At 60.6% G+C, this 55,779-nt stretch carries 54 protein-coding genes, 1 tRNA gene, 1 rRNA gene and 7 pseudogenes (1 of these 63 only partly in view); 37 read left to right on the top strand and 26 right to left on the bottom strand.

Annotation, left to right across the window (positions count from 1 at the left end):
• Together EV130_RS26240 and EV130_RS26235 are read right to left on the bottom strand one after the other, a co-directional pair.
• A protein-coding gene (locus tag EV130_RS26240) for a putative quinol monooxygenase (protein WP_132662146.1) crosses the window boundary here: on the bottom strand, positions 1 to 74 show its 5' end (the start). Its footprint begins 346 nt before the window's first position; the window shows 74 of its 420 coding nt (coding positions 1-74); it begins with the start codon at positions 72 to 74; the stop codon falls past the left edge of the window.
• Between the two features lie 100 nt (positions 75 to 174).
• Positions 175 to 1,029, bottom strand: coding sequence for a VOC family protein (locus tag EV130_RS26235; protein ID WP_132662144.1), 855 nt, complete (start codon positions 1,027 to 1,029; stop codon positions 175 to 177).
• 185 nt (positions 1,030 to 1,214) lie between these two features.
• On the opposite strand from EV130_RS26235, the gene EV130_RS26230 reads away from it, so the two are divergent.
• Positions 1,215 to 2,423, top strand: coding sequence for an MFS transporter (locus tag EV130_RS26230; protein ID WP_245520118.1), 1,209 nt, complete (start codon positions 1,215 to 1,217; stop codon positions 2,421 to 2,423).
• Here EV130_RS26230 and EV130_RS26225 read toward each other — a convergent pair.
• Complete coding sequence (locus EV130_RS26225; RefSeq protein WP_132662142.1) at positions 2,407 to 5,310, bottom strand: ATP-binding protein; 2,904 nt, start codon at positions 5,308 to 5,310, stop codon at positions 2,407 to 2,409. The two genes, EV130_RS26230 and EV130_RS26225, sit on opposite strands and share 17 nt — an antisense overlap.
• 1,048 nt (positions 5,311 to 6,358) lie before the next feature.
• On the opposite strand from EV130_RS26225, the gene EV130_RS26220 reads away from it, so the two are divergent.
• The 6 genes and pseudogenes from EV130_RS26220 to EV130_RS26195 all read left to right on the top strand — a co-directional run bounded on the left by EV130_RS26220 (position 6,359) and on the right by EV130_RS26195 (position 8,349).
• Positions 6,359 to 6,544 (top strand): transposase, encoded by a 186-nt coding sequence (locus EV130_RS26220; RefSeq protein WP_132662140.1) that lies wholly within the window; start codon positions 6,359 to 6,361, stop codon positions 6,542 to 6,544.
• Positions 6,545 to 6,804: 260 nt separating this feature from the next.
• A pseudogene (gene tnpB / locus EV130_RS26215) lies at positions 6,805 to 7,102 on the top strand (IS66 family insertion sequence element accessory protein TnpB); the annotation flags it as partial.
• A 27-nt stretch (positions 7,103 to 7,129) separates the two neighbouring features.
• A pseudogene (locus EV130_RS26210) lies at positions 7,130 to 7,270 on the top strand (transposase domain-containing protein); the annotation flags it as partial.
• Positions 7,271 to 7,387: 117 nt separating this feature from the next.
• Complete coding sequence (locus tag EV130_RS26205) at positions 7,388 to 7,969, top strand: dienelactone hydrolase family protein (protein ID WP_132662138.1); 582 nt, start codon at positions 7,388 to 7,390, stop codon at positions 7,967 to 7,969.
• A 98-nt stretch (positions 7,970 to 8,067) separates the two neighbouring features.
• A 5S ribosomal RNA gene (gene rrf, locus EV130_RS26200) occupies positions 8,068 to 8,181 on the top strand.
• Positions 8,182 to 8,272: 91 nt separating this feature from the next.
• Positions 8,273 to 8,349 (top strand) — tRNA-Met (locus tag EV130_RS26195).
• A 171-nt stretch (positions 8,350 to 8,520) separates the two neighbouring features.
• On the opposite strand, the gene EV130_RS33535 is transcribed toward EV130_RS26195, so the two are convergent.
• Both EV130_RS33535 and EV130_RS33530 read right to left on the bottom strand, forming a co-directional pair.
• Positions 8,521 to 9,135 carry a prolyl oligopeptidase family serine peptidase gene (locus EV130_RS33535; RefSeq protein WP_245520123.1) on the bottom strand — a complete coding sequence of 205 codons (615 nt, stop codon included), beginning with the start codon at positions 9,133 to 9,135 and terminating at the stop codon, positions 8,521 to 8,523.
• A gap of 276 nt (positions 9,136 to 9,411) precedes the next feature.
• Positions 9,412 to 10,495, bottom strand: a pseudogene (locus tag EV130_RS33530) (prolyl oligopeptidase family protein); the annotation flags it as partial.
• 998 nt (positions 10,496 to 11,493) lie between these two features.
• On the opposite strand from EV130_RS33530, the gene EV130_RS26180 reads away from it, so the two are divergent.
• The 3 genes from EV130_RS26180 (at position 11,494) to EV130_RS26170 (ending at position 14,007) form a co-directional block, all read left to right on the top strand.
• Positions 11,494 to 12,429: a LysR family transcriptional regulator gene (locus tag EV130_RS26180; protein ID WP_100771290.1), complete on the top strand. Its 936-nt coding sequence runs from the start codon at positions 11,494 to 11,496 to the stop codon at positions 12,427 to 12,429.
• A gap of 117 nt (positions 12,430 to 12,546) precedes the next feature.
• Entirely contained in the window at positions 12,547 to 13,269 is a 723-nt protein-coding gene (locus EV130_RS26175; protein ID WP_132662136.1) for a L,D-transpeptidase, read from the top strand.
• Between the two features lie 174 nt (positions 13,270 to 13,443).
• A complete protein-coding gene (locus tag EV130_RS26170; RefSeq protein ID WP_040115088.1) occupies positions 13,444 to 14,007 on the top strand; it encodes a hypothetical protein in 564 nt (187 codons plus the stop codon).
• Between the two features lie 131 nt (positions 14,008 to 14,138).
• Here the strand turns inward: EV130_RS26170 and EV130_RS26165 are convergent, their stop codons facing one another.
• The 10 genes from EV130_RS26165 to EV130_RS26120 form a co-directional block, all read right to left on the bottom strand.
• Positions 14,139 to 15,461: a sensor histidine kinase gene (locus tag EV130_RS26165; protein WP_132662134.1), complete on the bottom strand. Its 1,323-nt coding sequence runs from the start codon at positions 15,459 to 15,461 to the stop codon at positions 14,139 to 14,141.
• Positions 15,458 to 16,132, bottom strand: coding sequence for a response regulator (locus tag EV130_RS26160; protein WP_040115090.1), 675 nt, complete (start codon positions 16,130 to 16,132; stop codon positions 15,458 to 15,460). Before EV130_RS26160 ends, EV130_RS26165 begins: the two co-directional genes overlap by 4 nt.
• A gap of 308 nt (positions 16,133 to 16,440) precedes the next feature.
• Positions 16,441 to 17,565, bottom strand: a complete 1,125-nt coding sequence (locus EV130_RS26155) for a Gfo/Idh/MocA family protein (protein ID WP_100771562.1) — start codon at positions 17,563 to 17,565, stop codon at positions 16,441 to 16,443.
• Positions 17,566 to 17,727: 162 nt separating this feature from the next.
• The gene (locus EV130_RS26150) at positions 17,728 to 18,450 is read right to left on the bottom strand and encodes an alpha/beta fold hydrolase (RefSeq protein WP_132662132.1); all 723 of its coding nucleotides are present in this window, start codon (positions 18,448 to 18,450) and stop codon (positions 17,728 to 17,730) included.
• Positions 18,451 to 18,589: 139 nt separating this feature from the next.
• On the bottom strand, positions 18,590 to 19,606 hold the full coding sequence (locus tag EV130_RS26145) for an aldo/keto reductase (RefSeq protein WP_028055171.1): 1,017 nt from the start codon (positions 19,604 to 19,606) through the stop codon (positions 18,590 to 18,592).
• A gap of 67 nt (positions 19,607 to 19,673) precedes the next feature.
• Positions 19,674 to 20,777 (bottom strand): Gfo/Idh/MocA family protein, encoded by a 1,104-nt coding sequence (locus EV130_RS26140; RefSeq protein WP_132662130.1) that lies wholly within the window; start codon positions 20,775 to 20,777, stop codon positions 19,674 to 19,676.
• Positions 20,778 to 20,915: 138 nt separating this feature from the next.
• A complete protein-coding gene (locus EV130_RS26135) occupies positions 20,916 to 21,875 on the bottom strand; it encodes a LysR family transcriptional regulator (RefSeq protein WP_132662128.1) in 960 nt (319 codons plus the stop codon).
• A gap of 49 nt (positions 21,876 to 21,924) precedes the next feature.
• A complete protein-coding gene (locus EV130_RS26130; protein ID WP_245520117.1) occupies positions 21,925 to 22,881 on the bottom strand; it encodes a zinc-binding dehydrogenase in 957 nt (318 codons plus the stop codon).
• Between the two features lie 35 nt (positions 22,882 to 22,916).
• Complete coding sequence (locus EV130_RS26125; protein WP_132662126.1) at positions 22,917 to 23,777, bottom strand: pirin family protein; 861 nt, start codon at positions 23,775 to 23,777, stop codon at positions 22,917 to 22,919.
• 364 nt (positions 23,778 to 24,141) lie between these two features.
• Positions 24,142 to 25,071, bottom strand: coding sequence for a LysR family transcriptional regulator (locus tag EV130_RS26120; RefSeq protein WP_100771276.1), 930 nt, complete (start codon positions 25,069 to 25,071; stop codon positions 24,142 to 24,144).
• Positions 25,072 to 25,201: 130 nt separating this feature from the next.
• Between EV130_RS26120 and EV130_RS26115 the strand changes: the two genes are divergently transcribed.
• The 8 genes and pseudogenes from EV130_RS26115 (at position 25,202) to EV130_RS26080 (ending at position 30,556) form a co-directional block, all read left to right on the top strand.
• Positions 25,202 to 25,858 (top strand): NADPH-dependent F420 reductase, encoded by a 657-nt coding sequence (locus EV130_RS26115; RefSeq protein ID WP_425375577.1) that lies wholly within the window; start codon positions 25,202 to 25,204, stop codon positions 25,856 to 25,858.
• A 68-nt stretch (positions 25,859 to 25,926) separates the two neighbouring features.
• A complete protein-coding gene (locus tag EV130_RS26110; RefSeq protein WP_245520116.1) occupies positions 25,927 to 26,880 on the top strand; it encodes a zinc-binding dehydrogenase in 954 nt (317 codons plus the stop codon).
• A gap of 93 nt (positions 26,881 to 26,973) precedes the next feature.
• Positions 26,974 to 27,711 (top strand): SDR family NAD(P)-dependent oxidoreductase, encoded by a 738-nt coding sequence (locus tag EV130_RS26105; RefSeq protein ID WP_040115101.1) that lies wholly within the window; start codon positions 26,974 to 26,976, stop codon positions 27,709 to 27,711.
• 225 nt (positions 27,712 to 27,936) lie between these two features.
• Positions 27,937 to 28,041, top strand: a pseudogene (locus EV130_RS26100) (ArsR family transcriptional regulator); the annotation flags it as partial.
• A gap of 37 nt (positions 28,042 to 28,078) precedes the next feature.
• On the top strand, positions 28,079 to 28,285 hold the full coding sequence (locus EV130_RS26095; protein WP_040115103.1) for an SDR family oxidoreductase: 207 nt from the start codon (positions 28,079 to 28,081) through the stop codon (positions 28,283 to 28,285).
• 416 nt (positions 28,286 to 28,701) lie between these two features.
• The gene (locus EV130_RS32720) at positions 28,702 to 29,112 is read left to right on the top strand and encodes a hypothetical protein (protein ID WP_245520115.1); all 411 of its coding nucleotides are present in this window, start codon (positions 28,702 to 28,704) and stop codon (positions 29,110 to 29,112) included.
• Positions 29,113 to 29,254: 142 nt separating this feature from the next.
• On the top strand, positions 29,255 to 29,917 hold the full coding sequence (locus tag EV130_RS26085; RefSeq protein ID WP_207900906.1) for a hypothetical protein: 663 nt from the start codon (positions 29,255 to 29,257) through the stop codon (positions 29,915 to 29,917).
• Positions 29,918 to 30,046: 129 nt separating this feature from the next.
• Positions 30,047 to 30,556: a hypothetical protein gene (locus EV130_RS26080; protein WP_245520114.1), complete on the top strand. Its 510-nt coding sequence runs from the start codon at positions 30,047 to 30,049 to the stop codon at positions 30,554 to 30,556.
• On the opposite strand, the gene EV130_RS26075 is transcribed toward EV130_RS26080, so the two are convergent.
• Entirely contained in the window at positions 30,529 to 31,428 is a 900-nt protein-coding gene (locus tag EV130_RS26075; protein WP_100771268.1) for a LysR family transcriptional regulator, read from the bottom strand. The two genes, EV130_RS26080 and EV130_RS26075, sit on opposite strands and share 28 nt — an antisense overlap.
• A 119-nt stretch (positions 31,429 to 31,547) precedes the next feature.
• Here EV130_RS26075 and EV130_RS26070 point away from each other — a divergent pair, with 119 nt between their 5' ends.
• The 3 genes from EV130_RS26070 (at position 31,548) to EV130_RS26060 (ending at position 35,462) form a co-directional block, all read left to right on the top strand.
• Positions 31,548 to 32,726, top strand: a complete 1,179-nt coding sequence (locus EV130_RS26070; RefSeq protein WP_207900905.1) for an NAD(P)-dependent alcohol dehydrogenase — start codon at positions 31,548 to 31,550, stop codon at positions 32,724 to 32,726.
• 43 nt (positions 32,727 to 32,769) lie between these two features.
• On the top strand, positions 32,770 to 33,849 hold the full coding sequence (locus EV130_RS26065) for an MBL fold metallo-hydrolase (RefSeq protein WP_132662122.1): 1,080 nt from the start codon (positions 32,770 to 32,772) through the stop codon (positions 33,847 to 33,849).
• 134 nt (positions 33,850 to 33,983) lie between these two features.
• A complete protein-coding gene (locus EV130_RS26060) occupies positions 33,984 to 35,462 on the top strand; it encodes an aldehyde dehydrogenase family protein (protein WP_132662120.1) in 1,479 nt (492 codons plus the stop codon).
• Between the two features lie 105 nt (positions 35,463 to 35,567).
• Here the strand turns inward: EV130_RS26060 and EV130_RS26055 are convergent, their stop codons facing one another.
• Positions 35,568 to 35,933, bottom strand: a complete 366-nt coding sequence (locus EV130_RS26055) for a winged helix-turn-helix transcriptional regulator (protein ID WP_040115107.1) — start codon at positions 35,931 to 35,933, stop codon at positions 35,568 to 35,570.
• Positions 35,934 to 36,040: 107 nt separating this feature from the next.
• Here EV130_RS26055 and EV130_RS26050 point away from each other — a divergent pair, with 107 nt between their 5' ends.
• A complete protein-coding gene (locus tag EV130_RS26050; protein ID WP_040115108.1) occupies positions 36,041 to 37,045 on the top strand; it encodes a zinc-dependent alcohol dehydrogenase family protein in 1,005 nt (334 codons plus the stop codon).
• A 129-nt stretch (positions 37,046 to 37,174) separates the two neighbouring features.
• Here the strand turns inward: EV130_RS26050 and EV130_RS34285 are convergent.
• The 5 genes and pseudogenes from EV130_RS34285 to EV130_RS34030 all read right to left on the bottom strand — a co-directional run.
• A pseudogene (locus EV130_RS34285) lies at positions 37,175 to 37,360 on the bottom strand (hypothetical protein); the annotation flags it as partial.
• Between the two features lie 369 nt (positions 37,361 to 37,729).
• On the bottom strand, positions 37,730 to 38,179 hold the full coding sequence (locus EV130_RS26045; RefSeq protein ID WP_132662118.1) for a hypothetical protein: 450 nt from the start codon (positions 38,177 to 38,179) through the stop codon (positions 37,730 to 37,732).
• Between the two features lie 447 nt (positions 38,180 to 38,626).
• Positions 38,627 to 39,238 carry a hypothetical protein gene (locus EV130_RS26040; RefSeq protein WP_132662116.1) on the bottom strand — a complete coding sequence of 204 codons (612 nt, stop codon included), beginning with the start codon at positions 39,236 to 39,238 and terminating at the stop codon, positions 38,627 to 38,629.
• A 189-nt stretch (positions 39,239 to 39,427) separates the two neighbouring features.
• Positions 39,428 to 39,613, bottom strand: a complete 186-nt coding sequence (locus EV130_RS33525; RefSeq protein ID WP_237358503.1) for a HAMP domain-containing protein — start codon at positions 39,611 to 39,613, stop codon at positions 39,428 to 39,430.
• A gap of 458 nt (positions 39,614 to 40,071) precedes the next feature.
• Positions 40,072 to 40,386, bottom strand: a pseudogene (locus tag EV130_RS34030) (helix-turn-helix transcriptional regulator); the annotation flags it as partial.
• Between the two features lie 169 nt (positions 40,387 to 40,555).
• On the opposite strand from EV130_RS34030, the gene EV130_RS26020 reads away from it, so the two are divergent.
• Positions 40,556 to 40,864, top strand: coding sequence for a quinone oxidoreductase family protein (locus tag EV130_RS26020; RefSeq protein WP_335727719.1), 309 nt, complete (start codon positions 40,556 to 40,558; stop codon positions 40,862 to 40,864).
• Positions 40,865 to 41,052: 188 nt separating this feature from the next.
• Here EV130_RS26020 and EV130_RS26015 read toward each other — a convergent pair whose 3' ends face one another.
• Positions 41,053 to 41,943, bottom strand: coding sequence for a LysR family transcriptional regulator (locus tag EV130_RS26015; RefSeq protein WP_132553624.1), 891 nt, complete (start codon positions 41,941 to 41,943; stop codon positions 41,053 to 41,055).
• Between the two features lie 96 nt (positions 41,944 to 42,039).
• On the opposite strand from EV130_RS26015, the gene EV130_RS26010 reads away from it, so the two are divergent.
• The 3 genes from EV130_RS26010 to EV130_RS26000 all read left to right on the top strand — a co-directional run bounded on the left by EV130_RS26010 (position 42,040) and on the right by EV130_RS26000 (position 44,152).
• Positions 42,040 to 43,098: an aldo/keto reductase gene (locus EV130_RS26010; protein ID WP_132662114.1), complete on the top strand. Its 1,059-nt coding sequence runs from the start codon at positions 42,040 to 42,042 to the stop codon at positions 43,096 to 43,098.
• A gap of 63 nt (positions 43,099 to 43,161) precedes the next feature.
• Positions 43,162 to 43,716, top strand: coding sequence for a nuclear transport factor 2 family protein (locus EV130_RS26005; RefSeq protein WP_132662112.1), 555 nt, complete (start codon positions 43,162 to 43,164; stop codon positions 43,714 to 43,716).
• 109 nt (positions 43,717 to 43,825) lie between these two features.
• Positions 43,826 to 44,152: an Atu4866 domain-containing protein gene (locus EV130_RS26000; protein WP_074062270.1), complete on the top strand. Its 327-nt coding sequence runs from the start codon at positions 43,826 to 43,828 to the stop codon at positions 44,150 to 44,152.
• Positions 44,153 to 44,256: 104 nt separating this feature from the next.
• Here the strand turns inward: EV130_RS26000 and EV130_RS25995 are convergent, their stop codons facing one another.
• The gene (locus EV130_RS25995) at positions 44,257 to 45,156 is read right to left on the bottom strand and encodes a LysR family transcriptional regulator (protein WP_132662110.1); all 900 of its coding nucleotides are present in this window, start codon (positions 45,154 to 45,156) and stop codon (positions 44,257 to 44,259) included.
• A gap of 94 nt (positions 45,157 to 45,250) precedes the next feature.
• On the opposite strand from EV130_RS25995, the gene EV130_RS25990 reads away from it, so the two are divergent.
• Together EV130_RS25990 and EV130_RS25985 are read left to right on the top strand one after the other, a co-directional pair.
• A complete protein-coding gene (locus EV130_RS25990) occupies positions 45,251 to 46,084 on the top strand; it encodes an SDR family oxidoreductase (RefSeq protein WP_132662108.1) in 834 nt (277 codons plus the stop codon).
• Between the two features lie 148 nt (positions 46,085 to 46,232).
• On the top strand, positions 46,233 to 46,628 hold the full coding sequence (locus EV130_RS25985) for a lipocalin-like domain-containing protein (RefSeq protein WP_245520113.1): 396 nt from the start codon (positions 46,233 to 46,235) through the stop codon (positions 46,626 to 46,628).
• Between the two features lie 798 nt (positions 46,629 to 47,426).
• On the opposite strand, the gene EV130_RS25980 is transcribed toward EV130_RS25985, so the two are convergent.
• Positions 47,427 to 48,323 (bottom strand): LysR family transcriptional regulator, encoded by an 897-nt coding sequence (locus tag EV130_RS25980; protein ID WP_074062265.1) that lies wholly within the window; start codon positions 48,321 to 48,323, stop codon positions 47,427 to 47,429.
• A 152-nt stretch (positions 48,324 to 48,475) separates the two neighbouring features.
• Here EV130_RS25980 and EV130_RS25975 point away from each other — a divergent pair, with 152 nt between their 5' ends.
• The 6 genes from EV130_RS25975 to EV130_RS25950 all read left to right on the top strand — a co-directional run bounded on the left by EV130_RS25975 (position 48,476) and on the right by EV130_RS25950 (position 53,133).
• Positions 48,476 to 49,129 (top strand): hydrolase, encoded by a 654-nt coding sequence (locus tag EV130_RS25975; RefSeq protein ID WP_132662186.1) that lies wholly within the window; start codon positions 48,476 to 48,478, stop codon positions 49,127 to 49,129.
• Between the two features lie 192 nt (positions 49,130 to 49,321).
• Positions 49,322 to 49,741: a MoaF-related domain-containing protein gene (locus tag EV130_RS25970; protein WP_132662104.1), complete on the top strand. Its 420-nt coding sequence runs from the start codon at positions 49,322 to 49,324 to the stop codon at positions 49,739 to 49,741.
• A 51-nt stretch (positions 49,742 to 49,792) separates the two neighbouring features.
• Positions 49,793 to 50,038, top strand: coding sequence for a hypothetical protein (locus tag EV130_RS25965; protein ID WP_132662102.1), 246 nt, complete (start codon positions 49,793 to 49,795; stop codon positions 50,036 to 50,038).
• A gap of 46 nt (positions 50,039 to 50,084) precedes the next feature.
• On the top strand, positions 50,085 to 51,122 hold the full coding sequence (locus EV130_RS25960) for an LLM class flavin-dependent oxidoreductase (protein WP_074062264.1): 1,038 nt from the start codon (positions 50,085 to 50,087) through the stop codon (positions 51,120 to 51,122).
• A 34-nt stretch (positions 51,123 to 51,156) separates the two neighbouring features.
• Complete coding sequence (locus EV130_RS25955) at positions 51,157 to 52,032, top strand: LysR family transcriptional regulator (protein ID WP_132553612.1); 876 nt, start codon at positions 51,157 to 51,159, stop codon at positions 52,030 to 52,032.
• Positions 52,033 to 52,197: 165 nt separating this feature from the next.
• Entirely contained in the window at positions 52,198 to 53,133 is a 936-nt protein-coding gene (locus EV130_RS25950; protein WP_132662100.1) for a pirin family protein, read from the top strand.
• A gap of 271 nt (positions 53,134 to 53,404) precedes the next feature.
• Here the strand turns inward: EV130_RS25950 and EV130_RS25945 are convergent, their stop codons facing one another.
• Positions 53,405 to 54,079 (bottom strand): protein-L-isoaspartate(D-aspartate) O-methyltransferase, encoded by a 675-nt coding sequence (locus EV130_RS25945; RefSeq protein ID WP_074062262.1) that lies wholly within the window; start codon positions 54,077 to 54,079, stop codon positions 53,405 to 53,407.
• Between the two features lie 352 nt (positions 54,080 to 54,431).
• Between EV130_RS25945 and EV130_RS33520 the strand changes: the two are divergent.
• From EV130_RS33520 to EV130_RS25930, 3 genes and pseudogenes are all read left to right on the top strand, one after another.
• Positions 54,432 to 54,528 (top strand): annotated as a pseudogene (locus EV130_RS33520) (methyl-accepting chemotaxis protein); the annotation flags it as partial.
• Positions 54,529 to 54,920: 392 nt separating this feature from the next.
• Positions 54,921 to 55,163, top strand: coding sequence for a hypothetical protein (locus EV130_RS25935; protein WP_132553608.1), 243 nt, complete (start codon positions 54,921 to 54,923; stop codon positions 55,161 to 55,163).
• A 17-nt stretch (positions 55,164 to 55,180) separates the two neighbouring features.
• Entirely contained in the window at positions 55,181 to 55,534 is a 354-nt protein-coding gene (locus EV130_RS25930; RefSeq protein WP_074062259.1) for an EF-hand domain-containing protein, read from the top strand.
• Positions 55,535 to 55,779: the final 245 nt, after the last annotated feature.

The following is a 55,779-nucleotide window of genomic DNA, read 5'->3' as shown; positions in this document are numbered from 1 at the left end:
ATAGCACCGCCGGCATTGAAAATCGAACCTGCAAGCAGGATGGCTGACGTCTGTAGCCTGAGCGTTGTCATCATGTCGTCTCTCCTTCTCCCGTCGGGCGTGGTGAGATGGCGGGTAGCCGCAGCCGGCTGCCGGCTGCCGGCTGGCAAATCTGGCGGTGCTTGCAGGTTGCCTTCAATTGGCGCTGGCAAGTTGCAAATGCGCAGACAGAGCATCCGCGAACCGCTTTTTCACCGGGCCGAGCGCCTTGACGAATTCGAGCTGTTCGCCCTCCGGGCCCTTGCAGTAGATCAACTCCCAGCCGTCCGAGGGCGCAACCGTAACCTTGTTGGTGTTGGCGCTGAGGGGGGTCGCCTTTCGTTCCTCCTCCGTCGAAACGCGAATGATGCGGTTTGCCCGTACCTGTGTCATGCCACGCTTGGCGGATTCTGCTTCGAGATCGGCGATGAACTGGTTGAAGTCGACATCGTCGCGAACGTAGAAGCAGATGTGCATCATGCGCGGAAAAGCCGGACTCATGTGCTCCAGCGGCTCGGCGAACGCCTTGGGGCCGCCCATCGGCTGGTCGGCATCGCGATACTGAAGCAGTTCGATGACGACGTTATCGAACTGGATGAACCGCACATCGAGACGCTGTGCACCGCCCCTCAGATCCGGAACGCCGATCGTTCGCGGATTGACACCAAGTTCATTGGCAAGGATTTCCTGATCTGCAAGCAGCGTGTTCTGGACGGCGTCGCCTTGGAAGTCGCCGTGTCGGAAGACTTCTGTGCCACCGAGCACTGCAGTGTAGAATTCGTACGCGCGTTCCATGTTCTGCACGGTGAGACCGAAATGCTGAACGCCCTGGAGCCGGGCACCCAGCGAACCCGGATCGCGGGTTGTGACCGGCGTATCCTGGGCGGACGCTGTTCCATGGCCCGCGAGAGCGGCGGCAATTCCACCGAGGGCAATGGTTCCGGCAGCACAGATCACGGCGCGACGATCCGGGTCCTCCGGTTGGATAGAGATCTCTTGCTCGTGCGACATTGTTGCCTCCAGTTGTTCGTGAATAGGCAAATTCTAATGCAGTCGCGCTTGCTAGGCTGGTTAATATCGGGGAAATTTAGTGAATCGAGCAGTGATCCGGTTAACACGATGCCGACGATCCGGTGTCTTGTTGTGAGGGGACTGCGGCCTCCAGGGAACGGCGCCAACAAGGGCTCGCAGAGGATATGGACACGACGGCGGGGCGGACTAGACGGATTGCGATCGTGCTGGGTTCCGGCGCGGGGATGTATCTGAGCATCGGCATCGTGCTGATCTACGGCTTCAGCGTTTTCATTGTGCCAATCACGGAGGACACGCGCTGGGACCGGACCGTTGTGGCTGCGGTCGTCGCACCGATAGCCATCGTAAATGGCCTTATGTCGCCGGTGGTGGGGGCCCTGACGGATCGCTTCGGCCCGCGGCGGGTGCTCACCTTTTCATCCGTGTTGATGGCGCTCGGCCTGATTTGCATCGGGATCGTGTCGCAGAACCTCACCGCCTTTATCGTGGCGGTGGTCGTGGCGAGCCTGATGGGCGCCGCACAGACCGGGGTGCCATATACCTATGTGGTGGTCGGATGGTTCACCGCCCGGCGCGGCCTGGCATTGGGTGTCATGCTTTCCTTCGTCGGGCTTGGAATCGCGACGGTTCCTCCGACCCTTGCGTTTCTGATAAGCGAGTGGGGCTGGCGCGTTGCCTTCATCGCGGCCGGCCTGACAGCGATGGCAATTACGCTTCCGGTCGCACTTTTCGTTATTCGTGATCCACCCGTCGTTCAGAAGGTCGATCGCGCGGAGATCGAGGGCTGCACTGTTCGCCAGGCGGTGGAGACAGCAAGCTTCTGGCTGATGCTGGGCGCATTTTTTCTCAACTACTTCGCTGCTGCGGCCGGGTCGATCTCGCTTCCCGTCGTGCTGGCGGATCGCGGAGCCGATCCGCCAACGGCGGCATTGGTCATGAGCTTTGTGGGTTTGTCCTTCATTGTCATGCGTCTCGGATTCGGGGCCTTGCTTGATCGATTTCCCCCGGTCCCATTGACCAGCCTGGCCTTTCTGTCGCCCGTTGTCGGCCATCTTATTCTGTTGAATTCCGAGGGCCTGATCCCGGTCTATTTCAGTGCCGTCTTTTTCGGCCTCGCCACCGGAGCGGAGGGCGACGCGATCGGCTATCTTCTGGCGAAACGTTTCGGGATGCGAAGCTTCGGCAAGCTCTTCGGCATCAATTACATGGCTTTGACGTTTGGCGCGGGTCTCGGACCGGCCTCGTTACACATCGCGGCCGCCGAAGGCGCCCGCTACCTCGAGGCTTTCACGATCTTTGCCGGCATTGCCCTGATCGCGCCAGTGTTGCTGATCCTGGATCGTCGAACGCGATCGCTTACTGCCCAGGATTAGATACCTTGCCGCTCGTAGCATCGAAGACGGCAACGCGTCTCTTGCCGGCGTCTCCCAAACCATTGAGAAGCGTGCGCGCCTTGAGAAGATCGCAGGTGGCGAACCCGTCTTTGAAACGTCGGTAGACCGGCGCCAGAACTCCGGCAGCCTTTGCGCCTTGATCCGTCCGAAGCCAATGCTCGGCCAGAGCCGTTGCCGCGCGCAGTTCCCATGACAGCGCGCCCTGGCGCCGCGCCAGATCGAGAGCTTGCATATAAAGTGCTTCGGCGGCTTCTGCCGTCCGGTGGGTGCTTTCCGTGCTCAACAAATCCGCCTTTATGCGCAACAGTTCCGGCATGCACCAAGTCTCGCCAGTTGATGCCGAAAGTGCGATTGCCTCATCGATGGCGGTTCTCCCTGCATCAACGTCTCCATGCGTCCCCAGTGCCGCAGCATAGAAACCCATGTAGAATGGGCACCGCATACGGAAATGCACCGCAAGAAGCTCATCGAGCGCGCTTCTCAACATTGGCAGTCCAGATGCATCGTCACCTTGCAGGAGCCACTCCGCGCGTAGGCATCGGCTCATGGCGGCCCAAACTGTCATCGCGTGTTCCGCGACATGAGCTTCGATGCCGACAAGCAGGCGCTCCGCGGCGGCGAGGTCTCCCGTCAGCAGCGCGATGGGGCAGGTCGTGTGGACCACGGCATTGCAGAGCGCGAGGGCGTGCTGCGCCGCCCGCGCCTCTTCCAATTGACGCTGCGCCATGGCAACCGCCCTTTCTGGATGCCCCTGCAGCCAGGTGACGTTCGCAAGAGTTCCACGCGCCGCCGATCGCGGGTCCAACTGAAACCGCGCGATGTCCGAGCGAGCCACAGGCGGAATGTATCGGGCGATCATTCGTTCGAGGTGACGCTGCGCCTCACCAAGCTCGCCCAGGTACCGCAGAGCGGTCCCCGTCTGCCTGTCGACATTATTGCGGGCATTGACGTCGCCACGATCCGTTGCCAGCACTCTGATCTTTTCCGCAATCGCAAGGGCCGAGCGATGGTCGCCCGTCCATGTGAAATAGTCGCACAATCCCCAGAGGCATCTGAGCCGGTAGTCGGTGTCGTGGAGCGACTCTGCGCAGCCGAGCGCTGTGGTCCACGCTGCCTGGACCTCCAGTAGCGGGCCGCGTGTATGAAGCAGCGCCGTGCCATAGGCAAACTGCAGCTTCATGTCGTCGCGAACCCCACGGAAATTGGCAAAGGAACTGCTGAGTGCTCCTTCGACCCTGACGCGGCACTCCTCCACGAGCGATAGATGTTCCCAAAACGGGACTGCAGCCACAGTGAGCGCTACGCCGATGGCAATGCTGCGGTTCCCGGAGAATGCCCAGCCCAGAGCACTGCGGATATCGTCCATCTTGCGCCCGTATTCAGCGAGCCACTGGGCAGTCGGCCGAATTTTCCATTCGGCCTCGGCTCGTTCGGCGAGCTCGAGGAGATGTTCCGCGTGGCGCTGGCGCAGGAGGTCAAGTTCGCCACTTTCTGCGAGTTTCTGCAGTGCGTAACTGCGGGTCGTATCGAGCAATCTGTACAGCGTCCCAAACTCTCCTCTCTCGATCGAGACAAGGGATTTCGCAACGAGGTTGGCGATGGCGTGAATGCATTCGGATCGGGCACGACCCTTGTCGACCGCTACGACGCAAGCGGATTCGACACTGAAGGCGCCGGCAAAAACCGAGAGGCGTCGCAGCAGAACTCGCTCGGGCTCGGCGAGCAGGCCAAAACTCCAGTCTAGTGTCGCAGCCAAGGTGTGATGGCGAGTGTCGCCGCCCCGCCTATCGCTCAACACAGGGGATTGATCGGCAAGAAAGCCCAGGAGTTCGCTTGTGCTGAACGCATCCAGTCGAGGCGCGGCAAGTTCGATCGCTAGGGCCAGTCCGTCGAGCCTGCGGCAGATCTCGGCCACGACCGGCGCATCTCCGTCCTCAAGCACGAAAACGCCGCGGCTTCCGGCTGCGCGCTCGACGAAGAGCTCGACTGCAGGGAACGCCAAAGCCTCGCCCGCGGACAATCTGGACACCTTGGGCGGTGTTTCCAGCGGCGGCAGGCGATAGACCTGTTCTCCGAGAAGCCGTAGCGGTTCGCGGCTTGTGGCGAGGATCCGCACCCTTGCTGCAGCAGCCAGCAACGCTTCCACGCAGGCGGCAACCGCTTCGATAACATGTTCACAATTGTCAAGGACAAGCATGAATTTACGGTCGGCCGCGAAGGCGGCGATCGCCGCCTTGATGTTCGCCGAGTGGACCCTCAATCCCAAGGCCGTTGCGATCGACGTCGGTACGAGCGTCGCATCGTTCACCGTCGCCAGATCAACGAACCATACTCCATGCTCATAGGCTGCGGTCAGTCGACCAGCGATTGCGAGAGCCAGCCTCGTCTTGCCAACGCCACCCGGGCCAACGATCGTCAAGAGGCGCGATGCCTCAAGGGCGGCCCGGATCGCATCAATGGCATGGTCTCTTCCCACCAGACGGGTTGTCGAAACCGGAAGGTTATTCGCGCGGCCACCCTGAAACTTCGCCGCGACGGCGGCGGCACTCTGCCCGGAAACACTTACGGGAAACACGAAACGATAGCCACGGCCGCTCACCGTCGCTATGTACTGCGTGCCGTCCGGAGCGTCGCCCAGCGCCCGACGAAGAGCTGCAACATTCACCTTGAGATTGCTTTGCTCGACAAAGGTATCCGGCCAGGCACGCGAAATAAGCTCAGCCTTGCCAACCACTTCGCCGGGACGCTCTATCAGAGCCGCCAGTATTTCGAGGGCGCGGCTGCCGACACGAACGGCCGTGTGATCCCGCCACAGCGACTGCCGCTCTGGCACAAATACATACGGACCGAAGGAATACGAAAGCACGGCCGAAGCTCCGGATGCAAACACAAAGGTTTTCTGAATACGTGAACGATCGTTTCACGAGAGCTCACACGTCCGGACCATAGCCGCTCTTACATGCGAAATACATCACTGATTGCTCAGCAATGATGGCCGTTCCCCTGCCGATGGATAAGTGCTCGGCGGCCATGACGCCGCGACGGGTCATCAACGCATCTGGCATCGGTTTTCGCAAGGCCGCGGGGCGCAGTGGCCTGCCGCAGGTGGCGTGCCCAGGCTTCGCGCGCTTACTTGGCGTCCTCGAGCCGTGGGATTAGTTGCGGCCAGCGGTACACCTTGGATTGCGCAGTGTGTATTTGGAACCGGTATTCCGTGTTAAGGTAGTGCGTAAGCGTCATCCGAGGAGCCGTCGTTCCAAGCTCGCATCATCGATTTGAAGGCCCGCTTTCTCTGACTGCCTGCAGAAAAGCAGCCATTCTGCTTCCGTGAAGAGTTTCGGGCGCCGGCAGGCGTACGAAAGTGCCCGAGGAAGGAACCCGCGGGCCACGGGCGAAGGCTATGGAGATTTCGATTTGCGGCTGATGTCGGCGATGGGTGGGGCGTCGCCGGGAGGCACTAGGTTGGACGCGGCCAGTCCGCTTCGTTGCACCTCCGCGCTATGTTGCTGGCTTGGCAGGCGGCTGATTATGGCCCTGTCGGCGTCGCTGATCAGCATAGGCACGCGTGGAACAGTTGCCGGAGAGTGAGCGCCTGCGGCTTGGGGCTGAAGCATGTCATGCCGGGTCATGGGGCGCTGTTGGCGGTGCATGCGGGACGTAGGCGTAGAAGGGGAATTTTTTCCGCCAATGCCCTGCTTAACTAGCAGAATTGACAAGTCTCCATCGGCTCAGGCCCCCGCAACCAGATACACAAAAAGCCCGCCACACGGCGGGCTTTGTGCGTTCTGGCGGCCGGAAAACGCGAAGCATAAAGCTCCTGTCCAGTTCGCTCCAAAGTAAGCGGCGTTTTGACCCCACCTTCCGGATCAGCGTGTGATTGACGATGTTAGAGCTCGGAAAGAGGGCTTGGACATATGTCGATTTCAGAGCTTACGCTTAACTCCAAGGAAGATGAGCCTGTACGCCGGTTCGAAGTCTTTACCGGCAGTGGCCGTCGGCGTGAATGGAGCGACGAGCAGAAGGCTCAGATTGTCGCGGAAAGCTATGAGCCAGGAGTGACGGTTTCCGCGGTTGCGCGACTTCATGGTCTGACGTCGTAACAGTTGCTCACTTGGCGTCGACTTGCCCGTAAAACGCTCGATACATTGCCGGAGCTCGACAAATTACCGATGTTCGCGCCTGCAGTTGTCGTGCCGCCCAAGAACGGAGGGGCGAGCAAGATGCAGGGCTCGAGCGCTCCGAGGATGGCCACTGGTGATGCGGCGATTGTGCTGGAGATAGACGGGGCGACGGTGCGGATAGCATCCGGCACTGATGCAGCGACAATTGCCGCCGTCATTCAGGCATTGAGGGCGCAACGGTGATTGGCCCATCCGGCGCAGTAAAGGTCATGATCGCTACCCAGCCTGTTGACTTCCGCAAAGGTGCAGAGTGGCTGACTGCGCTTGTGAAAGCAGAAATGGGAGCCGACCCGTTCTCCGGTACAATCTATGTGTTCCGAGCCAAGCGCACAGACCGCATCAAGCTGATCTTCTGGGATGGCAGCGGCGCGGCTGGAAGATGGCGAGTTCCATTGGCCCCGAATGCAGGACGGCGCAATGCATCTGACATCCGCCCAGTTCTCGGCGTTGTTCGAGGGGCTGGACTGGAAACGCGTGCATGCGCCGAGCGATGACCGTGCACTCGCCTATCTGGCCGACGTCCTCACCAGAATCGTCAACGGCCATCCGAACAGCCAACTCAATGACCTGCTTCCTTGGACTTACGCCGCAAGCACGACGCCCAAGGCTTGGCTGAGAGCACCGCTTCTTCGAGCCGAATCATGACGGCCGTCACCTGGGTCGCAGACGTTACTCCTATAACGTGTCAGCATTCTTTCCGGCGAAGCGATGACGCTGTAGAGTGATCGAACGTGCACCACACCACCTCACCCGGAGGCCTATATGACTGAGGTCTTGCTGTTCCACCACGCACAGGGGCTGACCCAGGGTGTGCGCGCGTTCGCCGACGACTTGCGGGCCGGCGGTCACATCGTGCACACACCGGACCTGTTCGACGGACGCACGTTCCAGAGTATCGACGAGGGTCTCGCCTACATCGGTGAGATCGGATTCGACGAAATGCGGGAGCGCGGCGTCCGCGTCGCCGACGAACTGCCTCCCGAGCTTGTCTATGCCGGGTACTCGTTCGGTGTGCTGCCGGCGCAGAAGCTGGCACAGATACGGCCCGGAGCCCGCGGAGCCCTGCTCTTCTACTCTTGCCTGCCGATCACTGGCGAGTGGGCCTTCGGACCCTGGCCAGACGGCGTCGCGGTCCAGATCCACGGCATGGAAAACGACCCGATCTTCGTCGGCGAGGGCGACATCGACTCCGCCCGCGAGATCGTGGAGAAGGTCGAGGACGCGGAGCTTTTTTTGTACCCCGGCGATCAGCACTACTTCGCCGACAGCTCGCTCCCGTCGTACGACGCAGAAGCGACCGCGCTACTCACCATCCGCGTGCTTGAGTTCCTGGATCGCGTCTGATCCATGCCGACGTTTTGATTGAGCTCAATCCCGAAAGGTGGTCCCGCAACAGCGCTTACGCTCCAAATCCAGCTTCTCAATTCGTTGCGCTTCGCTGACCTGGGGTTATGGCGGGGTGGCTGCACCCGTTCCCTTTCCGAACACGGCCGTGAAACGCCCCAGCGCCCATGGTACTTCGTCTCAAGACGCGGGAGAGTCGGTCGCCGCCAGGTCTGCTAAACGCAACAATCTAAATCTTCTCAACACAAACGGCCAAAAACAATGCCGGCCCAATAACGCGGTCCCTTGCGCTCATAACAATAACGCGGGGTGGAGCAGCCCGGTAGCTCGTCAGGCTCATAACCTGAAGGCCGCAGGTTCAAATCCTGCCCCCGCAACCACGCTACAGTATCCCACAATAGCCCAAAACTGCGCTCCACCACGCCAGAGCACTGCGATCAGACGCTAAATCCCCGAAATGGACGTGCGCGCTTGTCGCCATCAGCAACAAGCGCACACCAAGCGAGCCACGAACTCGCTGCCGACGAAGGCGGGACGGCCGCCGCCGTCGGTTACCTTCCGGTTTGGAGGCGCAGGCCTGACCAGTGTGCCGCGAAGGCCCACATGTCCGCCGTCTGCGCGATGATTTTGTCCGTCGGCTTGCCCGCTCCGTGTCCCGCTTTCGTTTCGACGCGTAGGAGCCGAGGCCGATTTCCAAGGGCGGCTGCCTGGAGCGCGGCCACATATTTGAACGAGTGCGCCGGCACTACTCGATCGTCCGTGTCGCCGGTCGTGGTCAGGATGGCAGGATAGTCCGTGCCGTCCTGGACGTTGTGGAGCGGTGAATAGGACAGAAGGTTCTTGAAGTCGGCTTGCACCGCCGGGTCACCGTATTCCTGAGTCCAGAACGGTCCGCCCGTGAACAGGGGGAAGCGCAGCATGTCCAGCACGGCGACATCGGGCAAGGCCGCGGCAAAGAGATCCGGACGCTGGTTCACCACCGCTCCAACCAGAAGGCCACCGTTCGATCCGCCGTGGATCGCCAGCCCGTCGGGCGGCGTAATGCCCTCGCGCGTCAGGAATTCCGCAGCGGCGATGAAGTCGTCAAAGCTGTTCTGCTTGTTCGCTAGCCGCCCGGCTTCGTGCCACGCCCGGCCATATTCGCCACCGCCGCGGATATTGGGCATGGCGTAGACGCCGCCTTGCTCCACCCACGCTAGCGCTTCCGCAGAGAAATATGGGATGAGCGGAATTCCGAAGCCGCCATAGCCGTGCAGCATGGTCGGCGCCGGGCCTGTCACGTCCTTACGCCTCATGACGAACATCGGAATGCGTGTACCATCCTTCGAGGCAAAGAAATGCTGCTCCACGACGAGTTGATCGAGATCGCTCGCAATCCGGGGCTTCGTCCAGACAGTGCTCGTGTTGGTCGCCACGTCGTAACGATAGATCGTAGTTGGCGTATCCTGACTGCTGAAGACGTAGAATGACTCATTGTCGCCAGGCCGCCCCCTGAAGGCGCCAGCCGTGCCGGTGCTGGGAAGTTCAACAACACCATCGCGCGTGCCGTCCAGCTTGAAGCGCTCGACCTGCGTCTTTGCATCCACCATGTAGGAAACCACGAGCCGATCGCCGACGATATTGCTTCCGAGAATGACGGCATCGTCCCGATGCGGGACAATGTCTTGGAAAGCCGGCTTTTTCGCATCGAAGTCGATGGCGACGACCTTGCCGCGTTCGGCGCCTTCCTGCGTGGTGAAGAACAACCGCGCGCCGACGTTTCCTATCAAGGTCCATGCATGATCGAGCGAGGAGACCAGCGTTTCGGGCGTCCATCCCTCCGCCAGATCAATGACGGTAATGCCGTTGCCGCCTCCAAGCCGCGATGAATAGATCACGACATAGCGGCCGTCCGCCGTCGTCAACGCCATGTGGATGAGCGGCTGATCAGTGTCGGAAGCGTGGATAAGACGGTCCTGTGACTGCGGCGTCTCAAGTCGGTGGAAGTTGACGGTATGCTCGAGCACCTGCGCTTCGAAGGCGGCACCTTCTTCTGGCTCGGCATTGCGGGAGTAAAAGAAGCCGGAATCATCCTGCGCCCACCCGATCTTCGTGAAGCGCGCCCAGCGGATCTCGTCATCGAGGATCCTGCCGGTGTCGATATCCATCACGCGTATGATCCGCCAATCGGCGCCGCCTTCCTGGATGGCGTAGGCGAGATAGCGGCCGTTATGCGAAACCGCCCATTCGGCGAGCGCGGTTGCTCCGCCCTCAGACCAACTGTTGGGGTCGACTACAACGCGATCCGTTCCGTTCTCGCGGACATACAGGACGGTGGTCGAAAAGCGCCTGGAGGCGCAGCTTGAACAGGTCGCGACCTGGAAGCGTGGCGAGGTAGTCTTCGGTCAAATTTTTCTGCTTGGTAATCCAGGCTTCAACCTTCCCATCGCGACGGATGTCGCTTTCCAGCCAGCGATAGGGGTCGGCAACCGTTGTGCCGAAATGCGTGTCGACCGTGTCGGTGCGCTCGGTGGGCGGATAGGTCATCGTGTTTCCCTTGTTTTCGGAAGCCCCGCTAATTTGCGGCAGGAGAGCAATGGCCAATGCTGTCGCCGACAGGGCGGCCAGCCCCGTTCGCAACGAACGCCGTGCCTCGCGCTTGGGTGAGGACCTGCGCCATAAAAAGTGCGGGATAAGCAATCTCATGAGGAACCCCTTGTTGTCGGGCGCCGCAGCGTCTGCCGCGGCGACGTGGAGCCGGCGTACAGAAATATCAGCGGCCGACTATCGCCTGCACTCGCGCCGATCAGGATCCCGCCGGCAGCGGTCCCAGCGCGCGCGATCGGCCATAACCTGAGCGTCTCTCGCAATCTCTTGCGTCAATCGGGTCCGCTCGAGCGACTCCCGTCGCGCGTTGTCGCGCCGCGCCTGTTGTTCCAGCATGCAGTTCGTATAAGCGCGAGACCCGTAGGGTGCCCCAAAGCTCTGGCAGGTATTCGCGTCCCTGTACTGCCGTTCTTCCGCCGACACACACGCTGATAAAGCGAGGCCAAGAAGGGCGATGGAGAGGATGGTTACCGCGGGCCGACGATTGTCAATGGAAGGGCGTTGCAGCATTCTGTTGATCTCCCTTTCGAGAATGAGCGCTGGTGGTTTGTTGGCGACGCGAGCGAGACACAGCGGCGCCCCGCGGCCGCCATGACCAGCCAAAACCCCACAGAGCAGGAGAAGATTGCGGCAACATTGTCTGAGTTTGGAAAATGCTATGGGAGCAGTCCGATCCCCGCTTGGAAGCGCCTTTCCGGCGCTAAGCACACAACCGAGAAAAATCAGCGCGCGGCGCGTTAGTCATACATCCCTCGGACAACGTTCGGGAACGTTGCAGTGGTCGTCACGACTGAGTTCGAGGCAGAGAATCAGCTCACCCCCAAAAGGCCCCGACCTTAAACCTCGAAATACGGGCTTCTGAACTCACGATCAGTCGCGGCATGGCCACATTCGCATTTTAGTTATGGCATCACCGATGTGATAGCCAGGAGTTATAAGTGGATTTGAACGCAGCCCTGAAGGCATTCATCAGAACAGTAGAGAAGGGCTCCATGACCGGCGCGGCGCGAGATCTCGGTATCTCGCAGCCCGCTGTTACAAAACATCTTCTCAATCTTGAGCGACATCTGAATGCACGGCTTCTCGAGCGATCGCCGCAGAATATCCGCCCGACCGCACACGGTATGGAACTTTACGAGGCAAGCCGCGGCGCGATCGCATCCATCGATGCTGCCCTTGAGGGTATCCGCTTGAACGTAGGCGACATCGAAGGCAACCTCCGCATTCACGCGCCATCCTGTATCGGTTCAAAGCACCTTCACGGCATCCTTCTGGATTTTCAGGACCTGTATCCAAAAATTGCCGTCGATCTTGTCTTGGACGATCGTACCGTCGATCTCATCTATGAGAATTTTGATCTCACCCTACGCTATGGCCGGATAGAGGCTCAGGAGGTCATTGCCCGGCGCTTCGGCTGGATGCAACGTATTCTCGTTGCCGCTCCCAGCTATCTCGAACGCGTCGGCGAGGTGAGGTCTCCGGAGCAGTTGTCAAGTCTCAGCATAATTTCGACCTTCGTCGTCCTGTCGGGCAAGAATATGTTGCCGCTGATGCGATCTGCATCTCCGACAATCGAGATTCCAGTCAAACCTGTCTTCCGGACGAATGACGCTCACGTTCTTCTCAACACGCTCCTGGCGGGTCGGGGGATCGGACAGGTGCAATGGTGTCTCGTAACAGACCTGATCGCCGAAGGCAGGCTTGTGCGCGTGCTTCCCGCCTACGCAGTGAAGCCGACCGAGGCGTTCCTTGCTTACCCGTCGAACAAGTTCATGCGTCCCGTGGTGCGCGCCTTTACCGACTTCGTCATGCCGCGTCTGAAAGAAATTGAAGGAATAAGCCAAAGTGCGGATGATTTAGGATGCGTCATATAACAATCAGTTATGGACGCAATCACTCCATAAACGATAGACATTACTTGCTCGAAATTGTTCTTCTGGTCCAGACATGTTCCCGTTCTGGCAACGGTTAGAGACCAGTGAGTACAATCTATGCAGCTAGTGACCCATCATTTATCCCGCCGCACCTTTCTTCTTGGCCCCGCTGCCGCTGCTCTTGCCGGCTGCGCGACGAACAACCGAACGCCGGAGCAGATGACGCTCTCGAAGCAGGTTCAATCACCGTCGCCAATTTCATCAGATCCTGAGCTTCAAGCTCGTTATGCGGCATTCGAGGACGGAGGGCATTTCATACCTGCCATCCCCTACCAGAATATGGACCCGAAGTATTATCGCCAGCGTGTTGCTGACCCGACGGGAGAAAAGGCTGGCACGGTGGTCGTCGATACGCCCAACCGCTTCTTGTATCTTGTTGAAGAGGGCGGTACGGCCATGCGCTACGGTGTCGGCATAGGCCGAGATGGCTTTGCCTGGGAGGGCGAGGGTATCATCCACTGGCGCCAGCCATGGCCACGATGGAAACCTCCTGCAGAGATGATCGCTCGTCAGCCGGAGCTGGAAATATATTCCGTTGCAAACGGTGGCATGGATCCCGGGATCATGAATCCGCTCGGGGCACGGGCGCTCTACATCTTCCAGAACCGGCAAGACACTCTATATCGGTTGCACGGTAGTCCCGAGTGGCAGTCTATCGGCAAGAGCGTCTCTTCCGGATGCGTCAGATTGATCAACCACGACATCGTCGACCTTTATGGCCGAGTCTCCTATCATGCACCGATTGTCGTGCATCAGGAACCCTTTATCAGGGCGGTATAGTTTCCGAGATAAGATTCACTTGGCGGAACCGGAAGGTCTGTGAACGCCTTATACGGCAAGTCGAGGACGCCTGATGAGAAGGGACCGCAATTACTCCCGTCGTCATCGTGAGTGGGAGGAGGTTCTTCGCAAGTGAGCCACTGCCCAGGAGCCTAGCTGGCGTTAGAGGATAGCATGCAGAAAGAGCCCCGCCTATTCCAGGAGGCAGATAAGACCCTGACCGCCGCTGTCGATGAAGCCATTGAGCGCGCCGCCCAGACCGCAGGGCATGAACTTCAGTCGCTCGGTGTCGGCAGATCACCACAAGACTACTTCGCGGACGCCGTCCTCCGCCACCTGTTCCTGCGCCTGTGCGGGGCCGACTTGAGAACCAACACCGGCGGAGATCCAGAAACGGCATGGAAGATCCTCTATATGGGCCGCTCCGTTGCCCGTCACTGGGAGAAAGAGCGCGGCAATTCGGCAGCACTAGGGGGGAAAAAAGACCGGCAGGAGGATATCGAAAGAGACAAGAGTGAACGACAACAGCTGGCACTCTCCGCACAGAATTTCGTATTGAAAACTGTTGTTCGCGCTCTGGTCGATCACGCCCGTGCGTCGGATCCGGAAATCACAGATCGCCTCGAAGCGGTAATCGACGCCCGCCATGCAAGGCTTGAGGGCCTCTCCGACATCGACCGCGAGTTTACCGAAAGAGCGAAAAGCTACCTGTCGCTTCTCACCACGCCATCAGATTAGGCGCAGTGGCGGCACAACCACAGCTCACTGCAAACGCGCACGACCGCGAATATGGATGCAGGCAGCCCGGCAGAGCGCTCCGTCCATGTAGATGCGCAGGGAACATTGCGGCAACATTGGCTCGGCCGCGGTCACGACACCGCAGTGAACGCTAATCGTACGATCGCCCCACCGCTGGGGGACTCTGCGATCGTGATGCGGCCGCTATGGTGATCCACGACCTGTTTGACCAGGTTGAGACCCAAGCCAGCACCGGAAGAACGCGGCCGTAGCCGATGAAAGGGTTCAAGCACCCGCTCGTGTTCCTCTCCCGGTATGCCGGGCCCGTTATCCTCCACTTCCACGGAGGGGCCGTTGACCCGCACGATCACCTCGTCCCCGCCATGCTCGACAGCATTCTGGATGAGATTTGTGAGCGCGCGTTCTATCGAACCGGTATTGCCCATGATCATTCCGGGCTGTTGAACAAACACCTCGATGGTCTTGCCCGCCGCGATCAGCACTGGCGTCAGATCCGCCGCGACACTACGGGCGAGCGCGACCAGGTCGATCCGGTCACTCGGCGCGCCATTGTCCAATCGATGAAGATCAAGCAGTTGTTCGGATAGCGTCGCAAGCCGTGATATGTCCGGCAAGAGCGACCGCAGGCCTTTGTCGCTCGCGGTGTCGATCTTCATTCTCAAAATAGCGATCGGCGTACGCAGTTCATGAGCGGCCGACGCGATGAAGCGGTTCTGGCGATCATCACCTTCATCGAGACGGTCGAAAGCTTCATTGACAGCGCGGACGAGCGGGCCGATCTCCCGTGGAACCTTGTCTTCCGAGAGACGGAGGCCGCGGCGCCCGGCGTCGATCCGCTCTGCTTCCTCCGCAGTCTTTATGACGCCGGCCAAGGCACGCGTGATGATCATTGGCGTCACGACGACGGAGACGAGAGCCAGGGCGAGGAAAACGGCAGTCGCTACGAGATTGGATGCTATTGTGATGAGCGCTGTGAAGGGTTGGACCCGACCATGCGCAATGATCTTCATATCGCCAGCGGGGCCGGATTCCCGTCGAACGAGGGCGGAAAGGGTAAAGGGATCGAACTGCCCGCGCATGTCTGCCGAAGACAGTTTGTCGAGGTGGGGAACGAGAGGAGCGTACTCCGCCGGCACCTGGCCGAAGGCAACCACACTGTCGTCGCTAAGCCGGGCCGCGAACCAGAGATCCAGCGACTCCTCTCGAAGCTTCGCCAGCTCGGGCGTCACTTCCACTATTGGTGCTCCAGCCGCATCCCGAACGATTGAGTTTGCCGCGACTTTTACGACGGCCTCCTCGACATACATCCCGTCAAGAGACGAATTTACGAAAAAGATAATGAAGCCGATGGCGGCGGCCGCGACCGTCAGAAACTGGAGGATCAGCTGCCTTGCAACGAGGCGCGTCTTCAATGATGGCTGACAGCGCTTCAATCCTGTGCCCTGAGCAAATAGCCCACTCCTCTGACCGTATGAATCTCGACGCCGGCACCAGCTTCGCTGAATTTTCGACGCAAGCGTGAGATGTGGGAATCGAGTGTGTTCGACTGGATAGCGTCGTCGAAGCCGTAGACTGCTTCCTCGATCGTCTCGCGCAGGACAACGCGCCCGCGACGCCGAATCAACGCAGTGAGTACTGCAACTTCACGCCTTTGCAGTACCAACTGCGTTCCGTGAACCCGTGCTTCGCCAAAGGCCATATCGAATACGAGGTCGCCGACGACGATCTCGTCTGGTGCAAGTTCGTTCGGGCGGCGCTGCACGGCCCGGATGCGAGCAAGCATTTCCGCCAGGTCGAAAGGCTTCACCAGGTAATCGTCGGCACCATCGTCGAGCCCGGCTACTCGGTCGGTCAACTCCCCACGGGCGCTTAAGACGATGATTGGCACGCCCGGATTGTCTGCCCGCAGCTGCGGAATAAGGCTGAGGCCGTCGCCGTCAGGGAGTGTACGATCAAGCAGAACGAGCTCGTGCAGGTGCGACCGGGATGCTTCACTGGCAAGCGAAATGCTAGTCACCCAGTCGACCACGAAGCGATCGCGTTCGAGGGCGCCGCGCATTGCTTTGGCGAACTCCACCTCGTCCTCGACCAGAAGTATCCTCATGCTAGTGCTCCCGCAAAGTGGGAAGGTGCGCGTTAATCCGCGAAGAGCCCCTCTTGCCACCGAGTTGTAGCTTTCTAATACCGATACGCCGCATTTTCCCTGATTTGCCCAGATTTGACACGTATCTGGGGGCTTCGACGGAAAGCTGAGATGACGATCTTCGCCGCAGCCGCCATGGCCGTCTACCTGGAGCGTACCGCGAAAGCCGGCAGGTGCTCACACGGTCGCTCGGCCTTACGGTCGGGCGCGTAGATGGGCGACGGCGGGGCGGATCAGGGCGCTTCCCGGGTTTCAGAGATCGGAGTTGGCTACGCTGAGTGGGACAGATGCTGGCGATGACCCGTTTCAGCGGCCTGTGTGATCGCCTCGAGCACCCGGTGACGATCGAGCGCGACCGCGAAGTCCGGCGCATCGGCGGTTCCATCGCGGAGGTCGGCGGCGAACTGGGCGTAGAGGCGGGCGACACCAGCCGCGGGTGCGTCGAGTTGCAGGTCGGGAGCCGCATATGCGGGCGGGACCTGTAGTCGCTGGACAAGCTCGCTGCCGCGGCGCAAAGTGATGGTCACATCGCCGAAGTGGATGTAGCCCGATGCCGTCTCGACGCGCAGACTGCCTTCGGTGCCCTGGATCTCCCACACCATCGCCGAGCCGGCGGACTGCCCGGCACTGTAGTGCAGCGAAGTGACGATCCCGCCTTCGAGAACGCCGGCGACGACGATCTCGTCCGGCGCGTCCTTCGGGAGGGACGTGCCATCCGAGAGGCGGACACCGTCGCCTCGCTGATTGGCGACGACGGCGGACAGGCTCTCAAATGCGCCGAGTACGTGCGCGAGCGGTTGGAGCGCGTGGCCGAGCATGATGCTTAGAAGCGTGGCGCCATTCTCTGCGCGAGCCATGTACTCGAACGGCGGGTCATATCGGCCGAGCCACATGGCGTCGGCCAAATGCGCTCGGATGCTCGTACTGAGCGGCATGCCGATCACGCCCTGCCGGACGAGGTCGCGAAGGTAGCGGATCGGCGGGTGCAGGCCGCCCTGCAACCCGATGACCGTCTTGAGCTGCCGTTCGCGGGCAAGCCCCCCTAGCGCTTCGGCTTCCGATAGGTTTCGCGCGAGCGGCCATTCGCAATAGACCATCTTGCCCGCGGCGAGCGCGTCAGAAACGATCTGCTTGTGCTCCGGCACCTTAACCGCAACCACCACCAAGTCAACCTCCGGCCGCAGGACCAGCGCCTGGTGTGTGTCAAAGGCAAGATCGGCGCCTAGTCGGCTAGCGGTCGCGTTCGCACTCTCCATACGAGTCGTGCTGACAGCGCGGATCTGGAACGCATCGAGCGCCCGCAGCGCCGGGGCGTGAGCAATTCCGCCCCAGCCTCGATCAGCACTGGCGCCGACGATGCCAACGCCGATCCGGGTGTTTGCTGAATTTGTCATGTAGGCGTGCTCCTGTCTGGTGCAACCCGGGCAATGCTCGCCGTGCTGCTTCACCATGGTTTCGTTTCCGGACAAATGCTTGGGCGCATAGCGGGTGACCAATCATTGCCGTTCGCGTTGCGGCTGCGTGGGTTTGAGCCCAAGTAAGGCAAACGCAGGTAATTAAACGTGAGTCCAATGGGCCTCGAGTTCGCGCGCGACATCGGCCGGACGCTCTATCATCGGCCAATGTGAGCTGCGCAGCTTCACGACGGCGCGTGCGCGTGTGGCATTGCCGAGCTCGTCGGCGAAGCGGTGCGGCAAAAACGGATCGTCCAGGCCCCAGATCACCAGCGCTGGCGCGGTCATGCTGCTCAAACCCGGCTTCCACTCCGCGCCGACCTCGATTGCGGAACGGTAAAGTGCGAGAATGCTTGCCCGCATAGTGGCATCGAGATGCCGAACCGATTCATCCGCTGCATCTCGCGGCATCTGCGCCTCGACGAGCTTCGCCGCAAATTCCTCGAGGTCGAGGTCCTTCATCCATTGCTCGCCTTCACCTGGCGCCTGCCAGATCTTGGCGAGATAGTGCCATGGGTATTCTGGATCGATGGGCCCGCTGATTCCGGTCCAGGTTCGCACCAGATCGGGGCGGACCGACGCGAGGCGCCCTGTCAGCAGGCAGCCCCAGTCATGACCGACCAGGTCCACGGGTTCGCCGATCTGCTCGACCTGCTTGATCAACCAGTCGAGATACTCCTCCTTGGTCGAGGCGAAGCCTGACGGCAGCGGCGTGCCAAAGCCCGGGAGATCAAGCGCGACGATATCGGTGCGCGCCAGATGTGAGCGAACGGGATCCCAAAGGCGATGGGTGTCAGGAACACCGTGTACGAGGACTGCCGGCATGAATATCTCCTTGTGAGCGATGTGTGGAAGATAATCGCCTCTATCGCGTTGCAGTAGCTGGCAGACATGGAACATGGGGTTGCAGTTTGAGGAACCCAGGCGAACGACGGCCATATATCCTGCAATGATCAGGTAATGATTACGAACCGCGATTGCTCGGCGCATTCAGAAGCCAGCCCGGATACTCGATCGGCAGGTGGCTCGCGGAATCGAGTCGTGCCATGTCGTCCGGGTCAAGCTGGACCTCTGTGGCCTGAACGTTTTCGCGCAGCTGCTCGACCCGTTTGGCGCCGATGATGACGGTCGACACTACCGGTTGTTTAAGGAGCCACGCGATCGCGACCTGCGCGGAACTGCGATCATGCTTGCAGGCAACGTCCTTGAGGACGCGGATCAGCGGCTCACCCCGGACGCGGTCGATCGGCGGGAAGTCGAGCTCGGTCTGCCGCGCGCCTTCGGGATGTCCGCCGTCGGCGTACTTTCCGGTCAGATAGCCGCCGGCGAGCGGGCTCCATACCATCAAACCCACCTGCTCGGAGGCGAGGAGTGGCACGATCTCGCGCTCCACGTCCCGGCCGACGAGCGTGTAATAAGCCTGCAGCGAGGTGATCGGCGCCAGATTTCGCGCGCGCGTAATGCCGATCGCCTTCATGATCTGCCAGGCGGCCCAGTTTGAAAGCCCGATGTAGCGGACATCGCCTGCACGAACCAGGGTGTCGAGCGCCTCCAGCGTTTCCTCCATCGGGGTCGCCGGGTCGAAGGCATGAATCTGGTAGAGATCGATATGGTCGAGCCCCAACCGGCGCAGACTGGCGCGGCACTCGCTCAGGATGTGAAGCCGAGACGCGCCGCCTCGGTTCGGTCCATCGCCCATGGACGACGCCACCTTCGTCGCAACAACCACATCGTCCCGCGCCACACCCAAATTTTTGAGCGATCGACCCAGGATCTCCTCGCTTCGGCCATGCGCATAGATGTTGGCCGTATCGAAGAGGTTGACGCCCGCATCCAGCGCGGCGCCGATCAGCGTATCCGCATCGTCCTGCCCCAGTTTTCCGACCTGTCCCCACAGACCGTCCGATCCACCGAAGGTCATCGCACCGAAGCAGAGCTCGGACACGAACAGTCCGCTGCTGCCAAGCTTGCGCAATCGCATACCACATCTCCTTGTCTTGATGGCCCGGCGCGTAGAACGTGACGCCGGGTCCCGTTTAATGATCAGGTCAGCCGAGATCGCGCTGCCGCTCGCCCGTTCGGGCTGCGCGCTCCACCGCAGCAACCAAGCGGCTGTTGCGAAGCGCGTGATCGAATCCCGGCGTCTTGTAAGTGCCTGCGATCAGGTCACGCGCGAGCGAGGCGTAGACTTCCCCGACGTTGATCGCAGCGCCTGCCCAGAAGTCCGCGGCGGTCGGGCCGACACCTGTCGCGATCGGTGCGTCGGGTGGTGTGAATGCGACGGTCGCCGTGAGGCTGAGATCGCCGACCTGTGCGCCGGCGAGGTGATTGCCGGTCAGGGTCAGCCGCCCCTCGCTTCCCCGAATCTCGAAAGTGAAGCGTGCGTCTCCGGCCGGAACGCCGGCGAGCACCTGGACCGACACCGGCGCTCCGCTCGCTGTCTTGGCGATCAGGTCGAGATGGTCCGGGATCTCGCGGGCCGAAATCTCCCTGGTATCGACGACCTCGATCTCCGGCCAGAGGAGCGCGACGCGAGCGTCGACCTCGGTGATGTTGCCCAGAACGGCTTCGATCACGTCGAGGACATGGGCGCTCGTGATCGTCATGAAACTCGCGCCCGACGCGGCCTTGTTGAAATAGTCATAATTGCTCGTCGTCTGGGGCCCGTAACCGAACGTCGTCGCGTCGACGCGGGCCGACAGAAGACGCCCAAGCTTGCCGGAAGTGACCAGCTCCGCGGCGCGGCGCACAGTCGGATTGTGGCGGCCCTGCAATCCGATCGCGGTATGAAGCGACTTGGACGCGGCTGCCATTGCCTCGGTTTCCGCTAAGGTCGATCCGAGCGGTGACTCTGAATAGACCGCCTTGCCCGCTTTCAGCGCTGCCATTACCAGGTCATAGTGCGCCGGAACCTTCACGGCGACGGTTACGACGTCGATGCCGTCGTCGCGAATGAGCTCATAGGGATCGGCGTACCAACGTTCGGCGCCGAACGCCTCGGCCGCAGCCCTCGCGCTATCTTCCCGGCGTGTAGCCACGCCTGCCAGCACCAGCGATGGCTGCGCCGCAAGCGCCGGGACGTGTGATGCGCCAGCCCAGCTCGCCTGCGTATCCGCGCCGATGATCCCGACACGAAACTTCCTGTCTGTCATGATTATGCTCCCGCATTGATATTCGAGCGCTCATTGGCGCTGTCGCCGGGCATTTAAACGGGCGGGATCGATATCTTGAAATCGATATGTGATATGCATCATCATCCATCGCATGGATGACTAGCCGTGAGGCCTGCCTCAGTAATATTGCAGTCGGAGGTCGGCGCAGACCTGTTCAGAGCCTTGCCACACGTGCGGGAAGGCGCCGGTAAGGCAGCTGCGGAGCCAGCGCTGTGCCGGATGCGCGTCATTGCGGCGATGCCAGTTCAGGACGAACGGAACGGGATTCAGCCGCAGCGGAAAGTCCCGCACCGTGAGCTGCTCCGAACAACCCGATCGCCTGACGACGCTCTCGAGAACGGTTGCCACCATGTTGGAAGCGGCGACGAGTTCCGGCGCGCTCGCCATATGCTGAACCGTGACTGCGACCCGGCGCTTCAGGCCCTTGGTGGCGAGCGCGGCGTCGGCCACGTCCAGCCCTTCGTTCTCCGGCGAGACCAGGATGTGTGGCATTGCCAGAAACTGTTCCATGTCGAACGGCTGGTTTGCCGCAGGATGGTCTCTGCGCAGGATGCACACGAAGCGATCCTGAAACAAACGGGCGCTCAGGATTCGGCCGCTCTCGACCGGCGGAATTCCGACCGCCATGTCAACCTCGCCGGCGTCCAGCATGCGCGTGGCCTCGTCCCGGCTCCCATAGTCGCGAACCTGAAGGTCAACGAACGGCGCCCGGTCGGCGAGGATCCGGATCAGAGGCGGAAGAACCACGCTTTCGGTATGCCCCGAGAGCCCCAGCGAGAACGTCATCGCCGCAGCAGATGGATCGAACTCTTGGGTGAATTCCAGCGTTTGCTGAATGCTGCGCAGTGCCAGCGAGATCGGCTCCGCCAATTCCAGCGCGCGTGGCGTGGGCTGGAGGCCGTTGGGTCCCCTGACGAACAATTCGTCCCGCAGCAATCCCCGCAGACGACTGAGGGCGGCGCTCATTGCTGGTTGCGTGCGTCCGATACGTTGGCCGGCACGCGTGACGTTTCGCTCGGCGATCAACGCGTCGAGCGCCACGAGCAAGTTTAGGTCGATGCCGTGCAAATCCATCATGTGGATATATATTCAAATGTGTTATCAGCGACAAGCATGGCGCTGCCCGTCAGACGGTCAAGACGGGAAGACCCGTCAGTCGCCGGCTCTCCATGTCGGCGTGCGCTGCACCGATCTGGTCGAAGCGATAGCGGACGGCTTCGAGGTCGCTGAAAAGATCTCCCCGGACGGCATCCCAGAGCTGTTCCGTAGCGCCCGCGACGGTTCCGCCATGCACATACTGCGGGGTTCCGCCGGCACGGATCTGGATGCCGCCCGACGCGATCCGATCGGTCGCTGCCGTAGGCTGCCCCGACGCAGCGCCGATCGCCGCGATCACGCCGCCATCGCGCACGGCGGCAACGACCACTGGAAAGGTCGCTTTCCCGACAAAGTCATAGACCACATCGACACCGGCCTGCGCGATCGCGCGGATCTTGGTGGACAGCTCCGGGTCGCTTGCGAGGAACGCGTGGGTCGCGCCCGCCTCGACTTTGGCGAGCTTCTCATCCGTCCCGGCCACGCCGATCACCGTCGCGCCGAGCGCTCGTGCCCAACGCGAAAGAATTGAACCGACACTGCCCGATGCGCCGAGCACGAGGATGACTTCGCCGGCGGTGATCCGGTGCAGCGCATACAACCCCATCCACGCGGTAAGGCCCTTCGCCAGGAACGTTGCCGCGACCTCGTTGGAGATGTCATGGGGCAGCCGAACCAGATTCTCTGCGGGTTTCAGTGACGCGGTGGCATAGGCCCCCTCGACGAAGAAATAAGCGGCGCGGTCGCCCCGTTCGAACCCCTTCACGCCCGGTCCGACAGCGTCGATCACGCCCGCCGCCTCGAAGCCCGGCGTGGCGGGCAGGCGCATCGGGAAGTGCCCCGTGCGCACCATCACGTCGACATAGTTGATGCCGATAGCATCCTGGACAAGTCGTACCTGACCCGTCCCGGGTGATCCGACGTCCGTCTCGACGATCTTGAGGACGGCGGGCGTGCCGATCGACTGCATTTCGACTTTTCTGGCCATAACCATTTCCCTCGGATGTTGCCGGACAACGATCTTCACGCGTGGGCGACCGGTCGCATCGTGCCGGCGTGCGGAAATTTCCCGTGGCGATAGGCGGCGTAGTAGCCGGCAAGTTCGTCCCGAGACCCCGCGATGAACGGCCCTTGCGCGACGACGTCGATGCTCTGCGGCAGCCCGGCGTACAGTAGCACCCGCGCGCCGCTATCGCCTGCGCGCAGCGTGAGCGAACTCACGCCTTCACCGATGGGCGACGTCCAGCCCACCGAACCTGTGGCGAGCGGTGCGCCGGTGGCGCCGGCCTTCACCTCGCCGTCGATCGTCACGGCGAAAGTGTTGTAGGAAGCCGGCAGTTGCGGCGCGAAGGCAGCTCCAGCTTCCAGCTGGATGTCGATCAGCGTGACAGGCACCACGTTCAGGGTCGGTGCCGCTGCATCCTTTAGCTGGCCGCTGTAGACTATCGCCGTGACTCCCGCCTCAGCGTGCACCGGCATATCGGCACGGCGCAGGACCTGCACCCGCGGGGGCATGTTGCGCTGCGCTTCCGGCAGGATCAGCCAGAGCTGGAACAGACGCATCCCCGTCGAGACCATCGCATTCTCCGAGTGGACGATGCCGCTGCCCGCCGTCATCCACTCCACATCGCCTTCCTCCAGCCGGCCGCCGGTATCCTCCATCGTGCCTTTGAGCATGAAGGTTACGGTTTCGAGGCCGGCATGGGGATGTGCATCGCCGAAACGTCCCTCCAGTGTGATGTTGTCGTCGGCCATCAGGAAGAACGGATCGGTCGAGGCAAGGTCGCCGGGCGCGATCACCAATGCGGCCTTGTGCCGCTCGCCGTCGAAGCCCGGGCCGAGTGGAGGTATGCTTGTGACGCGGTCAATCGATCTCTGCAGCATAATTCTGGTCCTTCTCGTAACTTGGGACCGAGTTCGCCGCGATCGGCGCCACCTCGGCATCATCGCCAATCATCTCGGATCGGACCGGCCTCGATCAAGATAGGGGTTCGAGAACCCAGCGTTGCGCAACGAGGAACCCAAAGATGCGTGAAGAAGTGCAACCGATCGACTAGGACCAAGCGACATTCAGGATTCGCTAATCACCTGATGGCTGATTCATAGGACACCGTGTTTTGTTGGCATGGTGTCTGAGAATGGCTGCGAAGCGATATGAGTTGAACGATGTGCAATGGTCGAGGATTGCGGCTCTTTTGCCTGGAAAGGCGAACGATCCTGGCCAGAATATGACAAGGACGCGTGGACGCTATCTGAGGCTGCCTGCAAATCGGGCGCTAAGACGCTCACTACGGAAATATTCAGTGTAGAAGTCAATGAAAGCGCGGGTTTTCAGCGGTTGGAGCACGCGGCCTGAATAGTAGAGCGAGATAGATCCGGCATCGGCATACCACTTCGGAAGGATACGTTCGAGCGCACCACTTTCCATATGCTCCAGCACATCGGGTACGGCCAGCAATGCTATGCCCAACCCCGCGATCGCCGCCTGCGCCATGGGCGCGGCGTCGCTCATCACGATCGTTTCGTTGAGCAGCGCGCGCTCTTCGCGCCCTTGGGCGTCGCGCATCATCCATTGCCTAATCCGGCCCGAATTCGAGGACCGCATCAGTATTCCGGCATGATCGGCCAGATCGGCGGGGCTAGTCGGCCGGCGACGTCCAGCGAAATAGCCAGGCGATGCGACCGCGATAACGTGAACCGGTGCGAGCGTCGTGGAAACGATGCCCGGATTGAGTTCAAAACCACCGCCGATCGCGGCGTCGAAACCCTCGGCGATAAGATCGACCTTGCGGCTGTCGAAATGCCAGTCAGGTCTGACGCCCGGATAACGGGCCAGAAAGTCGGGCAGTGCGGGAAGAACGTATCCCATAGCGAACGTTAAACTCATGCTGAGCTTCAGAACGCCGACAGGCTCACCCTTCGTTTGTGATGCCCCGTCGATTGCCCCCTGAAGGTGGTTCAGGCTGTCGCCGATGCTTGCCAGAAACGACTCCCCCGCCTCGGTCAAGGTCAACTTCCGCGTTGAGCGGTGAAACAGCCGTATACCGAGGTTCCGTTCCAGCATTGCAACATTCCGGCTGACTGCTGCCGGTGTGATCGAGAGACGCCGTGCAGCCCCGGAAAAGCTGCTCGCTTCTGCGCTTCGAACGAACGCTTCGAGGTTTGCCAGCGTCTCCATAAAACGTAACCTTCAAACGTTGATTGAAACTAAAACAATTCATCTATGACTTATGCTGCATGTATTTGCCAGCCATATTCCAGTCAACAGCAGCACCGGTTTTCTGCAACGCCAACCGCACAGGCCCAGGATGCAGCGGGAAAACCGACCGTCGCAGACAGAATTCTCACGAACCGTAAAGGAGTGGGTCATGACCGTTGGAATTATCGGAGCCGGCAATATAGGGGGCGCATTTGCCACTGCGCTCGGCAAGGCAGGAATCGAAGCCGTGATCGCAAACAGCCGAGGACCGGAGAGCCTCACGGCGCTTGTTTCAAAGCTTGGCAGCACAATCCGGGCTGGAAGCGTCCAAGAGGCCGCGGCGCAAGCCATCGTTCTCGTGGCAGTCCCGTGGTCAAAGATACCTGGCGCGCTCGCCGGTTTGAACTTCGACGACAGGATCGTAATCGACGCCAACAACTCCATCGAAGCGCCGCTTTACAGGCCGGCGGACCTTGGCGGCCGCACCTCTACGGATATTTTCACCGCCCTTGTGCCCGGCGCGCGCGTCGTCAAGGCGTTCAACCACCTGACGCCAAAGCAACTGTCGGGCGACCCCCACTCGGAAGGAGGCAGGCGCGTCCTGTTTTACTCGGGCGACGATATGAGGGCGAAGGCTGAGGTCGCCGCCATCATTGATCGCATCGGCTTCTTCGGGATCGATCTCGGCGGGCTTGCGGTCGGCAGCCAGCTGGTTCAGTTCCCGGGCGGCCCGCTACCCGCTCTCAACCTCGTTAAGTTCGACTGAACTTCGCTGCGCTCCATCCGTCTGCGATCGGAAGCGCCGCGCGCCATCTCAAACCCGGAGACAATATCGTGACAAGGTTCATTCAAATGCAGTCGGCCGGCGGACCGTCGGTCTTGCAAGTCATCGAGAAAGACCTGCGCGCGCCTCGTGCCGGCGAGGTCAGGCTCATTCAAGATGCGATCGGCCTCAACTTCGTCGATACGATGATACGAAAAGGCCAATATCCGATGGCGTTGCCGGCGGTCCCCGGTTTTGAAGCGGCCGGGACGATTACCGAAGTCGGATCCGGCGTCGAAGGGCTGTCGGTCGGCGACCGGGTCGCTTACTTCTTTTCGGAAGGCGCATATGCCACCGAGAGGATTATTCCGACCGCGCCGCTCATCCGGCTGCCCGCCGATATCTCGAACGAGACTGCGGCGACCTTCCTGGCGAAGGGTGGGACGGCCTGGATGGGGATGCGTGGTCTCCACGATCTCAAATCCGCCGACACGGTGCTGGTACTTGGGGCATCGGGAAGCGTGGGCGCTATCCTGTCTCGCTGGGCAAAGTCGCTGGGCGCAACCGTGATCGGCGTCGCCGGATCGCCGGATAAGTTCGACAAGGTCGCGGCCGGTGCCACCCATGCCCTCCGCGCTGGCGAGCCAGATATCGCCGCCAAGATCCGTGCGATCGCACCTGACGGTGTCGACGTCGTCTATGATTTGGTCGGCCGGGCGACCTTCGCGCTTGGCGTGTCAAGCGTCCGTGATGGTGGAGTGATTGCCGCGATGGGAGCCGCGTCGGGTCAGCCAGCGCCGGCCCCCGATCTTGTGCGACGGGGGGTAGATGTCCGCAGCGGTGGTACCCCACAATATGTCCGGGGACCGGCAGTCGAGATCGCAACTTCCCAGCTATGGGATGCGCTGCGCTCAGGAATTTTCGATGATCTCGAAACCGCACGCTATCCGTTCGATGAGATAGCCCGAGCGCATGACGACATGGACAACCGCCGCTTGAGCGGTCTGCCGGTCCTGATCGCGTAACCGAAAATAATCGTACGGCGGCAAGCCGCACGGACGCCCTCCGCAATTCGGCCGGGCGAACATTTCCCCTGTCGATAACGAAAGGAATGATCGATGAGTGAACTAGCAGGTAAACGTGCGCTGGTGACTGGCGCGTCCCGCGGCATTGGCGCCGCGATAGCGATCGCTCTGGCCGAAAAAGGCGCCGACGTTGCGATCACGTACGAACGCGCCGCTGATCGGGCAGCGCAAGTTGTCGCGACGATCGAAGGCAAAGGGCGCAAGGCGGTGGCTATCCAGGCGGATAGTATGGACCCCGAGGCGGTCAAGCGGTCGGTTGATCAAGCGGCGCAGGCATTGGGCGGCCTCGACATATTGGTGAACAACGCGGCTATCGCGATCTATAAGGATGTGGCGGACTTCACCCTCGCCGAGATCGACGCCCTTTTTGCTGTCAACGCTCGCTCACCGATCCTGGCATCGCAAGCCGCGATGCCGTATCTTGGCAAAGGTGGCCGGATCGTCACAATCGGCTCCGCAGGCGCAGAACGCATTGTCGGACCGTCGACGGTTTATTCAATGACTAAATCGGCACTTCAATCATTTACCCGCGGTCTGGCGCGGGAACTTGGCCCCCGTGACATCACTGTCAACCTCATTCAGCCGGGATCAACCAACACGGAAATGAACCCGGCCGAGGGCGAGTTTGGAGATTTCCAGCGTGCCCTAATTCCGCTCGGCCGGTACGGCGAGCCGGAGGATGTCGCGGCTGCGGTTGCATTCCTCGCATCTGGTGCGGCCCGACAAATCACCGGAACCATCCTGACCGTTGATGGCGGCACGCTGACCTAAACACACGCCAGCAGGTCCGTGACTTGTAAGATAGGAGAGTGGGAGCTAACTAGATACTACCACCTACTAGCTCCCCACTCTCATTCCACTTTGCACCATCATCAAATAGCGTGTTCGAACGGCGTCCAGGTCGCGTGTCTTTCAGGAGCGGACCGGCCCGTCGCGCGGGGAAGCAAGCCACAGCGGCGGCCCGCCTCGATGCCTCTTTCGGACGCCACCCTACGCGGCATCCTGGAGGAGACGGGGCTCGTCACCACGGAGAACGTCGGCCGGGTGCGGACCTGCAAGCTCGGCCTGCTCGGACTGGAGGAAGAGGCGGCATGGATCGAGGGGCACGCTTAAGGATTCCGGTCTCGAAAAAATCCTGATGCAATCGACCTATGGCGCAATGGAGGGCGACGGCATCGGCGATCTCACGGTGCTCTACGAGTCCGAGCGGCTGGCGGAGGCGAGCGCCGTTCCGGCCGCCATCAACCGCGCGGCCTATTTCTACACCAACCTCGACATGCTGCTGGAACCGGCAAGGCAAGGATCCCCACGCGCCGCCCGGAACTTCTGCCCGAATTCGTCATAAACGGGCGCTGCAAAGCCCCTGCTGCCGCTCAAGATCAGAACTGCCGGACCGGTTGCGTTTGCGCAGTTCCCGAAGCTCTCGACCAAAATCTCCCACTCGGCGTTGGCACGGTAAATTGCTGCCGCGTCGATTGGGCAGTGGCTACCGAAAACAAAGAAATGATGAAGGCGGCAATAGTGATTTTGAATAGACGCATGAAGCACGACAGGACAGAAATAAAATCTCGCGATTCTTCACGAGCTACGCTCCACCAATTGCCCGCTGCCGACAAGGTTCTAGTTCAGTTTCGACGCCTCCAGAGAGCAGACCTATCGCTACATACGCCGAAGCGTCTTGCCCTAGCGGCCAAGGTTGGCGTTGCCACCTTGCTTTGCTGCCCAATATGCCGAGACTGGTGAATCTCAAGGAGTTCAACCATGTCGCTGCGCCAGCCCGGCCAAGTTCGATTTCCCTTTCACTCACAATTGCCAAGGGATGACGGCTGTGGAGTTCGCGTCCTGCAAATGCTCACTGGCATGACCTATGATCAGGTCGCGGCCATGGTGGATTGGGGCGAGAGGTCAGTCCACTATACGAGGTGGGATGACGTCTGCCGGGTGTTGAGGTCCCTCGGCTGGCCTATCGGCGCGCCGATAAGAACCAGCGAATGGAGTGATATTCAAGGTGTGGCCGTGGTCCAAGTCGATGGGGACCATTTCCTGCTCTATGACTCGGTCAATCGTCTGTTTTACGATCCAGGAGAACCGGAGGGGCCGGCTGTGGTCACCAGCCATACTCCAACCAGCTATCTGACGGTTCAGCCTGGGGAACGTGCGCCGGCTCGATGAAATGGCCACTTCGGGCTGATCTTGGTCGATAGGTCAGGTCGGGCCGGACGTCTGCTTTGGCCGCTTCGCCCTGACTTCGCTCGGCCTCTACGCTGCACTCGCGATCGATCATCTTCTAGTTTCAGACCGCGGCACCGTATTGTTGCTGCGCGCCGCCAGCGGGTTCATCCCCGTCGCGCTGATCCCACTTTGCCTCTTCCATATGATGCAGGCCTTTCCCGAGAGATGGCGTTTGCGAGGACTGGTGCTCGGCATCGGCGTGACGCAGTGCGCAGTTCCGTTGGCACGGCTCCTCTCGCCATTATTGCTCGCCAGCCAGGGATGGCGTTCGCTTTTCCTGTTCGAAGCCGGTCTGGCCCTGCTGTCGTTCGCCGCCGTGGAGCTGCTGCGTCTGCCGCAGGCCGAGCGAGATCGGGTCTTCTGGCCGTTTGACCTGCTTACCTTCGTGCTGATGGGCGGTGGGCTGGCGTCGGTCGCGGCGATGCTGGGACTAGGCCGCTGGGAAGGATGGCTCCAGGCGCCGTGGATAATTATCTCGCTCATCGTCGCCATCGCAGCCTTGCTGACAGCTGGCGCGGTTAAGACCCGTCGTACGACGCCGCTGCTCAATTTGCGCTGGCTTGGACGCGGCGAGGTCGCGCGGTTCGCTGTGGCCGTTTTCCTGGCGCGGATCGTTTTGGCCGAACAGGATGTCGCAAGGGCTACGGTGCGGTCGCTCGGCGGCACGACGCGTGAACTTTTCACGCTTTCGGCGATCATGTTGACCGCGCCGCCTGCGGCGTCCTCGCCAGCGCCTTCTCGATGAACGTCGAGAAGGTTGCGCGGCCGATGATGCTGGCCATCGGGATCGTGGCGATCGCGGCCCTTGGCGAGAGCACCACTGCGAATTCGCTTGATCTGTCGCGCTTCTATGTGTCGGAGGCGGGGACCGCGTTTGCTGGGACCTTCTTCCTGGGTCCGGCTGCTGCTCGGCATCACCAACCCACGTCAGTACGGCAGCAGGGAATTGATCAGCTTCATCGCGCTGTTTGGCGTCGTGAACGCACTCGGCGCGCTTGCCGGACCTGCGCTCCTGGGAAGCTACATGGACGGGCGCTTGGCAGCTGGCGATGCTCCGCTCACGGCACAATCCGATGCGCACCGCCTCGCAGCCGCACTGGCGGCGCTCACGACGGCATATCTGGCGGTTATCCTCGCTTTACGCATCCGGCGGAAGATGGCGGAACTGCGGATTCAGCGCAGCGCCAACACAGTCGATCAGCCCGCGGCCGCGGGCGGCCCTCATGGTGCATCGAGTGATGATGGCTGGCAGCCGCCACGCCCTGGCCGAGGTGTTACTACCGCACTGGCCGCGATGGCGATTGGTGGTGCCCTGCTGGTTCTGGCGGCCTGGAGATTGCCTGACCCGCGAACGACTCAGATTTCCCGGTCGAACTTCTCGTAGAGGAAATCCACCAATGCCCGCACACGCGCGATACCGGCCCGCGCGGGCGGCATGAATATCTGCAGATCACCCCCTTCGTGCGGGAAATCGGGCAGGACCGCTTCGAGTTCACCTCGCTCCAGAAGGCCTTCAACCATGAACAGTGGAAGAAGTACAATCCCCAGACCTGCACGCGCGGCGGCCAGGAGCATCTGCCCGTTATCGGTGCAGAACCGGGAGCTGGTGCGCACGTGCTCCGAGCCTTCGCGGCCCTGAAAGCGCCAACGGCCGGAATCCAGCGCGTAGAGGATGGTGTCGTGCGCCGCCAGGTCAGCGGGGACCGCAGGGCGTCCGCGCGCATCGAGGTAGGCCGGGCTGGCTACCACTGCCCAGCGAACCTTCGCAAACTTGCGGGTGATGAGAATCGAATCCGGAACAGCGCCGGGCCAGATCGCAAGATCGTACGCCTCGGCGACCATATCCACTTGACGATCGGTAAAGCGAACATCGAACTGGATAAGCGGATAAAGTAGCGCGAACTCCGCCAGCAGCGGAGCTAGCAGAAACTCGCCAAAGGCTGCCGGAACCTGAATTCGCAGTTGGCCGGAAATCTCGCTGGTCGACTTGCTGACGACCTCCTGCGCCGATTCCAGTTGCAATAGGCCTGCGGCCGCATGCGCATGATATTCGCGACCAATATCGGTTAACCTCGTGCCCCTCGGCGTGCGGGTCAGCAACTGAGCACCAAGAACGGCCTCGAGCCGACTGACGCGTCGGCTCACGATAGATTTGACGATGCCGAGGCGCGCTGCAGCATTGGCAATGCTTCCGGTCTCCACCACTCGGATGAATGCAATCACGTCCAACAAATCAACGGGCCCGGGTTCCGGCATCAGCAACTCCACGTTTCTACCTTGGCGGCTACTGCAACACTACAGGATCGGTATTTTTGAGGAAAGGGCTGCGAAACAACATCCGCCTCCCTTGCAATCGAACTCCCTGGAGGCCGCCGATGACAAGTTCGCGAAACTCTGAAGCAGCGAACATTCCCCGCGATCCGCATGGGCAGAGCACGACCACCCGTGCTCGCGCAGCGGTGGTCGAGAAAAAGGATGCACCTTTCGTGATGCAGGATGTGACAGTTGAAGCGCCCCGGCCAGACGAGGTGCTCGTCCGCATGGTCGCGACGGGGATCTGTGCGACCGATGCCCATGTCCGGCAACAGCTGATGCCGACGCCACTACCGGCTATCCTCGGCCACGAGGGCGCGGGCATCGTCGTGCGTACTGGGGCGTCGGTCACCCACCTCAAGCCAGGGGACCATGTCGTACTTTCCTACCACTCGTGCGGACAGTGCAAACCCTGCCTGTCGTCTCACGCCGCGTATTGCGAGAAAGTGTGGGAGGCCAACTTTGCGGGTGCAAGGTTGGATGGCTCCATCGGTGTCGAGCGGAACGGCGCGGACGACCTGTACGCCCATTTCTTCGGCCAATCCTCGTTCGCGACCTATGCGCTTGCGCATCAGCGCAACACCATCAAGGTGCCCAGCGACATTCCGCTGGAGATCCTGGGGCCGCTCGGCTGCGGCTTCCAGACCGGCGCTGGTGCAATCCTGAAGGCAATGAAGGTTCCAGTCGGCGCCACGGTCGCCGTCTTCGGCGTGGGCGCAGTCGGCCTTGCCGCGATCATGGCCGCCAAGGTCGCCGACGCGGCGACGGTCATTGCCATCGACGTGAATGCGGAACGCCTGGAGCTCGCCAGGGAGCTTGGCGCGACCCACGCCGTCAATGCGGTCGGCCAAGCGGACGTATCCGCCGCGATCCGACAGCTCGAGCCGAGGGGCGTCGAGTTCGTCCTGGACACCAGCGGGCGAGCCGCCAATCTCGATGCGGGAGTTGGGGCCCTCGCGCCGATGGGGCATTTCGGCTTCGTCGCCTTCAACGCCCATTCGGGCGCGATGGTGGACGCATCGCGTCTGACGGTCGGGCAGACGCTCCAGGGTATCATTCAAGGCGATGCCGTGTCGGCGCTGATGATCCCCGAACTGATCGGCCTCTACCGCACGGGCCGGTTCCCGTTCGACCGCCTGATCACCTTCTACGACTTCGCGGACATCAACCAGGCGTTCGAAGACGTCGCCACCGGTCGCGTCATCAAGGCAGTCCTCCGGTTCGACGCCACGGACGCCTGAGCGTCCCGCGCGACTCCCAATTCATCAGCAAAGGAAGCGGATCATGTGCAACAACCATCAGAAAGCCATCAATGCCAGCGATACGCCGGCATTCTTCGCGATCGACAATTACGGCTTTCCCGAGGCGGGTGAGCATCCGGCCGATCCCCCGAACTACTATCCATCCTATTTCACTAGCGAGCGCTTCCAGAAGCTGGGCTACCATGTCGAGGAGCTGCGCGGCGGCTTCTACTGGGTTACCAGCGGTGGCTATGATGCGGCGTTCGTGGTGACGGACGACGGCGTGATCGCGATCGATGCCCCGCCGACAATCGGCGAGAACATGCTCGCGGCGATCGAGGATGTCACCGACAAGCCCGTGACACATGTCATCTACAGCCACTGGCACACCGATCATATCGGCGCCGCCTCCGTGTTCGGGCCGAACGTCGAGATCGTCGCTCACGAGATCACCAAGGAACTGCTCGAGAGGTTTCCCGATCCGAGCCGTCCGATCCCGACCCTGACCTTCGACAAGGAACACACGCTGACGGTCGGCGGCGTGACGTTGGAGCTGTCGTACAAGGGTGAGAACCACTGCCCCGGGAACATCTTCATCTATGCGCCAGCGCAGAAGGTGCTGACCGTCATCGACATCATCAGCCCCGGCAGCGCCACCTTCATGCACTGCGACGCTTCGCAAAACATAACCGGCTGGTATCAGGCCCAGGAACAGCTCCTCGAGTTCGACTTCGACTTCCTCGTGGCCGGTCACCACATGAAGTACGGCACGCCTGAGACGGTCAAGGCGTCGATTGAGTATTTCGCCGACGTCCTTGACGGCGCGCAAGCGGCCGTCGACCGGTTCTCGCGGTCGGATGCCCTGATCAGCATCTTGGACGGCGCCGGCTGGGACAAAGTGTTCGTCGGCACCGAGAACTGGATCAACTCGATGGCGAACTACGCCACTAAATATGTACTCGAGAAGCGCAGCAGCAACGGCCAGCTCTGGTCGGAGCGGCTCGCCGGCGTGACCACACAGACCAAGTATCACGCCTACACAGTGCTCGAATCGATCCGTCTTGAACGCCCGCGTCCCAACTATCGCCTGCGCGGCGAAAACGCTCCGCCGTTCCTGACCTGATCCCCGACGCCCTCTGTGCCCGCTGAAGCCAGGTCGCAGCGGGCGCAAGCACGAGCAGCAGCTCTCTGGCAACACCAGTCCATTCACGGCGGTGGAGGGACCGTCATGTCATGCAGCTATCTAAGGACTTTCAGATGACGACTTATTCGGCCAAGAATTGGATCAATGGCGCGTTCGTTTCGTCGGCGAGCCTTGGCATCTCCATCAATCCGGCGACCTACGAACGCATCGGCGAATATCCGGATGATGGCGGCGCGGCTGCCGGGTCCGCCATCGAAGCCGCGAGCCGCGCCTTTCGAAGCACGGCCTGGGCACATGATGCCGAACTGCGAGCCAAAGTGCTCGACCAGATGGCTTTGGCGATCGAGCGGAACCGCGATCTACTGATAGACATCCTCTCGCTCGAGAATGGAAAGGTTCGGGGCGAAGCCGCACTTGAGGCTGACGGCGCCCCGAGCAAGCTGCGCTACTGGGCGGCGATGGCGCGAACCGAAGCGGGTCGCGCCATGCAACCGCGACCGGGGAGCCTTTCGATCGTCCTACGACAGCCGATGGGCGTAGCGGGAGTCATCGTTCCCTGGAACTCTCCGATCATTCTGGCGGTCAGATCGTTCGCGCCCGCACTCGCCGCAGGATGCACGGTCGTCATCAAGATGCCAGGGCAGGCCGCCCAGATCGCTAGCGTGCTGGCGGAGACCCTCGCAGAACCCTCGGACCTTCCGAACGGCGTCATCAATATTTTCGTTGAAAGCGGATCGGATGGGGCCGCGCTCCTTGTCGAAAGCGCCGACGTGCCGACGATCAGCTTCACGGGAAGCACGAAGACCGGCGTTGCGATCAGCGCGGTCGGGGCGCGCCGAATGAAACGCTTCGGACTTGAATTGGGTGGAAAAGCGCCAATGATCGTGTTCGACGACGCCGACATGGAACCCATGCTGCCCGTTCTGGAAAAAGCGCTGACGGTATTCGCCGGCCAGTTCTGCATGACGGGCTCGCGGCTGCTCGTACAGGAAGTGGTCTATGACACCGTTCGCGATCGGCTTGCCGGGCGGCTGCGGAATGTACGGGTCGGGCCCGCCTCTGATCCCAAAAGCAACATGGGACCGTTGATCGACAAACCCAACGTCGAGCGGGTCGACAAGATTGTCCAGGACGCGGTGAATGCTGGAGCCAAAGCGATTGTCCGCGGCGGACCGATCACCGACGGCCCGCTGGCGAATGGGGCGTTCTTTCGCCCGGCCCTGCTCGAAGTCTCGGACACCAGCCTCCCGATCGTGCAGCAGGAAACCTTCGGTCCCGTCCTCACCATCCAGCGGTTCTGCGAAGAGACCGATGCCATCGCGCTCGCCAACGACAGCGAATACGGTTTGTCCGCCAGCGTTTGGACGCGAGATCTGGACCGCGCGTTGCGGGTCGCTCAGGCGCTGGAGGTGGGCAGCGTCTTCGTGAATGATTGGGCGAAGGTCTACGACAGCACCGAAGAAGGCGGATTCATGCTTTCAGGATTGGGGAGGCTGAATGGTGCCGCCGCGCTCGATGACTTCATCGAATACAAACATGTCGCGCTGAAGCCCGGTCGGTCCGGCAATCCACATCAGGTTTCGGGAAAGTAGACCGACCGGACGCATCGGGAAGACCCATCCTGCGCCGGCTATCCCGCTGAACCTTCATTTATGGACGGCCCGTGCCATCGCACGGACTTGCAGCTTGGGGAGGAGTCACGAAGCCGCCGCCTTAGATTGCTGGAACAGGTCCATATTGGCTTCTCCCCAAGCTGAGAGGGATAGAAGGATCGGTATGAATGTCCGGCCCCGATCAGACAAGCTGTATTCGACCTTGGGTGGTACCTGAGCATGGACTACGCGATTGATCAGTCCGTCGGCTTCCAATTCGCGCAACTGATTGGTCAAGGTCCTCTGCGTGACCCCGGACATCAAGCGCATCAACTCGTTGAAACGGACAGTACCTCTTTCCTGAAGATACCAAAGCGCAACGCATTTCCATTTTCCGTCGATCAGACTGATCGCCGCCTCTACCGCGCAACCGGGATTGCTATCCAGACTGGTGTGGCGCCGCTTGACCATAGCAGTATCCTTTTGTGTACCTAGGGTAAATTTTGTGCGTATTACATATGATGTGGGTATCCACTATTAAAGCTCTTACCATCATTGATTTTGAGAAAGGTAAGATCATGACCGACACCATGAAGGCGATCGTCCTCGCCAAGTTCGGTGGCTTCGACGCTTTCGAGATGCGCGATGCTACCGTACCGGTCGTCGGACCTCGGCAGGTCCGGGTGCGCGTTCACGCCACCGCCATTAATCCCCTGGACTATCAGATCCGACGTGGCGACTACGCCGACTACGTGCCGCTCCCCGCCATCATCGGTCACGACGTTTCCGGCGTCGTGGAGGAGAAGGGGGCGGATGTGAGCGAGTTCGACGTAGGCGACGAGGTTTACTACACGCCCAAAATCTTCGGCGGCCCCGGCTCATATGCGGAGCAGCACGTTGCCGATGTCGATCTGGTCGCCCGCAAGCCGCACAACATCAACCATCTGGAGGCTGCCAGTCTGACGCTGGTCGGGGGGACGGTCTGGGAAGCTTTGGTGACCCGCGCCCAACTTGCCGTTCACGAGACCATTCTGATCCATGGCGGTGCCGGCGGTGTGGGTACGGTGGCGATCCAGCTTGCCAAGGCGATGGGCGCGCGGGTCATCACGACGGCGCGCCGTAGCAACCATGAGTTCGTGCGTTCGCTCGGAGCGGACGAGGTAATCGATCACTCCTCCGATGACTACGTCTCAGCCGTGGCGGAGCTGACGCATGGGCAAGGGGTGAATGTCGTATTCGACACCATCGGAGGCGACACCCTGACGAGAAGCGCGCTCGCCCTCGCGGATGCCGGACGGCTGGTCAGCATCGTCGACATCGCACAGCCGCAGAACCTGATCGAGGCTTGGGGAAAGAACGCCGCCTACCATTTCGTGTTCACCCGTCAGAACCGAGGCAAGCTCGACGCGCTGACAAACCTTATCGAACGCGGTCTGATCAAGCCGGTGATCGGCGCAGTGTTTCCTTTGGCTCGCCTAGGCGAAGCGCATGAACTGCTCGAAGGCGGAAGCTCCCGTGGGCTTCGAGGTAAGGTGGCGATCGATGTTGTTGGCCAGACTGTCGAGCTCCCCACGCCGCGATAGATACATCGATAAGACAGCGGTATTCTCCCAAAATACCATCATTTTCGGGACGGCAGCTATCGCCCGTGCCGCCCGGAATCCGGCTGTCCGCTCGCCACCAGACCTTGCCGTAGCTGTTGAGGGCGGCGCTCACGCGCCGCCGAACTTCCAGACCGGGATGCCGAGCTTCTTGGCCTTGTCGGCGAGGTTGTCGTTGATGCCGGTGCCCGGGAAGTGCATCACGCCCTTGGGCAGGATTTCCAGCATCTCGTCGTTGCGCTTGAAGGGTGCTGCCCGGCCGTGCTTGGTCCAGTCGGGAGCGAAATCGATCGGCGGACTGCGAAGATGAAATCCGGCAACGCCTCATCCAGTTTTTACAGTCAGCCAAAACCACGGACGGAGGGCAATGGGTCTCGATTCTGAAAAAACGAGGGCCTTAGAGGGCTATGGAGTAGACATAGTTCTCATCATCACCCGGCGCGGCGCGCCAAATTCCGCCGATCTCCACCACCCATATGGGAATAGCGTAGACGCAGTTCTCCGCTTCATCGTTCTCGGCCCGCCGGGCGAGATTCGAACCGCACGTGGGTGGGTCGGTACGCGTATGTCTGCTTTCGGGCCGCCTAGCGGACCATTATGCATTTCGAAAAGTCTCTCAACTCAATCTCGCTCGAGAGCGGCGATAAACATAGTTTGGTTCTGCTTCTACGCTGCGGTACGAAATAATGCGCTACGGTTTCCAGAAAGAAAAATTTCCAGCATCACATAAGGAGTCTTCGTCGATCGCAAGTAATGATTAAATCCTGCCCCCGCAACCACTGAGACTTGTAACCGCTTCCAGTCGGCTTCCTTTTCCTTGAGAATAGCCTGGAAGCGGCTCAGGTAGTAGGCTTTCCCCTTCACATCACTGAACTCGCCGGCCTTCACACGGGTGCTGTAGTCCCGGTGATAGTGCTCGCGCATTCTCGCGCTGTAGTCCTGAATCGCTTCCATCGATGCGAGGATCGACGCCAACCGGCCATGAATCGTCAGGTCTGCGCGGCGATTGTCGGGGGAGGGCGCAATCACCACCTTCTGAACGAGGGAGCGGACAAACTGACCGTAACCCGTAAGCGTGTCACTGCCATTTCCGGCACCCTTCAGTGCCGTCGTCATGGCATCCAGAACCGACTGTAACATTGACGGGTTCACAATGATCGGGTCTGATGGCCCAGGCGCTCGCGATTCTAGCATCATTTTTGGATGCTTACGACAAGCGGGAGCGTGTCATTGCCGACGATAATTGAGCATACACCGGGATCGTTCGGCGACCTCCTTGATCAGGTTGAGAAATTTCAGGAAGGCAGAAATTTTGCTTGGTATCGCGGCTCCGGCAATGTCAGCTACTCTTTGGTCCCTACATTAGCTCGACGACCCCTAATGTATCTCCCGACGAATTGAACCGCATTGAAAAGGGTATCGCGAATAGTTTCGCGCAACGAAAGCGGACATCACCTACGATTCCGTCATCAACCACAGCGCTGCTGCCCATCCGGCGAGGTCCTGCCCCTGTGGGACACGGACCGCCGCGAACGTCGTCGTATTGGAGATGAAGAAGGTTGTTCAAAAATTGAACCGCACCCCGAAGACATTTGCACTGGAGCCGCCGTGCACGTCGCCGAGCGTCCCCCAGGCTCCGGACCGGTGGTGTATCCGCCAGAAGAAATCGACGTCGGGCATGGCGTTGAAGGAAAGGTTCAACTCGGGGCCGAGATAGAACAGCGTTCTAGCGTCCCCGTTATGCTCCAGCTCGTTCTTGCGCTCCCGTCCCTCCTGGGTATGCGTGACATGGCTGATGCCAAACGTAAAGGCTGGTGAGATTCGGACGGTATCACCAATCTCGAAACCGTCGTAGCGAGCGACGCCGCCGCCCCAGAATTCCGCATTCGGATGCCCGCCGAATCTTCCGGCGAGCCCCGCTTCCAGTCCGAACCTGAAGGAGCCCATCCTAGCCGGGAAGTACTGGTAGCCGAGGCCGAAGATCGGGAGGTCCTCGTACGTGACGCCGAAAGGATTGGCTGCTTGGAGGATGTCGGCGTCGACCATCGTGCCGCCGAAGGCGAATACCGACTGATTGACGTCGCGGTTCTGGGCCTGCGCGTCGGTTGTTCCCAAGAACGGCATAGTGGAAGCGCCGAGCAGCAGAGCAAGCGGGATGACGATTGGAGGCTTCATATCGGATCTAATCCTGGACTTTATGTTTATCCAGCGCGCGCATTCACCTGAGGCTCTGGAACAGCTCCTGACTGGGAGAAGACACGTCTGCTAGCCCCTGCATGCGGCCCTGCAGGATCGTCAGCGGGGTCCTGAGTTCGTGGGGATCGCGGAATTCGAGTACTTCGGCTCCTTCTCCGCCCGCTGCAACTATTCGGCCATGCGGTTGAAATACTCGATCAGGCGGTCGGCCTCGCCGAAGCCGCCTTGGCCCGACGCCCGTCTGCCAAAGTCGCCCGCCGCTATCGAGCGGGCCGCCTCCGTCGCGGTCACGAGCGGCGTGACAAGCCTCTTTTCCGCTCTCAGGCCCACATAACCAGTTACGGGACTGCGCAAAAGAATTTTCCATCGCAACCTCCGATAGTTCCGAAATGACCCTGCGCAATGAACTCTACACATTACCTCCACGAAAATGCAAGATTGCGAAGCCATATTGTAGAGGTACGCGTACAGCGCGTATCTTGCTCGTATAGCCGTTTTTCGCTGCCTCCTACTTTACCGGAATGTGGCGGCTGCGAGCTTCGGCAGCATTAGGCGAAAGGCGATGCTGCGCGCACTCTGAAACAGGAGAAGAGCAACCCAGAGGCCGTCATTGCCAAACAGCGGCTGGAGTATAACCTCGGTGATGGCCCGGAAAGCGGATTTGCGGTTAAAGGGGTTATGAATGTGTCCTTGGCTGCCCTTCGAGCTTGAGTAGGTTTGCCGGTGGACATACTCCGAAGTGCACGTTCCTGAGGCCTTGATCTCATCTCGACAAGCGATGCGATAGTCCGCCATGGCGCGAAGCTGTGTCGCTAAACGGGGAACGCCGAATGGATTTGGCCCCCGCGCCTCCTGAAGCCGATAAACGCGGAAGGAAACGTCGTGTTCTGCATCGCAGATCGTGGCTGGTGCAAGTCAACGCAAGAGAGCGGCGGGGCTATCCGAGGCAGGATCCAGCGTTGCAGGTCAGCCACGCGCGCACTGCCAAACATGCTTTTATACTCTCGACTGAATTGCGACGTGCTTGTGTAGCCTACCTCGTACGCCACGCGCGATACATTAACGCTCCCCGCGGCAAGAAGCTTTCGAGCACAGGGTAACGCCATGTCCGACCGCGATCGCCTGCACGTCCGGCCTGTTCCTGAGCCGCTGAGCGGATTAGCCGTGTCGAAATAGACGGCGGCAGGTGCTCAATCGTATCGGCGTGCGTGTGCTTCACGTGCTTCAAAACAAAAGAGCCTGGGTGAATAGTCACCTATCAATCGCGCAAGCTTCCCTCATCAAAAGGAAAAGCACATGAAAGCGGCAGTCTACGACAACCCCGGTCCTCCGACAGTTCTCAGATATGCCGATGTGCCCGATCCGACTTGCGGGCCAGATGACGTCCTGATTGCCGTCGAAGCGATTTCGATCGAGGGCGGCGATCTGATCAATCGCCGGTCGACGCCACAGCAATCCCCTTGGATCGTCGGCTACGCGGCTGCCGGAACCCTGATCTCGGTCGGTGAAAATGTCCGCGACCGGGCAGTCGGCCGAAAGGTGACCGCCTTCGATATGCATGGTTCGCATGCGGAACTCTGGTCCGTCCCCGCCTCGCAGACATGACCTGTACCGGACGGCGTGGAAATGGCACAGGCCGCGGCGCTGCTGATTTCCTTCGGCACGGCCTATCACTGTCTGATCACCAAAGGCGTGCGGCAACGGCCTTAAGGTAGTCGAGCCCTCGGGGCGTTCCGCATCGATCTGGCCGCGCCCGGAAGTGCCTGTCACGACAGCGACGGCATGGACGGATGCTATCGCGACCGCCTCACATGGTCGACGAGCGCCCGAAGCTTGGGAGGGAGATTGCGCCGGCTGGGGTAATAAAGGAAAAAGCCAGCAAAGGGAGGACAGTACTCCTGAAGGAGAGGGACCAATTGACCAGATTCGACGTAGGGCTTGAAGGTGTCCTCCATCCCGAAGGTGATGCCGCCGCCGGCACATGCCGTTCGGATCATAAGCCACATGTCGTTGGTGGTGATCTGAGGGTCGACAGCCACGTCGAACTCGCGTCCATGCTGGCCGAATTCCCAACGATATGGTGCGCTGTGGGGAGCTGGACGCCAGCCGATACACCGATGGGCAGAGAGTTCCGAGGGATGCTCGGGCTTGCCGAAACGTTCAATGTAGGACGGGGCGGCGAAGGCGCCCTGACGCTGCTCGCCCGAGACCGGAACGGCAATCATATCCTGATCGATGACTTCGCCCAAACGTACCCCCGCGTCATAGCCTTCCGCAACAATGTCGAATTCCTCGTCCGTGACGGTCACGTCGACCTGAACGGCGGGAAATGTGTCCGCGAAACGCGCGAGAAGCGGCCCTGAGATAAACTGCTCGGCGATGGATGACACCGCCAGCCTCAACAGTCCGCTGGGTGAGCTGTCGCGGTCCGCCGTGGCGTCGAGCGCCAGCCCGACTTCGGAAATAGCCGGCGCCACCCGCTGATACAGTCGTTCGCCGGCCTCTGTGAGACTGACGCTGCGCGTGGTGCGCTGCACGAGCGCGACACCGAGCCGATCTTCGAGGCGGCGGATGGTCTGGCTGACGGCTGGCCGTGTAACGCCCAAATTCTCCGCGGCCACGCGAAAGCTCCGCGCTTCGGCGACTGCCAGGAAAACAGAAATGCCATTCAGATCGACTGCCATTGGTTAGAAATATTTACCAGGCTAGTCATCATTGGGCAAGTTGTTCGCTCTCATCGACGCGTCTACCTTTGACCTTAGAACCAGGAGACAGCCGACATGACGCTTGATCAATACAAACTTCTTGGACGGTCGGGCTTGCGAATCTCGCCGTTGAGCCTCGGAACGATGACCTTCGGATCCGATTGGGGGTGGGGGGCGGATGGCGACGAGGCCCGCCGTATCTTCGATCTCTACATCGACCTGGGCGGCAACTTCGTCGACACGTCGGTAAATTACACCGACGGCCGCGCCGAGCGCCTGCTCGGGACCTTCATCGGCGACAAGCGCGAGCGGATCGTCCTCGCGACGAAGTTTACAATGGCGCGCGAACCGGGCAACCCGAATTCCGGAGGCAACCACCGCCTGAACATGGTGCGCTCCGTCGAGCAGAGCCTCACGCAGCTCGGCACGGATCGCATCGACCTCGTTTATCTGCATGCATGGGACATGACGACCCGGCCAGACGAGGTCATGCGAGCGCTCGACGACCTCGTTCTGTCCGGGAAAGTCCTCTATCTCGGCATCTGCAACACACCTGCATGGCGTGTTGCACAGATGCAGACGCTCGCTGACATCCGCGGCTGGTCTCCTTTCGTAGCGCTACAGATCGAATACAGCCTGGTAGAGAGGACCGTCGAGCACGAGCTCCTGCCGGCGGCTGCAGCCTTGGGCCTTGGAGTGCTGCCCTGGTCTCCGCTCGGCGGCGGCGTGCTCACAGGCAAATATTCCCTTTCCGACGTCGAGGATTCGCAAGAGGCGACGGTGTCCGCCAGCCGCAAGGGTGTCATAGCTTCGTCCGGTCATCTGAACCAACGTGCGATCGAGATTGCGGACGAGGTTCGAGCCGTCGCCGAAGAGGCCAACTCCACGCCATCGCGGGTGGCGCTTGCCTGGACACTGACCAATCCGACCGTCGTCTCGCCAATCATCGGCGCCCGCACGCTCGCCCAGGCCGAGGACAATCTCGGAGCTCTGGATCTGGTGCTTACGCCCGAACAACTGGATCGTCTGAACCGGATCAGCGCTCCGAGCCCCGTCTTTCCCGCTCGCTTCACGCAACGTCCCCTCGTCCAGCAACTGATCTTCGGCGGTGCCGCAGTCGAACGCCGCAACTGACCGCAGCTTCATGGCAGGTCGATAGGCCCGGCAAGCTCTCAGCAACAGGAAAGGATAAATACCATGACCATTCTTCGGACACGACATCGGGTCGCCGGTGCGAGCCGAACAGCATTGATCACACTGGCATTGCTGTCGCTCTCCCTGCCGGATGCAGCCATTGCCACCACCACGGCAACACAGGTGCAGGCCGCAGACAGTGCAGCGATCGAACGGCAGAACAGGGCGATCGTTGAAGCCGCCTTCGAAAAATGGCGCGGGGGTACCTACGTCTTCGCGGAACTTCTCGCTCCCGACGTCGTGTGGATGATCCATGGCTCCGGACCGGTCGCCGGCACCTATCGCAGCCAGAAGGATTTCATCGAACAGGCATCACGTCCTTTGACCAGCCGCCTCGCGACGCCGGTCGTGCCGGAGGTGCACGACATCTTTGCCGACGGAGACACGATCATCATCCGCTTCGACGGAACGGCGACCACGACGTCGGGCGCACCTTATCGCAACCAGTTTGTCTGGATATTCGAGATGAAGGACGGCCTCGTCGTTAATGCGGAAGCATTCCTGGACCTTGTTGCCTATCAGCAGGTTGTCGACAACAACGCGCCGCGCTCGCAATGACACGGCGCCCGCTGCTTCGACAGAACCTAATGTCTGCCGAACCGGCACCGCGCGCACAGGCGCTATCGCCTCCAAACCGAGAACAGTAACGCCTAACGGAGCCAGAACCATGCGACAGGCATTTGCCGCACTCATCACGGCCACCCTTTCGATTCAACCCGCAGAAGCACAAGAGGCCAATTTGCAGCCGAACCATCCCTACGTTGGCATGTGGGTCACCGACGACAACCGTGTTCGCCACGAACTTCTGCCGAGCGGACGCTATATCGAGGCCCGCGGTCAGCGCGAGCGAGCCTATGAGGGTCGCTACGAAGTCGACGGGACGCATATCGAGTACTGGGACGATACGGGCTTCACGGCCGACGGCGATTTCGTCGATGCCAACACATTGCACCATGGCGGCATGATCTTGCGTCGCAAGCCAGCGGCCCCCTGACATACCAAGCGAGCATCCGCAATGCGAAAGCAGCTCAAAGCGATGGCGGCCGCAGGTCTTCCTCATCCATCTGGCAGGGTTGGATGCCATTTCACCGTCGCCCGTCATCGTGTCCTGTCCACCTCTCGCAAGAGGTCGATGAAGGCCCGAAGCGGGGATGGGACGTGCCGGCTGCGCGGGTAATAGAGGGCCAGACCAGGCGTCGGCGGGCACCAGTCATCAAGCACGGTCACCAGCTGACCGGACCCCAGAAACGGCTGGGCAAAGTATTCCGGGACATAGGCGATACCGCGCCCGTCCGCCGCCGCCTGCACGAGAAGATCATTGTCATCGAGTGTGAGGTTGCCCGGCACATCGATCGTGACTTCGGCGCCGCGTTTGGAAAACTCCCAGCGATAGCGCTTTCCGCTCGGCAAACGTTGGCGGACGCAGCAATGCGCATAAAGATCGTCGGGCGTATGCGGTCTTGCTTTCCCGTCCAGATAGGAAGGCGCCGCCACGACGATGAAACGCACGTCGCCCCCGAACTTCACCGCGACCATGTCTTTCGGGACGGTTTCCAGCAGGCGTATTCCGGCATCGAAACCCTGTTCCACGATATCGACGAGCCGACCTTCCGAAACAAGATCAAGCTCGACGTCGGGATAGAGATCCAGAAAGCGCGGCACGACCTCTGCGACGAGAATGCGCGCGCCGCTCTTGTTTGAATTAATCCGAAGTGTGCCGCTCGGGGTGCCGCGTTCCTCCGACAAGGTATCGAGCGCCTGATCGAGTTCCTGAAGGGCCGGATCGAGGCGCGCGAGCAGGCGAGCGCCGGCCTGGGTCAGCGACACGCTGCGTGTCGTCCGGTTGAAGAGCCGCACGTCCAGTTTTGCCTCCAGTCCGATGATTGCGTGGCTGAGAGCCGAGCGCGAAACGCCCATGACGTCGGCCGCTCTGCGGAAGCTCTGGTGATTGGCCACCGCGGCAAAGGCGGCAAGATCGTTCAGACTGGGACGTATCATTCGTGATTTTTCCTCACCATCTCATCTCAAATTGAAGATCTTATATCACCAATGCTGTTGTTTTACATTGGAGATGAACAAAACAGGTGTTCACATGCCAAAGACTTGGTTCATCACCGGCGCTTCGTCGGGGCTTGGTCTCGAGATGACGCAACAACTGCTCACCCAGGGACACAAGGTGGTCGCAACGATCCGCCGTGCCGGCGCACTGACGAAACTTGCGCAGGAATACCGCGATCGTCTTGATATCGTTCAGCTCGATCTCGTCGAGCAGGAGAGCATCGCCTCGGCCGTTAAAGACTCATTCCAACGGCACGGCCGGATAGACGTGATCGTCAGCAACGCGGGCTATGGCCTGTTCGGTGCTGCGGAAGAGCTCACGAATGAAGAGATCGATCGGCAGATCGCCACCAACCTTACTGGATCCATCCATCTGATCCGTGCCGCACTGCCCATTCTTCGAGGGCAAGGCGGCGGGCGGATCGTCCAGGTCTCGTCCGAAGGAGGGCAGATCGCCTATCCGGGCTTCAGTCTCTATCACGCAACCAAGTGGGGCATCGAGGGCTTCGTCGAAGCCGTCGCACAGGAAGTGGCGCCTTTCGGTATCGACTTCATCATCGCCGAGCCGGGACCGACCGGCACGAATTTCGGAGCCAATCTCGTCCGTGCGACACCGATGGATGTCTACGACGAAACCCCTGCCGGGGCCGTTCGCCGGGCGATTACCGAGGGCAGCTTCGAGATCAAGGGAGATGCGGCGCGCACCGTAGCCGCAATCATATCAGCCGCCGAGAGCGAGACGCCGCCATTTCGGCTGGCGCTGGGTAGCACGGCCTATTCATCTATCTCACAGGCGCTTTCCGCACGCCTGTCTGCTCTTGAGGTGCAGCGTGGAGTGGCGAATTCCGCCGACCGGCAGGATCCGTGAGCCGCAGTAGCGGCGGCAACACAGCCCTCATGAACAGGAAGGAAAAAACATGTCCATTCGACCGGTTATATTGGCCCTTGCCCTCGGAATTTCGTCGTCTGCCTTTGCACAGACCGCCGCAGAAAACCAAGTCGCAGGCACTTGGCGGATGGTGTCGGCGACGATTGATCCCGGTGGAAAAAATATCTCCGCTTACGGAGAAAAACCCAATGGTCTTCTCGTCTTCACTCCCGACATGCACTTCATTGAAGTTCTCACCGACGCCGATATCCCGCGGTTTGCGTCTAACGCTCGCGGTGAGGGAACGGATGATGAAAATCGCATGGCCATGTCACGCAGTATCGGCTTTTTCGGCACCTATACCGTTGATGAGAAGGGAGAATTCAGCGGAAACCGTGTTGAAGGGGCGACGTTTCCGAACTGGGTTGGCAGCGTACGAACACGCGATGATCTCACGCTTGTCGTGACCGGTGACCGCATGACCGAACAATTCCGGAGGCCGGAAGGCACTGAAATCAGGATCGAGTGGCAGCGCGTCAAATGAGGCACCGGACCGGGCCTCTGAGCAAGGTCTCGACCTTGTCGAGCGTCCGCTCTTCCACCCCGCCCCAAAAACGAAGTCGAGCTATCCGGAGGAAAAAAGCCATGGTCTTCAACCGCCGTTCCATGTTCAGGGCAGGAGCCGCCGTAACCGCGCTGGCGCTTTCAACGCCTCAAATCATGACGATTGGAAGTGGATGGCCGATATCGCCGAGACCTTGCGGAATCATCTAGGCGAAGCCGCACAGAAAGTCCCAACGAGGTCACTCCCTGGCATCGTTCTCAGGATCGCCGCTCTCTTTGATCGCCCCGCTCTCTTTGTCATTCCTCTGCTCGGCCGAAAGCACGTGTTCTCAAGTGCCAAGGCAGAGCGAGTCCTAGGTTGGCGGCCTCGGTCAGGAGAAGAGACCATTCTTGCGGCCGCTGAAAGTGCCATCGCTGTTAAGGCAGTCTAATCGGAACTCCGACGTCCGGCGGATCGCTCGAACGGAGAAGAAGATCTACAGCGCGCCTTCAATATCGGTCGAGCATTTCTCGGGAGGGCTAAATGGTTGATCATTCGTAAGCGACAGCCTTAGTAGAGACGCGCCGGGTGCCGTTCGATTGAGGGGCCGGAGGCTTTTTCCTCCGACCCGATCCTCTTACTGGCAACCAAATCAGGCGTTGAATCCGGCGTCTACACTGAGAACTGCGCCGGTAATTCTTCGGTACCCTGATTTCCACATGATCTGACGATCTCAAGATGCAGGTGCTGATCGCTAGCCGAGGCATCGCGGACGTCGTTGGGACGAGTGCCGCGATTCTACGGGTAAGCTGTCTTCGGCAATGCCGAGCCATGGTCGAAGCACTCGATCAGCATTTCCGTCAGCACCCGAACTTTTCTTGCAGGATGCTGCCCGGGCGGTCTGACGACATATATCCCGATCGGGGGCGGTGGATGGCGTTTCATGACCGGAACCAACTCGCCTGAGGCCAGATAATCTTTGATAAGGTCGTCAGGTAGCGCGGCGATGCCCAAACCGGCTGCTGCGGCGACAGCGAGAGCGACCCCGTTGTCGGCCTTGAAGCGTCCCTGCGGGCGAACGGTTATCACCTTGTCTCCATCCATCACTTGCCAGGTTTCCGTTCCCTGCATGAGAGCCTGATGGGCGACAAGCTCGTCCGGTGTCTCCGGAGAGCCATGGGCTTTGATGTAGTCCGGACTTGCAACGAAACTCCCATAGAGTGGACCGACACGTCTTGCGATCAGGCTGGAGTCCTGAAGTGTGCCAACGCGGATCGCACAATCATAGCCTTCCGCGATCAGATCCACGATGCGATCACTGTAACAGGTCTGGATCTGGAGATGAGGATGGCGATGTGCCATTTGCGCAATCACCGCTGCGAAATGCGTCGGACCGAAGGAAAGCGGCGCGGCAATCCTGAGGCGGCCGCGGAGCTCACCGGCCGGCACAATTGTTTCCCTGGCCACATCGATCTCGGCGGAAACCCTGGCTGCGTAGTCCCGGAAGGTTGCGCCGGCCTCGGTCAGGGAAGCCCCGCGTGTGGATCGGGCTAGAAGCTGGACACCAAGCTCCGCTTCAAGCCGCACAAGCCGTCGGCTGACCATCGACTTGGAGATGCCAAGCCGCAGCGCGGCCGAGGTGACGCCTCCCGCATCAGCGACTTCGACGAATGTCCGGAGATCCTCAATGTCCACTCGGCGTTCCCCATTCTGCGACACAGCTTAGCACAGGCAAGGACTACCGCATCACAAACGGGAATGACAAGTTTCGTCCGCGGCAGCGCCTCGGAGGGCGCATGTCTTTTGAGCAAACGCGCTTCAATAAACCGCCAACACAGGATGAAACCATGACCTTTCGTAACGGCCTTGACTCCCTTCTCCGCCCCGAAGATTCCGTCCTCGTTCTGATCGATCATCAGCCTTACCAACTGGCGAACCTGAACAGCCACGAACCGATGATGGTGATCAACAACACCGTGGGTTTGGCTAAGGCAGCGAAGGCGTTCGGCGTCCCCACGATCCTGACGACCGTGATCGCCGAGCGGGGCGGTAAACTGTTCCCCCAAATCGCAGATGTGTTCCCAGGCCAGGAGATAATCGACCGGACGTTCATTAACACGTGGGAAGATAAGACGACAGTGGACGCGGTTAAGGCGACCGGCCGCAAACAGCTGATCATTGCCGGCCTCTGGACTGAAGTTTGCGTCGCCATGCCGACGATCCAGGCCCTCGGCGAAGGCTGGGATGTAACGGTCGTAACAGACGCATCTGGCGGCACATCGGTCGAAGCGCATGAGGTCGCCATCCACCGCATGATCGCAGCCGGCGCGAACATGATGACGTGGCTGGCGGTTGCGTCTGAATGGCAGCGTGATTGGGCGCGGATGGACACTGCCGTAAAGATAACGGACGTGGTCGTGCAGCATGCCGGTGGTAGCGGCATCGCTTATTTGTGGGAGCAGCAATTGCTCAACACGCCGGTGCCGGGCACCGCAGGCTGATTCGGGCGGGGGTGACGAAAGTCTTGAGCGGTCCGCAGCGAACAGGCTGATTGCTTATCGAACTGCGTCATCCCTCCCAACAAGCCAGCTGCCCATGCCTGAATGCAGGGCGGCCGGCGCGAATCAATGACCACTTTGCGACTGGGCCGGGCTTAGCCTGGCTCTCTATCGCCTCAAGGAAAGCAAGTAAAGATGTCGGTGGAGCACTTTCCCATCGGACAGGAGATGGATGTCGCCTATCCGAACTTCAAAGTCAGCCAGACGCTACTCTCAGTCACGCAACTGAGGTTCGAAACCAAGGAAGGGCTATTCGCCCGGACCGAAACCGTCGATATTCAGGTCGTACCCCTTGGCAACCGCATCTTTGCTGTGAGCTGGCAGGAGAAGGACGGTGCGACGGTCACGAATGTGCAGGACTATGACCGTGGTCTGGTCCACTCGTTCGCCACGCTGCCTGATGGCAAGTTTCTGCGAATGACCGGTCCCATCGTCGTCACTCGGCCAGCGGACCGCGTCCCCGACGATCGTCCGGAGCGCAACAAGGCGCTGGTGCTCGAGGCGATGACCTCCCTATTCCAGCGCCATGATGCGTCGGCGGTCGAGCGACTCTAAGCTGCGGATTACTTTCAGGACAATCCCAGCATTCCTCAGGGGCGCGATGCCTTGCAGGCGCTCGTCGCCAGTCTGTCGCAAGACGTTTATTATGAGCCCGGCCTGATTGTTGCCGAGGGCGATTTTGTCGCCATCCACGGGCGCATCCGCGGCTGGGCAAACGTGCCGCAAGTGGTGATCGATCTTTTCCCGCGTCGAAGACGGCAGGACGAGGTGCCGGTTACGGCGGCTCGTGGCGGCGTGCCGATGTTCGATCCCGAGGAAGGCACGCTTCAGGCACAATTGGCAACGTCCTAGGCAACTCAGGCGCCGCGCCTTCCACGCAAATCGCAGGTGACTTCTCATGGAAATCGGCATCGACAGTTTTGCAGCCATCCTCCCGGATCCGACCACAGGCAAGCTTCCTTCGGCGACCGAGCGTATGGCCGAACTCATCGAGGAGGTCGTCGTCGCGGACCGTGTCGGGCTCGATGTCTTCGGCATAGGCGAGCATCATCGCGGGGAGTTTCTCGACTCCGCGCCGGCTGTCATTCTGGCTGCGGCAGCGGCCCGGACCGGCCGGATCAGATTGACGAGTGCGGTGACCGTTCTGAGCGCCGCCGACCCGGTGCGGGTTTTTCAGGAATTCGCAACTCTCGATCTGATTTCCAAAGGCCGCGCGGAAGTCGTTGTCGGCCGAGGTTCGTTCGTGGAAGCCTATCCGCTATTCGGTCTGGACACGCGCGACTATGACGACCTTTTTGCCGAAAAGCTTGACCTGTTTCTCAAACTTGACGAGGCGACCAATATTACATGGGAAGGTCGCTTCCGTCCGGCCCTCAAAGGGCAAGGTGTTTTCCCGCGTCCTCATCAAGCACGGCTCCCAGTATGGATCGGGGTAGGTGGAACGCCACAATCCTTCGCCCGCGCCGGTGCGCTTGGCCTGCCGCTGATGATCGCAATCATCGGCGGCAGCTTCGAGCGCTTCCGTCCGCTTGTCGATCTCTATCGCGAAGCCGGCAGCCGCGCGGGACATAGTCCCGATGTGCTCAAGGTGGGCGTCCACGCGATGGGCTTTGTGGGAGAAACAGACACTGCAGCCAATGACGCATTCTTTCCCGGCTGGGCACATCTTACCTCGAAGATCGGTCGTGAGCGCGGCTGGTCGCCGCCGACGCGCCAGCAGTTCGACGCCATGGCAGGTCCGGAGGGCGCATTTCTGATCGGTGACCCGAAGACGGTCGCAGCCAAGATGCTGCAGGCCAGCGAGACGCTTGGCGGCGTTTCGCGCATCACCTTCCAGATGAGCACAGCCTCTCTCGACACGGCAGCGATGAAGCAATCCATCGAGCTTCTGGGCAACGAGGTTGCGCCGATCGTCCGGCGGGCTCGGCAGGCATAGGTGCCAGGCCGTGCCACGAAACGGGGAACACAATATGGACATCGAGGAATTGCGGACATTTGTCGAAGTTGCCGATGCCGGGGGCGTTTCTCCCGCAGCACGCCGTTTGGGTATCTCCAAGTCAATGGTCAGTCGGCGCCTCATCCGACTTGAGCAAGCGCTCGGCATCCAGCTTCTTGCACGAACGACCCGTGGCGCCGGTCTCACGGAAGCCGGGGGCACGTTTCGCGATTATGCAGCAAGGATCTGCGCCGAGATCGACATCGCACGGGAAACGATATTGCCTGACGGTGACCTTCGCGGACGCCTGCGGGTGGCCGTTCCTCTCACATCAGGCCCGCTACATTTTGCGCCCGTTTTGGCGGAGATGGCGCGCCACCACCCGCAGCTTCAGATCCATGCCGAGTATAGCGACCGGTTCGTCGATCTGATTGCGGACGGGTTTGATTGCGCAATCCGGGTCGGCGCCCTGCGCGACTCGAACCTGATCGCAAGGCGCGTTGGTCAGATCTACGGCAAGCTGGTGGCGAGTCCGGACTATATCAGGATGCATGGTTCACCTGAAAAGCCGGACGAAATCGCCGCTCATCAAGCCCTGATCGGTGCCGAGGCGTGGCGTTTCATGGATGGCGACAAGGTCGTCACTGTGCAGCCGCAGGGTCGCTTCAGTTCCGACAACGGCGCGGCACTCGCTAGCGCGGCCGCAGCAGGGCTTGGTATAGCGTGGCTTCCCGATTGCGTTACCCATGAATATCTTGCGTCCGGCGCGCTCGTTCCGGTCATGACCCGTTTTCCGCTACCGGTCGGTGGGGTGTACGTCGTGCGGCCGCCCAGCCCGCACCCGGCGCGAAAAGTCCGCATCCTCTCAGAGTTCCTCATCGAAGCATTCGAAAGAAATCCGCATTTGTAAGATCTGCGTGTTGACACATCGACTGCGCGTTCCGCTTTGTGCGACACAGCTCACCGCGCCGCGCAACTAGTCGCAGGCACGCTCACCCGTTAGTCAGTTGGGACCATGCAGCGTCCCCTGCGCTCCACGCAGACAGGAGATCGCCAACGGAAGAGGTGAATGCGCATGAGTTGGAACCCTGCAATCGAACCAGGCTGTCCTGACGAAGTCGGCATCGATGCGATCGAGACCTTGATCGTCCCGCGGTCACGCGACCTTGGCGGCTTTGAGGTCAGACGTGCCCTGCCGGCGCCAAAGCGGCAGATGGTTGGTCCGTTCATCTTCTTCGACCAGGCTGGGCCGGCAGAACTGCTGACAGGGCAGGGCGTCGATGTTCGTCCGCACCCGCATATCGGGCTTGGCACGGTTACCTATCTTTATCGTGGCGACTTCCACCATCGCGACAGTACCGGGGCTGACAAGATCATCCGTCCCGGTGAGTTGAACTGGATGGTTGCCGGGCGGGGTGTGTCGCACTCCGAGCGCACGACCGCCATGGCTCGAACGGGCCCGAATAGCTTGTTCGGGATCCAGACCTGGTTGGCCTTGCCTGAGAGCCATGAGGAAATGGAACCGACGTTCGAGCACCACGGTCGGGAGGCGCTACCGGTAATCGAGGATCATGGTGTGTCTGTGAGGCTCATTCTCGGGAACGCCTATGGCAGGTTTGCTCCCGCGACCATGTTTTCCGAGACGTTTTATGCTGATGTTAGGCTTGAAGCAGGCGCTCGCCTGCCGATGCCGGACAATCATGAGGACCGGGGCATCTATATTGTCGAAGGCTCGATCTCGATCGCCGGCCGGGAGTTCGAAGCACCCCAGATGATGGTGTTTCGTGCTGGCGACAGGATCACGGTCGCAGCCGGGGAAAAAGGCGCGCGGCTGATGATCTTAGGCGGGGCGACACTTTCCGGCCCACGCTACATCTGGTGGAACTTCGTCGCCTCATCCAGGGAGCGTATCGAGGAAGCCAAGACTGAATGGCGGGCACAGAACTGGGGCGAAGGGCGCTTCGATCTTCCGGTCGACGACAGGGATGAGCACATCCCGCTTCCAGAGTGATGGGGAGTGCAGAATTAGGATACCATGTTTACGCAGCGCTACGAAAAAGACCGATGCGGTTCTTGGCAACCAGAAGCTTAAGTAAGCGGTTAGGGGTGCTCGGAGATCGCAAGTTAAGATTAAATCCTGCCCCGCGACCAAACTTCCACAACATGATCCCAAAATGGCCTCCCATTGAGGGCTTTTTGCGTTTCTAGGTGCAGACGGGCAGAATTCCGACTTCTGTGTACGATCGGAGAGGTGCGGTCGCGCCGGATGTCCGCACGTCGCGTTAAACCGTTTCGAGCAGACCAAACTGAACCGGGATAAGTTTGCTTATCTTGAGTTGCCCTGCCGCATCTTTGTCAATGACAGTCAGGAACTGCTCTTTTTCAGATCCCAACGGCATAACCAGGCGTCCATTGGGTTTGAGCTGCTCAAGCAATGCCGGCGGCGACCGCTCGGCCGCCACCGTGACCAGTATCTTGTCGAACGGGGCGTGCTCAGGCCAGCCGCGGGACCCGTCTCCGATACGAATGCCGACATTAATAAAGCCCAGGCCCCCCAGCAGAGCCTCGGCGCGGCTTGCGAACTCCTCAACAATCTCGACGCTCCAGACCTGGCCTGCGAGCTCCGCGAGGATTGCGGATTGGTAGCCCAGGCCGGTGCCGATCTCAAGCACTGTCTCGTGCGGCTGGGGAGCGAGGAGATCGGTCATGAGAGCGACGATGAAGGGCTGCGAGATGGTTTTATCGAAGCCGATCGGCAGCGGCATGTCCTGATAGGCATACGCGGCAAGCGGGGCTGGCACGAAGAGATGCCGCGGCACACGCTGCATCGCAGCCATCACCCGCTCGTCAAGCGCCGCCCTGCCAACCTCTTCGCTAGCAAGCTCAACATGAATTGCAATCAACTCGACCATGTGCCTGCGCAGGACCGCGAGGTGCTCTTCATTCATTGGTTTCATGATCACGGGCTTTCCTTAGCCAGTTTATTCCTAGATAGCTCTGTGATCAAACTCAGGAATGAGCAGAATGCAGTCCAATTGCGTCACAGCGCGAGCAAGCCCGGTGGCGGCTCGATAAGGGACCTTGGAACCCCGAAAGTGCTAGCTGAGGTTCGTAAGACGCTTGAAGTTACAAGTCTCTGTTCAATCCGGCCCCGCAACCAAATTTACAAACGATACAAAGGATTCCGAGAAACTCGGAGCGTTTTTGCGTTCAACTAATGAAAATCGGGGGTGGCCGAACCCCCCGCAATCAATTGTGAGATGCAGGCGATCGAGACCTCAAGTGAAATCGTTATCGACGAGACCGCCCTTCCAGATCAATCTGCTGGCACTGAACGCAGGCGTCGAAACGGCTCGATCCAGGGAGGCGAGCAAGAGTTTTGCGGTCGTCGCCCAGGAACTGCGCGTAGCTCGCCCAGCTCGGCGCAGGCCGCCCGAGAGAGCAAGGCGCCTATCACGGCATGGCCCCCGACCGGCGCGGCGTCGATCTGGCAGGAGTGGAACCGCAAAGCACCTTATCTATGCCTGGTCTTGGAGCTCTGAACCAGCAATCCGATCTCCCTCGGCAGGACATCGGGGGTCGAGACAGGCGGCCAAGTGTTGTCTCAGCCCATGCGCAGTGGTAGTATTCAGCAGCTTTGCAGCTTCAGCGCGCGCTGCAAGTTTGTGAGTTGCTTCTGGTAGCAGAAGAATCTCTCGCACATGAGGGATATATTCAGAAGCCTGGCTTCGTCCGACGCCACTCATTGGCGCCTCCGCCGTCTATCTTAAACGTGAACGGAAATACTTGGAGGAAAAAATGACCAAGTGCACGATAAGCATTACTCTCATAGGCTGCCTTGCCTTGTCTGGCTGCCAATCTGCTGCGACGTCGCAAGGAGGACGCAGTAGCGAGTTCGGCTGCATCGCCGGTACGGTCGGCGGCGCGATCGTCGGCGGACTGGTCGGCGCCACCATTGGCTCGGGCACCGGGCAACTCTGGGCTGTTGGCGGCGGCGCCACGCTGGGCGCTGCGGGCGGCAATGCCTTGACCTGCAATTGATGCAAAAGGCGGGGATAATGAAAAGAGTAGCCCTACTGACAGGATTCGGTTTTTTCACCGCCATTGCGGCCGTCGCGCAGAATCAACCGATGACCATGAACCAGGGCCAAATGGATCAGCTCGACCGCAACAAGAACGGAGCAGTCGAGCGATCCGAATACCAGGCCTTCATGACGTCGGCTTTCGCGAGCTTGGACAAGAACAGGGACGGAAGTCTGAATTCCGACGAAGTTGCCCGAGTTCTGAATGTCCAGCAGTTCGCCGCCATCGACGCCAACGGCGACGGCAAGGCCAGCCAGAACGAGTTCCTAAACAAGGTGATGACGGACTTCAAGACCGCCGACCGCGGCGGCGACGGGACCCTGCAGTAGCGCAAGACGCAAGAGCGTACCAAGGCAAGCGTGTTACCGATCGCTTCTACGCGGTAGCGTCGGCAAGGTGCGTTCGTCCCGCTGAGTGCCAGCGGGCTCGCCTCGGGCGGCCCCTCACATAGCTTATTATGCCGCTCTCCTGAGGCTCGAGGATGACAATGAAGCATCCAGTCGCCCGGATTGTCGGCGACGAAGGCGATGCCGGCGCGGCCGTTCAGGACCAGCATCGCCTTATCTACATGGCG

The sequence above is a fragment of the Rhizobium azibense genome, assembly GCF_004342325.1.
GTDB classification, from domain to species: Bacteria; Pseudomonadota; Alphaproteobacteria; order Rhizobiales; family Rhizobiaceae; genus Rhizobium; species Rhizobium etli_B.
The sequence above is the reverse complement of the archived record's forward strand: the minus strand, read 5'-3'. Positions and strand labels throughout refer to the sequence as shown.

Coding starts and splice junctions, on each gene's coding strand:
- EV130_RS26015 (WP_132553624.1), bottom strand. CDS start 41,943: ATGGCAGTCGATCTGAATGGCATTTCTGTTTTCCTGGCAGTCGCCGAA.
- EV130_RS25995 (WP_132662110.1), bottom strand. CDS start 45,156: ATGATACGTCCCAGTCTGAACGATCTTGCCGCCTTTGCCGCGGTGGCC.
- EV130_RS26140 (WP_132662130.1), bottom strand. CDS start 20,777: ATGACAGACAGGAAGTTTCGTGTCGGGATCATCGGCGCGGATACGCAG.
- EV130_RS26075 (WP_100771268.1), bottom strand. CDS start 31,428: ATGCCGGAACCCGGGCCCGTTGATTTGTTGGACGTGATTGCATTCATC.
- EV130_RS25945 (WP_074062262.1), bottom strand. CDS start 54,079: ATGAAACCAATGAATGAAGAGCACCTCGCGGTCCTGCGCAGGCACATG.
- EV130_RS26235 (WP_132662144.1), bottom strand. CDS start 1,029: ATGTCGCACGAGCAAGAGATCTCTATCCAACCGGAGGACCCGGATCGT.
- EV130_RS26065 (WP_132662122.1), top strand. CDS start 32,770: ATGTGCAACAACCATCAGAAAGCCATCAATGCCAGCGATACGCCGGCA.
- EV130_RS25930 (WP_074062259.1), top strand. CDS start 55,181: ATGAAAAGAGTAGCCCTACTGACAGGATTCGGTTTTTTCACCGCCATT.
- EV130_RS26070 (WP_207900905.1), top strand. CDS start 31,548: ATGACAAGTTCGCGAAACTCTGAAGCAGCGAACATTCCCCGCGATCCG.
- EV130_RS26150 (WP_132662132.1), bottom strand. CDS start 18,450: ATGCCGGCAGTCCTCGTACACGGTGTTCCTGACACCCATCGCCTTTGG.
- EV130_RS26045 (WP_132662118.1), bottom strand. CDS start 38,179: ATGACGACGGCACTGAAGGGTGCCGGAAATGGCAGTGACACGCTTACG.
- EV130_RS33535 (WP_245520123.1), bottom strand. CDS start 9,135: ATGCCCAATATCCGCGGCGGTGGCGAATATGGCCGGGCGTGGCACGAA.
- EV130_RS26155 (WP_100771562.1), bottom strand. CDS start 17,565: ATGACAAATTCAGCAAACACCCGGATCGGCGTTGGCATCGTCGGCGCC.
- EV130_RS26055 (WP_040115107.1), bottom strand. CDS start 35,933: ATGGTCAAGCGGCGCCACACCAGTCTGGATAGCAATCCCGGTTGCGCG.
- EV130_RS25955 (WP_132553612.1), top strand. CDS start 51,157: ATGGACATCGAGGAATTGCGGACATTTGTCGAAGTTGCCGATGCCGGG.
- EV130_RS26220 (WP_132662140.1), top strand. CDS start 6,359: ATGTCGATTTCAGAGCTTACGCTTAACTCCAAGGAAGATGAGCCTGTA.
- EV130_RS26170 (WP_040115088.1), top strand. CDS start 13,444: ATGCAGAAAGAGCCCCGCCTATTCCAGGAGGCAGATAAGACCCTGACC.
- EV130_RS26000 (WP_074062270.1), top strand. CDS start 43,826: ATGCGACAGGCATTTGCCGCACTCATCACGGCCACCCTTTCGATTCAA.
- EV130_RS26040 (WP_132662116.1), bottom strand. CDS start 39,238: ATGAAGCCTCCAATCGTCATCCCGCTTGCTCTGCTGCTCGGCGCTTCC.
- EV130_RS25960 (WP_074062264.1), top strand. CDS start 50,085: ATGGAAATCGGCATCGACAGTTTTGCAGCCATCCTCCCGGATCCGACC.
- EV130_RS25935 (WP_132553608.1), top strand. CDS start 54,921: ATGACCAAGTGCACGATAAGCATTACTCTCATAGGCTGCCTTGCCTTG.
- EV130_RS26120 (WP_100771276.1), bottom strand. CDS start 25,071: ATGGAGACGCTGGCAAACCTCGAAGCGTTCGTTCGAAGCGCAGAAGCG.
- EV130_RS26095 (WP_040115103.1), top strand. CDS start 28,079: ATGCAATCGACCTATGGCGCAATGGAGGGCGACGGCATCGGCGATCTC.
- EV130_RS25990 (WP_132662108.1), top strand. CDS start 45,251: ATGCCAAAGACTTGGTTCATCACCGGCGCTTCGTCGGGGCTTGGTCTC.
- EV130_RS32720 (WP_245520115.1), top strand. CDS start 28,702: ATGTCGCTGCGCCAGCCCGGCCAAGTTCGATTTCCCTTTCACTCACAA.
- EV130_RS26115 (WP_425375577.1), top strand. CDS start 25,202: ATGCAGCGGGAAAACCGACCGTCGCAGACAGAATTCTCACGAACCGTA.
- EV130_RS26130 (WP_245520117.1), bottom strand. CDS start 22,881: ATGGCCAGAAAAGTCGAAATGCAGTCGATCGGCACGCCCGCCGTCCTC.
- EV130_RS26020 (WP_335727719.1), top strand. CDS start 40,556: ATGAAAGCGGCAGTCTACGACAACCCCGGTCCTCCGACAGTTCTCAGA.
- EV130_RS25985 (WP_245520113.1), top strand. CDS start 46,233: ATGGTGTCGGCGACGATTGATCCCGGTGGAAAAAATATCTCCGCTTAC.
- EV130_RS26205 (WP_132662138.1), top strand. CDS start 7,388: ATGACTGAGGTCTTGCTGTTCCACCACGCACAGGGGCTGACCCAGGGT.
- EV130_RS26135 (WP_132662128.1), bottom strand. CDS start 21,875: ATGATGGATTTGCACGGCATCGACCTAAACTTGCTCGTGGCGCTCGAC.
- EV130_RS26160 (WP_040115090.1), bottom strand. CDS start 16,132: ATGAGGATACTTCTGGTCGAGGACGAGGTGGAGTTCGCCAAAGCAATG.
- EV130_RS26005 (WP_132662112.1), top strand. CDS start 43,162: ATGACCATTCTTCGGACACGACATCGGGTCGCCGGTGCGAGCCGAACA.
- EV130_RS25975 (WP_132662186.1), top strand. CDS start 48,476: ATGACCTTTCGTAACGGCCTTGACTCCCTTCTCCGCCCCGAAGATTCC.
- EV130_RS26010 (WP_132662114.1), top strand. CDS start 42,040: ATGACGCTTGATCAATACAAACTTCTTGGACGGTCGGGCTTGCGAATC.
- EV130_RS26060 (WP_132662120.1), top strand. CDS start 33,984: ATGACGACTTATTCGGCCAAGAATTGGATCAATGGCGCGTTCGTTTCG.
- EV130_RS26050 (WP_040115108.1), top strand. CDS start 36,041: ATGACCGACACCATGAAGGCGATCGTCCTCGCCAAGTTCGGTGGCTTC.
- EV130_RS26125 (WP_132662126.1), bottom strand. CDS start 23,777: ATGCTGCAGAGATCGATTGACCGCGTCACAAGCATACCTCCACTCGGC.
- EV130_RS25950 (WP_132662100.1), top strand. CDS start 52,198: ATGAGTTGGAACCCTGCAATCGAACCAGGCTGTCCTGACGAAGTCGGC.
- EV130_RS26145 (WP_028055171.1), bottom strand. CDS start 19,606: ATGCGATTGCGCAAGCTTGGCAGCAGCGGACTGTTCGTGTCCGAGCTC.
- EV130_RS26175 (WP_132662136.1), top strand. CDS start 12,547: ATGCAGCTAGTGACCCATCATTTATCCCGCCGCACCTTTCTTCTTGGC.
- EV130_RS26105 (WP_040115101.1), top strand. CDS start 26,974: ATGAGTGAACTAGCAGGTAAACGTGCGCTGGTGACTGGCGCGTCCCGC.
- EV130_RS26230 (WP_245520118.1), top strand. CDS start 1,215: ATGGACACGACGGCGGGGCGGACTAGACGGATTGCGATCGTGCTGGGT.
- EV130_RS25970 (WP_132662104.1), top strand. CDS start 49,322: ATGTCGGTGGAGCACTTTCCCATCGGACAGGAGATGGATGTCGCCTAT.